The sequence below is a fragment of the Streptomyces sp. NPDC059906 genome (genome assembly GCF_042730645.1).
Taxonomy (GTDB): Bacteria; Actinomycetota; Actinomycetes; order Streptomycetales; family Streptomycetaceae; genus Streptomyces; species Streptomyces rubrogriseus.
On the sequence record NZ_JBHWKU010000006.1, the window covers coordinates 225204 to 281283 of the forward strand.

A 56080-nucleotide genomic window follows, 5' to 3' on the forward strand; every position below is an offset into this window, starting at 1 on the left:
CCGGTCGGCCGAGGACAACGGCGCCCGCCCGATCGCCGAGGCGAAGCCCCAGACGTACTCCGCGAGCAGCCGGGGTGTCGGGTGCAGCGGCCCCGCCCGGCGCGGGTCCAGGTTGACGCACCGGGAGCGCTTGGAGGGGTTCGCCCGCTCGGCGCGGGTGGGGTGGTCCCGGCGGAAGTACAGCAGCTCCGGCACCTGGTGGAAGGGGCCGTGCAGGGTGATCTCGGCGACGAAGGTGCGGTCCGCGTGGTGGTAGCTGTCGTGCGGCTTCACCCGGCGCAGCATCGCGGACCGCATCACCCCGTAGAAGTCGTCGCCCCCGGGCTCGAAGAGCAGGCTGCGAAAGCGCTCCGGAGCGCGCGGGGAGTCGGTGGCGAGCCCGTACTCGTAGGGGACCTTCACCTTGCCGTCGCCGTCGATGACGGCCTGGCCGGCGTGTGCGAGGACCACCTCCGGCCGCTCGTCCAGCGCCGCCACACAACTGCGCAGCAGGTCCCGGGCGTAGAGGTCGTCGTGCGAGGCCCACTTGAACAGCTCGCCGCGGCACTCGGTGAACACGTAGTTGTGGTTGGGCGCGGCGCCGATGTTGCGGGGCAGCCGGATGTAGCGGATGCGCGAGTCCTGCGCGGCATACCGGCGGCAGATGTCCTGGGTGCCGTCGGCCGACGCGTTGTCGGAGATCACCAGTTCGAAGTCCTCGTAGGTCTGCCCCAGGAGGGCGTCCAGCGACTCGGCCAGATACTCCTCGCCGTTGTAGACGGGAAGGCCGATGCTCAGCCGGGGGTGGGGGGTCATGTGGTCCTCACTTCGGGAATGGGATGGTGGTCGCGCTCGCGCAGGGCGGCCCGCAACTGCAGCCACCACACGACCGAACCGCAGACGGACGCGGCGGCGGCGCCCCAGGCCGAACCGACCGTGCCGCCCGCGACCGCACCGCCGAGCCCGCCCGCGACGTAGCAGGCGGAGGCGAACAACTGGCAGCGCAGACTGCGCCGGGCCGCCGCCAGGGCGCGCAGCCCGGCCGCCGCGCCGGTGCCGAGCCCGGCGCCCGCGACGCTGAGCGTGACCGGCACGATGAGCTGAGAGGCGCCGCTCCAGACGTCGCCGAGGACGAGTTCACCGAGCCGGTCCGGCACCAGCAGCAGCGCCGCGCCCCACAGCAGCGCGGCGACGGTCTGCCCGGCGCCGAGCAGGAAACAGAACTTCCCGAGCCGCCCAGGTGCCTGGCGCAGCACCCGCGCTGCCTCGGCCACCGTGACCAGCGACAGCCCCATCAGCACCGCGAGGAACGGCCCGAGCAGGAGTTCCGCGCCACGGACGACACCCACCGCACCGACGCCGACGATCGCGCCGAGGCCGTACGCCCGTATCTGGCCGGCGCCGCTGACGCCGACGTTCTCGACCAGGTACCGGTAGCCGAGGTCGCGGTGGTCGCGATGCCACTCGCGCGCCCCGGCCGGCCTCGGCCTGATGCCGGACTGGAACCAGCCGTACACCCCGGCCACCGCGGCGGATCCGCCCCAGGCGAGGAGGAAGGCGGGCACGCTGCCCACCCGGGCCGCCACCACCATGGCAGGCACGAGCGCGACGGCCCACACGACGTCGTTGACGAACGCCTTGCGGCCGACGCCGGCGGCGAAGAACGAGTACCGCCAGGCGTCCTGGAGCAGCAGCCCCGGCAGTACGACGCCGAGCGCGGCGAACGCTGCTCCCACCTGGCCGCCGATGGTCAGCCCGGCGACCAGGGACACCGTGCCGATCGCGGCGCCGACCAGCAGCGCGGCACCCGACGCCCGGGCCACCGCGCCGCGCCAGGACGACTGGGGCACGCCGCTGAAGCGCACCACCAGCGGGTCGGTGGCCAGCCCGCGGGAGACGTTGAGGACCACGCCGTAGGTCACCCAGGCCAGGCTGAACACACCGAACGCGGTCAGCCCCAGCGAGCGGGCCACGTAGATGCCCACCACGAAGTTGGACAGGCTGGAGGCCGCCTGGTCGGCCAGCCCCCAGGACAGCCTGCCGACGACGCCCCGCCGGGCGGGTTGCGCCGGTGTCGTCGTCTTCTCCCCTTCGACGGTCATCGGCGTCATGCCTTGACGAGTCCGGCGCCGTGCAGGGCGTCGGCCGCTGCGGCGACGGTGTCGAACCCCAGCCCGGACTGCTCGGCGACGTCGAGCAGGCTGCGCTCGCCGTCGGAGAGGCTGAGCACCCAGAGCATGGCCATCTGGGCCTGCTTGGCGTCGCTGCGGCCGCCGAGCGAGTCGTACAGCCCACGCCTTCCCAGCTGCGGCTCCCCGTACGGACTGAGGTTGACGTACCGCCGGTTGCGGTCGAGGACGGAGAACGCCTCGCGGCAGACGGCGAGCGTGTCCGCCATCGCCGCCGGGGAGACGAAGTCCAGGTTGTCCGCGGACGTGTGGTATTCGGGGTAGCCCGCGTACGGGGTCCGGGTGAGCGAGCCCACGCCGAGGTCGAAGCCGGGCGAGCAGTACTGCCGCTCGTCGTAGCCGTAGGGCGTGAACTCCACGACCCGGTGCGGTCGTTCGGAGGCGGTCAGCACATGCCGCAGCACCCGGTCGATCTCCGCGTCACCGCGCCTGCTCTGCTTGTACGTCAAATGCCCCGGGTCTCCCGCGCAGGCCAGCACCAGGCCGTGCTTGACCCGTTCCACCCGCTCCCGGTTGCGGGCCAGCCAGGTGATCGCCCCGATGGTGCCGGGCGCGAAGACGAACCGGTAGGTGTGGTACGGGTTCCGCTCCGCCAGCTCCCGGGCCAGGAACGTGGCCACCGCGATGCCGGCCAGGTTGTCGTTGGCCAGCGACGGGTGGCAGACGTGGCAGGAGACGATCACCTCGTCGGACACCTGGCCGGGGACCACGTGCTCGGCGTAGGTGAGGTGACCGTCCGCCAGGGTGGAGTCGATACGGACCTCGTAGTCGCCCTCCGGCAGCGCGTCGAGGGTCTCCTGGGCCAGGCAGAAACCCCACTCGGGCCGGTAGTAGCTGGTGCGGTACGGCACCAGGGAGGGCTGGTCCGGCAGGGTGTGCAGGTGCGGACGCAGCTCGGCCAGCGGCATCGTCGCCGACACCGGCACGCTGTAGCCGAGCACATGGAGGCTGGACGCGGCGAAGTCGACGACCCGGCGGCCGGTGGCGTCGGCGACGTACGCGTCCCGGATGTTCCACTCCTGCGGCACCGTCCAGTCCAGCACCCGCGTCCCGGTCGGCACCTCGTGCATGTGCAGGGGGATGTACTCGTCGACGATGTCCAGGGTCGCGCGCACACCGTCGCCCGTGATGCTCCGGCACAGCGGGTACAGCCGCTCCACCAGCGCGTACATCTCCCATCCGGCCTGGGTCATCGGCGCCACCGCAGGGTGTCGTCGACGGAGCCGGTCTCAGCGGCCGCGCGCAGCACGGCCAGGCGGGTGAAGCGTTGCTCGAAGTCCTCCCGGGTCAGCCCGTGCCTGCGGTAGGCGTCGGCGAGTTCGAGCGCGCCCTGCTTCACCGTCCACTCGCAGTCGAAGCCGGGGATCGCGGCGCGGAAGCGGGAGAAGTCCACCCGGTAGGAGCGCGGATCGGCGCCGGTCTCCCCGGTGATGACCACCTTCGAGCCGGACACCGCCGCGGCCACCTCGTCGGCGATCTCGGCGACCGTGACGTTGTTGACCTCGCTGCCGATGTTGAACGCCCGGTCGTGCACCGCCTCCCGCGGCGCCACCAGCGCGGCGGCGAAGGCCCGGGCGATGTCGGCGGCGTGCACCAGCGGGCGCCACGGGGTGCCGTCGGAGAGCACCAGCACCTCGCCGGACAGCAGGGCGTGGCCCACCAGGTTGTTCAGCACGATGTCCGCGCGCAGCCGGGGCGAGAAGCCGAAGGCGGTGGCGTTGCGCATGTACACCGGGCTGAAGTCGCCGTCGGACAGCGCGTGCAGCTCGTCCTCCACCCGCACCTTGGACTCCGCGTACGGCGTCACCGGACGCAGCGGGGCGTCCTCGGTCACCAGGTCGCCCCCGCCCGCGGCGCCGTAGACCGAGCACGTCGACGCGTACAGGAAGCGCTGCACCCCGGCGTCGCGGGCCAGCCGGGCCAGCCGCACCGACGCGTGGTGGTTGATGTCGTAGGTCAGCTCCGGCGCCAGCGAGCCCAGCGGGTCGTTGGAGAGCGCGGCCAGGTGGATCACCGCGTCCACCCCCGCCACGTGCCCGGCCGTGAGGTCGCGCAGGTCGACCCGCTGCCCCGGCGGGTCGTCGGGCGCCGGGCCCAGGACGCAGTCGGCGAACAGGCCGGCGTCGAGGCCGACGACCTCGTGTCCGGCGGCCGTGAGGACCGGGGCCATCACGGTGCCCAGGTAGCCCTGGTGTCCGGTGAGCAGTACGCGCAAGGTTCAACCCCCCAGGTTGAGAGTGAGTTTGGCGACGTCGAACGCCTCGGCATAGCGGGCGTGGCATTCGATGCCGCGGATCCGGGCGAGGCCGAGGAAGGCCTCCCGGTCGTACCAGGGGCGGTGCCGCTGCGAGGGGTAGTGCTCCTGCAGCAGCCGCACCTTCTCTTCGGCGACGCCCTCCGACAGCGGCTGGTACGCCGTCGGGCGGCCCAGGTCGCCGTCCCACTTGACGATCTCGTAGCGCAGCACCAGGTGGTCGCGGAAGGCGGTGGTCATCAGCTTCGCCAGACCGCGGTGGTCCTGGTGCGCGTCGTCGGTGCGCGGGGACAGCACGAACTCCGGCTCGGTCCGCTCGCGCAGTTCCTCGACCGCTGCCTTGGCCTCCTCCCAGTGCGCCGGCATCCGGCCGTCCGGCAGCTTGAGCACCGTCAGCCGCAGGTCGGCGCCCGGGCAGAAGGCGGCCAGGGCGGCCCGCTCCTCCCGCTCGCGCTCGCCGCCACCGCCGGAGAGCACCAGCGCGTCGACGCGCACCCCCGGCCGCGCCAGACACACCGTCAGCAGTGTGCCGCCGGCGCCGATGGCGATGTCGTCGCAGTGCGCGCCCACCGCGACGATCCGCTCCGGGCTCCCGGCCCCGAGCCGTATCACGCGGTCCTCACCCCGGCGGCCGACGTCGCGCCGTCCCGTTCCCACACGGCCCACGGGCGCTCCCCCCGGGCGTAGGCGGCGTCGAGCGCGGCGCGCTCCTTCACCGTGTCCGTAGGCTTCCAGAAGCCCCGGTGCTGGTGCGCCACCAGCCGCCCCCGCTTGGCCAGTTCGGTGCATCCGTCGGCCACCAGGTCCCCGTTCTCCGGGATGTGGTCGAAGACCTCCTGGCGGAGCACGAAGTAGCCGCCGTTCTCCCACAGCGGCAGGTCGCTCACCGCGGTGATGCCGCCGACCAGACCGTCCTCACCGAGGTCCACGCAGTGGAACGAGGACTGCGGCGGCACCACCATCATCGACGCGCCCGCGTCCCGCCGGGCGAAGGAGTCGATCATCTCGGGCAGCGGCGCGTCGGTGAGCACGTCCGCGTAGTTGGCGAGGAACATCTCGTCGCCGTCCAGGTGGTGCCGCACCCGGCGCAGGCGCTCCCCGATGGGCGACTCGATGCCGGTCTGCGCGAACGTGATCGTCCAGTCGGCGATGTCGGTGGAGAGCAGCTCGGTCCGTCCGCCCCGCAGCACGAAGTCGTTGGAGGTCGTCTCCTCGTAGTTGAGGAAGAAGTCCTTGATGTGGTGGGCCCCGTAGCCCAGGCACAGGATGAACTCCTTGTGCCCGAAGTGCGCGTAGTAGCGCATGACGTGCCAGATCAGCGGCCGCGGGCCGACCATCGCCATCGGTTTGGGCACGTCGTCGAAGGCGCCCTCGCGCATCCGCATCCCGTAGCCGCCGCAGAACAGTACGACCTTCATGCTGTGCCCTTCTCGGACGCGGGCTCGACCACGCTCAGTTCCGGTATGGGGAAGACCAGGCGGCCGCCCCACTCGTGCACGTAGGAGAGCTGCTCGACCAGCTCGTCGCGCAGGTTCCACGGCAGGACGAGGACGTAGTCCGGCCGGTCGGCGGCGATCCGCTCGGGCGCCAGGACCGGAATGCGGGTGCCCGGAGTGAATCTGCCGTGCTTGTAGGGATTGCGGTCGACCGTGTACGCGAGCAGGTCGGGCCGCACGCCGCAGTGGTTGAGCAGCGTGTTGCCCTTGCCCGGGGCGCCGTAGCCGACCACCGTGTCGCCGCGCTCGGCCGCCTCGATCAGGAACCGCAGCAGGTCCCGGCGCACCTTGGCCACCCGGGACGAGAACTCGGTGTACCCGGACAGCTCCCGCAGCCCGGCCGCCTTCTCCCGGTCCAGCACGTCAGTCACCCGCCGGCTCGGCTCACCCGCCACCTCGGCGGGCCGGGCCCACAGCCGGACGGAACCCCCGTGCGTGGGCAGCAGCTCGACGTCCACCAGCGTGAGGCCGCCGCTCGCCAGCGCCCGGATCGCGGACGCGACCGTGTAGTACTGGAAGTGCTCGTGGTAGATCGTGTCGTACTGGTTCTCCTCGATCAGGGTCAGCAGGTGCTGCACTTCGATCGAGACCCAGCCGTCGTCGGCGACCAGCGCGCGCAGCCCCTGGGTGAAGCCGACCACGTCCGGGATGTGCGCGTACACGTTGTTGGCCACCACCAGGTCCGCCCGGCCGTGCTCGGCGGACACGGCCGCGCCGGTGTCCGGGCTCAGGAACTCCGTGAGCGTGGGCACCCCCGCCTCCCGCGCCGCCGCACCGACGTTCACCGACGGCTCCACGCCCAGGCAGCGGATCCCGCGGTCCACCATGTGCCTGAGCAGATACCCGTCGTTGCTCGCCACCTCGACCACGAAGGAGTCCGGGCCGAGGCCCAGCCGCTCCACGGCGCCGGTGACGAAGGTCCGCGCATGCTCCACCCAGGAGCTCGAGTACGAGGAGAAGTACGCGTACTGCGTGAACGTCTCCTCCGGCGTGATCAGCGCGGGGAGCTGCGCCAGCCAGCAGTCGGTGCACACCCGCAGGTGCAGCGGGTACGCCGGCTCCGGCCGGTCCAGTTGGTCCGCGGCGAGGAAACTCTCGCACGGCGGAGTCGCTCCGAGATCGACGACGCTCTCCATCGCCGCCGAACCGCAGAGTCGGCATCGTGTCATCTACTGCCCCCATCCCCCCTGCCCGCGCGGACGTCCCCGCCGCGAGCCAGTGCCGACCGCCCCGCGATCGCGGTGCGGTACCCCTCCAGCAGGCGCTCCAGGCCGACGGCCGGGCTGAAGCCCTGCTCGTACCGGCGCCGGGCCGCCCGGCCCATCTCCTGGTTGCGCTCCGGCTCCGCCGCGATCCGGCGGATGCGGGACGCGAGCGAGGCGGCCTCGCCCGGCCGGTGCAGCAGCCCGGTCACCCCGTCGTCGACGAGTTCGGCGAAGGCGCCGTGCCCGGCGGCGACGGCCGGTACCCCCGCCGCCATCGCCTCCACGACCACCAGGCCGAACGCCTCCAGCCACGTCGAGGGAGCCACCACGGCCACCGAGCGGGCGAGGGCCCGCCTGCACTGCTCCGGGTCGTACAGGCCGACGTAGCGCACGTCGTCCCGGCCCGCCGCCCAGGCGGTCACCTCGCGTTCCAGCGGCCCCGTGCCGGCGACGACGAGCGGGACGCCCACTCCGCCGTCCGCGGCCAGCTCGTCCCACGCCTTCATGAGCAGCCGTACGCCCTTGGCCTCCGCGAGGCGGCCGAGGTACAGCAGGTGCTCGCCGGGGCCGGCCCGGCGCGCCTCCGGGTCGGGCACGAAATTGTGCTTCACCGCCAGCCGTTCGGCCGGCAGACCCGCCCCCACCAGGACCTCGCGCTGCGCCGCCGAGATGCAGAAGAACCGCTCCACACCGGACCACCAGCGCCGCCGGTTCACCGACAGGCCGACCGCGAGCGGCACCGTCGCCAGCCGCGAGTTCCGGTAGCAGCCGTGCCGCACGGCGGGCAGCGGCGCCGCCCCGACGCACTCGGTGCACGGCCGGCCGTCGCGCTGGAGCGTGCCGGGCGGGCAGACCTGCGTGTAGTTGTGCAGCGTGGCGACGGCCGGGACCCCGGCGTCGGCGCAGGCCGCCAGCACCGCCGGGGACAGGAGCGGGAAGACGTTGTGCACGTGCACCACGTCCGGGCGCTCGGTGCGCAGCCGGTCGGCCAGCTCCCTGCGGACCGCCGGGTTCCACGGCACCAGGAGCGGCACGGCGACCTTGCCGAGCAGGGACCGCGAGGCGATGTCGTCACTGCGCCGCTCGAACAGGCCCACCCGGTGGCCGGCCGCACGCAGCAGCTCCACCTCCTGGTCGACGACGTTGTTCTCGCCGCTCGGCTGGGCCGAGTTGTAGCGGTTGTGCACCACGAGGACGTGCATGCTCAGGTCACCTCCGGGGTGCGGGCCCAGCGCGGGACGCGTCGGCGCGGGGGTTCGGGCGTCGTGAGGGGCGCGGCCGCGGCGGGCGAGGCCAGCAGCGAGGCGGCCACGGCGAGGTGCAGCAGGTACGGCGAGGCGTCGCCCAGACCCGCCTCGGTGTACGACGCGAGGGCGCAGTAGCTGATCAGGAAGATCGCACAGGCCCGCGCCGGGGACGGCGGCCGCAGCAACGCGACGCCGCCCAGCACGACGAGGAACGCCGCCACCAGGGCGATGCCGATCAGACCCTGCTCGTGGTAGACGGCCAGCCAGCTGTTGTCGATCGGCAGCCCGTCGAACGACTTGTCGCCCAGGCCGATGCCGAACACCTTCTCGCCGGCCGTCCTGGGGGCCGCCAGCAGGGCGTCCCAGACCTTGGCCCGGCCGGTGAGATTGCTGAAGTTCTCCTCGCTCTGGCCGCGCAGGAACCACGCGTGCAGCGCGGAGGCGAACGCCACCGCGGCCACCGCGGCGCACAGCACCGCCCAGGAGAAGAACCGGCGGGCGGCGGCGCTGGTGAGGGCGAGCGAGCCGATCGCGAGGGTCAGGCCGACGAGCAGACCGAGCGTGGCCGTGCGGGTATGGGTCAGCAGGAGCAGCAGCAGGGACGGAACGATCACCATCGCCGCGCTGCGCCGGTCGGTCTGGCGGCTCAGCACGAGCAGCAGGGCGAGACCGATGATCACCGCGGCGTACTGGCCGATCTGGGGCGGGGTGAGCGGCCACAGGGCGCCGACCAGCCGCCCGCCGTACAGGTCGGGCATGGCCGCACCCGGTGAGACGAGCGCACCCGCGGCCACCGTGCAGAGCACCGCGAAGTACATCCGGATGTGGTGCCGGACGAACGTGGGGCCGCCGTCCCACCAGCGGCTGAGCAGCCACAGGGTGCCCACGAAGAGGCCCAGCCGGGCACAGCGGAACAGCGCGCCGAACCCGGACTCCAGGTCCGCGCTGGAGATCAGGCTCGGCACCAGCAGCAGGGTGAGCAGGAACAGGAAGGCGCTGGCGCGCACGCGCAGCCGGAGATTGAGCGCGAGCGCCAGTGAGAACGCGACGGCCAGCGCGCCCATGGTGACCATCTGGATGAGCGAGCGGGGCAGCGGGACGATGGTCTCCGCCCCCGTGGAGCCGAGCGTGTTGAGGATCAGCAGCCCCCAGACCGTCCCGACCAGCTTCGGTGTGCGCCCGGTCTCCATCTCAATCACCGTCCCCGGCACGCAGGGTGCTGCCCGCGTCCTGCCGGTAGGGCGCAGCCCGCCACTGCCCGAAGTCGAGCACCCGGCTCGGGTCGTGGGCGACGAACTTCCACGCTCCGACGTAGACGTTGTCGTGCCAGCGGTTGTGCTGGCGGAGCGTGACGGCCTCGGCCACCCGCTCGCCCTGGTACGGCGACCAGTCCGGATAGGTGCCGTAGTTGGCCAGCAGCGCCATGCGGTCGCACTTGTCCGTGCACTCGACGACGGACTTGTCCAGGGTGAAGCGGTTGTCGTGGATGTCCACCCGCTGGGTCTTCCACCGGCAGTCCGCGTACAGCGGCGCGCTCGCGATCGCCGGGCGCGCACAGCGGTCGACGTCCTCCACCAGCAACGTGCAGTCCCCCGAGGAGGTGTTGGCCGGGCTGTTGCAGAACCGGTCCGCGTTCTCCCACAGGGTGATGCCCGACCAGTTGTCCTCCAGCACGTTCCGGTAGATCTCGATCTTGTCCGTGCGCGCCTCGACCCGGGGTTCGCCGCCCGACTCGGAGATGTAGACGGTGGCGTACGGGAAGTCGTCGCCGCCGTCGGTGTTCTCGCGGCCCTCGACCCAGTTGTTGCGGCGGATGGTGTTGTCGCGGATGATCGCGTTGTAGCTGGTCTCGTAGATCAGCGCGGCACCGTCGTTGCCCTCCAGCACGTTGTCCTCGATGAGGAAGTCGTTGTTGTTGGTGTCCGCCCACAGGCCGGTACCGCGGTTGTGGTGCACCCAGTTGCCGCGTACGTCGGCGCCCTGGACGGCCCAGAACTTGACGCCCCCCGTGCACCCGCAGCCCGGCCGCTTGCGCTCCCAGTCGCCGGTGTTGTTGCCCGTGATCTCGTTGCCCTCGAGCACGAGGTCGTTGATGATGCCGTCGCCCTTGTACGCGTTGAGGCCGTACTGGCCGTTGTCGCGCAGACAACTGGCCCGGACCTCCTGACGGTCACCGGCCATCAGCCCGGCGCCGGAGTTCCGCTGGATCGTGGCGTGCTCGATCACCCAGCCGTCGGCCGAGTCGTGGTTGACCACACCCTCGTCGTGGGGCGCGTCGAAACCCTGCACGGTGAGATGGCTGATGGTGACGTCCGACGCCGTGCCGCCGAACGCGTACTGGTTGGTCTTCCCGCCGTCGAGCACCGCGCCCGGCGCCCCGAGGTAGCGGTTCCCCTCCTTGGGGACGACCTGGGAGTAGCGGTCGGACGCGAGCCGGTGCTTGCCCGGCCGGAGCCAGAAGGTCGTGTGGGCGGGGCTGTTCCGGGTCTTGTCGGCCAGGTCGCCGACGACCGCCGGATCGACGGTCACCGCACCCGCCGGCGCCTTCGCCGGACCGGCGGCGGGCTTCTCGCACACCCGGGCCACGTCCCGCGCCCCGGAGGCGGAGGACGGAGCGGTCGGCTCCGGCGCCTCGGTGTCGTCGTCCGGCGTGCCGACACAGCCGGCCGCCAGCAGCGCCAGCGCCAGCGACGCCGCGGCCGACACGGCCCCGCTCCGCCACCTGATCCCCATACGTCCTTCCTCCTTCCCCGCCTAGCCGTGAAAGCCGAGTACGGTCGTGAACTCCCGCACGCCGTCGGTGACACCGGTGCCGACCAGGGTGGTGGCCGGTTCCTTGCGCCCGAAGCCGGGGGAGTACCAGCCCAGCGGCGGGTCGGTCTCCCCGCGATGCGCCCGCCAGGACAGTCCGCCGGGCAGGTCGAGCACCGCGGAGCGTTCCTCGCCGTCCCGGGTCCAGGTGAGCGCGGCGCGGCTGCCCACCAGGTCCGCGGCGACCGCCGGGCCGAGGTGGAACGCCAGGCGCACGGGCCGGCGCGGGCCGCGCACCTCGTCCACCACCCGCAGCTCCCGGCTCGCGGCCGTCAGCTCCACCCGGCGGCGGTGCACGGAGTCCCCGTACCCGTCGTGCTCGGCGCACCAGTGGGACACCTTCTCGTCCGACGTGTCCACGGCCAGGACCCGGGTGCGGGCGTGCCGGGTCCACAGGAACGGGCCGCCGGAGACGGACTGGTCGGCGCCGTCCAGTTCCAGGGTGTTGTGGCCGAGCGTCGAGCGGAAGTACCCCCGCCACGCGGGCTGCCCGTGGTAGCAGTACGTCCCCGGATCGGCGAGTACGTCGACCCCGTCGTGCCGGACCTCCACCGACAGCGCGTCCGCGTGGGCGTGCGCGGCGATGGACAGGAAGCCGTGCGGACCGCCGTCGCAGCGGCACCAGATCCCGCCGGGACCGCGCAGCACCGTGAGCCCCGCGTCCGCGAAGTGGGCCGGCCTGCGCGCCGGGCGGGTCACGGCCCGGCCCGCTCCATCCCTGCCGTACGGCCGGACCAGCGCCGCCAGCAGCGGGGTGCGCACATCCGTGCCGGTCACCGTCGGCCACCAGGGCAGCGATCCGAACACGGCGTCCCCGGTGGCGAGCAGCGAGCCCCAGCGGTCGGTGCCCGCGCCGTCCACCACCAGGCCGTGGCCGTCGTCCGAGTCCCCCTGCCGCGGCGGCCGCAGCCGGTCGTCCACGACGGCGGCGAGCGCGTCGGTCATCCGCAGCAGCACCAGCCGGACCGTCGTGGGAACCGGCACACCGGCCGCGTCCGCCTCCGCCACCGCGGCCAGGCCGAGTTCCAGCACCAGCCCGTGGTACTCGGTGGCCAGCTCCCGGTTGAGGCCGGAGAGGAAGGTGTTGCCGCGCAGGTGCCGCTCCAGCGACCGCAGCGCGTCGTCCCGCCACCGTGCCGACTCGGGGAACCACCCGAAGGCACAGGACGCGGCCAGCTGCCCCGCGGCCTCCGCCACCACGTGGTTGTTCGCCGACGAACCCCGGCTGGGGAAGGCGGACAGCCAGCGCTGGTGGTGCCAGATCTGCTCCAGGGCCGCCGGGTTGTCCTCGAAGAGCGCGGCGGCGCCCGGCCAGCCGTCGAGCAGCCGGCGGATCCACACCCAGGACAGCAGCCGGATCCCCAGCTCGATGCCGCTGACCCAGTGCACCCCGCGCAGCGGCGCGTTGACCGCCCACCACGACCGCAGGTGCTCGGCCACGCGCTCGGCGTACCGCTCCTCGCCGGTGACCGCGTAGGCCGCGGCGAGCACGGTGAGGTACTGGTGCCGGGACGGCTCCCAGATCTGCTTGATGTCCCCGACCGCCTCCTCGTCGCGGTACGGCACGTCGAAGGCGTACCCCCACGGCGCCCGGCGCCCGGTCTTCGGGTCGAAGCACCAGTCCGGATCGACCAGGTCGTCGCGGAGCACGCCGAAGTACTCGACGTGCCCGGCCAGCAGGCGGTCCGCCTCGGCGACGAGGCGCTTGGCGGCGTCCGGCGGCACCGCGGCGATCGTCCCGGCGGGCAGGACCGCGCCGAACCGGGCCCCGGTCACGCCCGGAGCGGCCGGCCGCACCGACCGCCACCGTCGCCTGCGCACCGTGTCGCCCACCCGGCCGCCCACCTCGCGCGGCCCCATCCGGGACAGCCGCCGCAGGTACCAGCCCGCACTCCCCGGGGTCACGGTCATCGCGCCTGCGCCAGACCCACCGGAGCGCCGGCGGCCAGAGCGGTCCGCACGGCGAGGGTGGCCGCCGTGGTGGCGACCAGCGACTCGAGCGGCACCGGCATCGGCCCGCCGGTCCGCACCGCCCGGACGAACGCGGCCAGTTCGGCCGACTGGCCCTTGTCCCGGGCCTTGGGCAGCCGCGAACTGAGCCACCGCTTGCGGCCGTCGTAGACCGAACTGCGGACGAAGTCGTCGAGCTGCAGCACCTTGCCGTCCGCGACCAGGTCCAGCGTCTCCTTGGGGAAACCGGCCGCGCCGGTGGTGACGTAGCTCAGGGTGGCGGTGGACCCGTCCGGATAGCCCAGCACCACCTGGAGGTCCTCGTTGCCCGACGGGGCGAGCGCGTACACCGAGACCGGGTCGGCCCCGAGCAGCCAGCTCGCCGTGTCGACGAAGTGCCCGCCCTCACCGGCGAACCGCGAGCCCTCGGTGCCCTGCTGGAGGTACCAGCTGCCGTGGTCGAGCCGCCCCGCGTTGACGAGGTAGCGCAGGCTCGCCGGCCCGGTGCGGGCACCGAACCGCTTCCTGGCCTCCTGGAGCAGCGGCGCGAACCGGCGGTTGAAGCCCACCTGCACCCGGTCATTGCCGGACTCCTCCACCGCCGCGAGCACTCCGCTCAGCTCGTCCTCGGTCAGCGCCAGCGGCTTCTCCACGAACACGGCCTTGCCGGCCAGCAGCGCCTTGCGGGTCAGTTCGGCGTGCGAACTGTGCCGGGTGACCACGAACACCGCGTCCACGGACGCGTCGCCGAGCACGGCGTCCAGATCGGTGGTCGCCTCCCCGAACCCGAACTTCCGCTGCGCGTTGGCCGCGGACAGTGCCGTCGTGGTGACGACCGTCGACAGCTCGACACCCTCGCGCCGGGCCAGATGCGGCAGCAGCATCGACGTCGCGTAGTTGCCGGCGCCGACGAAGGCCAGGCGCACCGGTGTCCGCGCGGCCCGTGCCGGGGCGGACGCGGTGCCGCCGCGCCGCACCGCGGGCACCGTCACCGCCGGTGCCTCGGCCGGCGCCTCCCCGTCGGGCTGCCCGGGGTACCGGAACAGCACGGCCACGGCCTTGAGGGCGCCGTCCTGCAGACTCCGGTACGTCTCGACCGCCGCGTCGAAGTCGGCGGTACGGGTGATCAGCGGCGCCACGTCGACCCGGCCCCGGGCGACGAGGTCGAGGAAGCAGGCCAGATTGCGCCGCTCGGTCCAGCGCACGTAGCCGATCGGGTAGTCCCGCCCCTCCAGTTCGTACTCCGGGTCGTAGCGGCCGGGGCCGTAGGAGCGGGAGAACCGGACGTCCAGCTCCTTCTCGTAGTACGCGTTCCACGGCAGGTCCAGGCGGCACTTGCCGATGTCGACGACCCGGCCGCGGTCCCGGCACAGCCGCGCGGCCAGCTCGACGGGCTGGTTGCTGCCGCCGCCGGCCGCCAGGTACACCTGGTCCACGCCGTGGCCGTCGGTGAGTTCGGCGACGGCGCTCTCCACGGCCGGGGAGGCGGGATCGCCGCAGGCGGCGGCGCCCAGCCGCTCGGCCAGCTCGCAGCGTTCCGCGTCGGGGTCGGCCCCGACCACCCGGACGCCCGACGCGACGAGCAGCTGCACCACCAGCTGGCCGATCAGACCGAGCCCGATGACCAGGGCCGTCTCGCCGAGGCGCGACTCGCCCTGGCGGACGCCCTGCAGCGCGATCGAACCGACGGTGCCGAAGGCCGCGTCCCGCGGCGCGAGACCGTCCGGCACCGGGGCGTAGAGGTTCCGCGGCACCCAGTTCAGCTCGGCGTGCAGGGCGTGCTCGTTGCCGGCGCAGGCCACGAGGTCGCCGGCCTTCACGTCGTCGATGCCCTCGCCGACCTGCTCGACCACCCCGCACAGCGAGTAGCCGAGGGGTGTGTAGGAGTCCAGTTTGCCCATCACCTTGCGATAGGTGGCGGGCACCCCGTTGGTGGCCACGCTCTGCACGACCTTGGCCACCTGGTCCGGCCGGGACCTCGCCTTGCCGAGCATCGACATGCCGGCCTCGGACACCTTCATCAGCTCGGTGCCGGTGGAGATCAGGGAGTAGGCGGTCCGCACCAGCACACCGCCCGGCTTGCAGCCCGGCACCGGCACGTCGAGCAGCGCCAGCTCGCCGCTCTTGTAGTTCTGCACAACCTGTTTCACCGAAGGTCCTCTTGTCTCTTGGCCGGTCGTGGTGCGGGGGAGGTGCGGAGGTGCGGGGGAGGTGCCGAGGTGCTACGCCGTCGACGAGGAGTGGTGGCCGGACCCGGAGGTCGCGCCCCGGTACCAGTACTCGAGGGTCAGCACGTGCCACAGGTGTTTGGAGAAGTCCCGCTGCCCGGCGGCGTCCTCGGCGACGAGCCGCCGCAGCGCGTCCCGGCGCAGGAAGCCGGACCTGACGAGTTCGCCGTCGTTCACCACCTCGCGCACCAGCGGCGCCAGGTCCCGGCTCATCCAGGCCCGCAGCGGGGCGCTGAACAGGCCCTTGGGCCGGTACACGATCTCCCGGGGCAGGACCGAGGTGGCCGCCTCCTTCAGGACGGCCTTGCCCTGCCGCCCCACGATCTTGCGGTCACCGGGTACGGCGAACGCCGCCTTCACCACCTCGACGTCCACGTACGGCACCCGCACCTCGGTCGACGCGGCCATGCTGGAGCGGTCCGTGTAGGCGAGGTTCAGGCCAGGCAGGAACATCCGGGCGTCGGCCAGGCACATGCGGTTCACGAAGTCGTCGAGGTCGTTGTCCTCGTAGACGTCCGCGTGCTCGGTCAGCACGTCCTCGACCGTGCCCGCCAGATCCGGATCGATCAGGCCGAGCAGTTCCTGACGGTCGTACATCGTGTAGCTGCGCCTGAAGGCGGTCTCCTGCGGCAGATCGGCGAAGGACAGGAACCGCTTCGCGAACCGCACCGACCGGTACCCCCGGCGGCTGGAGGCGACCGGCAGCCGGCCCACGGCCGCGGACACCCCGCGCCGCAGCGGCCGCGGGACGCGCTGGTAGCGCAGCGCCAGCACGTTGGCCAGGTGCTTGCGGTAGCCGGCGAACAGCTCGTCGGCGCCCATCCCCGAGAGCATCACCTTGACCCCGGCCTCCCGGGCGGCCGAGCAGATCAGGAAGGTGTTGATCGCGGCGGGGTCACCGATCGGCTCGTCCAGGTGGTACGTCATCCGCGGCAGCAGGTCGAGCACGTTCGGGGCGATCTCGATCTCGTGCAGATCGACGCCGAACCGCTCGGCCACCTGCCGGGCGTAGCGCAGGTCGTCGGGCATCGCCTCGAACCTGGCGTCCTCGGCGCGGAACCCGATCGTGTAGGCGGAGATCCCGGGCCGGTCGCGGGCCGCCAGCGCGGTCAGGTAGCTGGAGTCCAGCCCGCCGGAGAGGAACGTCGCCACCGGCACGTCGGAGAGCAGGTGGCGCCGGGTCGACTCCTCGACGGCGGCGGCGAGGTCCGGCCGCTCGCCGCTGCGGGCCCGCTCGCGGCCCTCGGCGGCGACGTCCCGCAGGTTCCAGAACCGGCCGCGCTCCACCCGGCCGTCGGGCCGGCAGCGCAGCCAGCTGCCCGGCGGCAGCTTCTCCGCCTCGCGGAACGCGCAGCGCGAGTCCGGCACCCAGTAGTACAGCAGCGAGGCCACCAGCGCCGCGTGGTCCACCTCCAGCTTCCCGCCGGTCGCGGTGGCGAGCGCCTTGAGTTCGGAGGCGAACACCAGGCCCGTGCCGCGCCGGAGCAGGAACAGCGGCTTGATGCCGAGCTGGTCGCGGGCGAGCACCAGTTCACCGGTGCGCTCGTCGAAGACCGCGAACGCGAACATGCCGCGCAGCCGCGGCAGACAGTCCGTGCCCCAGCGCCGCCAGGCCTCCAGGAGCACCTCCGTGTCGGAGGTGCCGCGGAAGCGGACCCCGGCCGACTCCAGCTCGGTGCGCAGCTCGGGCGCGTTGTACAGCTCGCCGTTGTACGACAGGGCGAGCCCGTCCGAGACCATGGGCTGGGCGCCGGTTGTGGACAGGTCGATGATGGCCAGCCGGCGGTGCCCGAGGTGGACCTCGCCCACGCCGGCGGGATGGCTGTAGCGGCCCGCCCCGTCCGGACCGCGGTGGGCGAGGACGTCGGTGAGCCGGTCGGTCACGGCCTTGCCGTCCGGCCAGTGGTACGTGCCTGCGATGCCGCACATGTGCTACCGCGCCTCCTGATCGCTGTCCGGGACTGTCGCGGCCGGCATCGACGGCCGTTCCGCCCGGAGCCGGCCTTCCCCCACTGCCTGCACGGCGTGGGAGGTCCCCCCACCGTTGTGCCGCTTCGGCCGTTCGCCGGGGACGCGCCGCGCCAGGTGCGGACCGTCCCACAGGGTGCCGTCGGTCCGGTCACGCGGATCGGGGTCGATCAGGACCACGCCGAGCACCGCGATGCGCTGGTCGGCGAGCTGCCGCGCCACGGTGTGCAGCCACGCGGTGCTGCCGTGCCCGGCCCGCACGACGAGTACCGTCCGGCTGCCGAGGTACCGCAGGTCGGTCCACGCCGTGCCGGGCGCCACCGAGCCGACGCCGAGCCTGCGCCCCTGGTGCCCTTCGGCCGTGGCCCGTTCGCCGCTCAGCACGGTCGGGCCGCCGGGCCCCCGGTGGGCGCCCGCGAGCCGGGTGCCGGGCAGACCGTCGAGGACGACCACGGGCCCGTCCGCCTCCAGTGCCCCGGCGACGTCCAGGGCGATCAGACCGGTGCCGCGCGCACAGCCCAGTTCCAGCAGGGACACCGGCTCCGCGGAGCCGCGCACGAGGCGGGTCAGGGTGGTGGTGAGCCGTTCACGTGCCGCCCGGCTCCGCCGGCGCCGCCACGACCGGGCCGACCGGCGCGGCCCGCGGCGCAGCTCCGCGAGGACGGAGGCACCCAGGTTCGCCGCGATCTCCCGGCGCAGCACCGGGCGGTCCGCGACCACGGCGCCCACCGCGGAGAGCGCGAGCCCGAGGACGAGTCCCAGGGCGAGCCCGATGGCGGCGTCGGTACCCACGGCCCTGGGCAGCGAGTGCTCCACCGCGTGCGGGGCGTCCACGATCTGCGTGCCGGCGACGACCTCCGGCGTGCCGGTGAGCGCTTCCGCGGCCCGCTGGTCGAATTCGGCGATCCGCGAGTCGAGCTCGGCCCGGCGGGCGAAGAGCGACTCGATGCTCGCCGACGCCTTCGGTTCGTCCTCCGGTGAGCGGTCCCCGATCGCGCTGTTGACCTCGGCGAGCTCCTTGCGCATACGGTCCCGCTGGTCCAGCAGGGACTTGGACTCGGCCTCGGCGGCCTCCCGCATCCGCCGCACGTGGTCCGCGACGAACGCGTCGGCCAGTGCCTTGGCCCGGGCGACCGCTTCCGCGTCGCTGTCGGCCGTCACGTCGATCCGCAGCAGGTTGTTGGTCAGCCCGGTGCCCCGGTAGTCCCGCATGAAGTCCTCCGGGTTCTCCCGGGAACCGAGGGAGCGCAGCGCGGCGGCGGCGATCCGCGTGGTGTCCAGCAGTTCGACATCCGTGCGGATCAGTGTTCCGGTGTCGTTGGGCTGGTCGTCCTTGTGCGCGACCAGCACCTTGGTCACCGCGGCCGGCCGGGGCGGCAGCAGGACCGCCACCGCGGCGCCGAGCAGCAGGCCCAGCAGGGCCAGGCAGCCCCACAGGCGTCGTCGTCTGCGCACCGCCACGACCAGTGACTGCAGGTCCAGCAGGGGAGCGGAGCCCGACGGCTGCGAAGCCGTGCCCGTCGTCGTCATGCGACACCTCCCGTCGCGTGGTCGTGCACCGCAGCCCCTGCGGCGGCGTTCCCCCGGGACTCGTCGGCCGACGCCGCCGGTCGGGCCCGGACCGCGCCGGCGACGACGACGCCGACGACCTCGTGCCCGCCGTCCGCGCACGCCTCGGCGAGAGCGGCGAGTTCCTCGGCGGTCCGGGCGCCCGCGCCGAGCACGACCAGCACCCCGGACTCGGTGTCGCGGTCGGGCACCATCGGCCGGGCCACCGAGACCTCCACCACCCGCAGCCGCGGATCGTCCTCGGCGTCGGCGGCGAGCTGTCCGGCCGCCCGGCGGGCCACCTCGTCGTCGTCCGGCACGACGACCAGCAGCCGCCGGGCCGTGGGCACCCGTTCCCGCAGGCGGGCCCGGACCCGCCGGTAGCGCAGCCGCCGGCCGGCCTCGTCGCCAACGGACTGCGGGGTCGGCAGGTCCCACCGGACGTCGACGCCCAGCAGCCGCCGGACGCGGGCCCCCGCGCCGCGCGCCTTCGGCCGGTGGGCGCGCCGGTCAGCGGGTACGTCCACGGTCCCCAGCAGCGCCGTTCCCAGCGCCGCGGCGATCTCGGGTTCGGAGCGCAGTCGCCGGTTCACCCGTGCCGCGGTGAGGTGACCGATGACGGCGAGCACGAAGAACAGCAGCGCGCCGCCGCCGATCAGCTGCAGCCGCGTCGGCGGAGCCTCGCCGGCCGGCCGGGCCGCCGGGCCCATGACGACCATGCCGGCCCGGTTGTTGGCCGGGTCGGCCTCCTCCAGCTTCTGCATGGCGTCCTGCAGTGCGCTGCGCAGCTTCTCCAGCTCGGTGCGGGCCTGGACGCTCTCCACGGTCTGCCCGGGATCGGCCGCGTTGGCCAGGTCGGTGATGCGGCGGTTGGTCCGGGTCACCTGCTCCCGCAGTGCCTCCGGCCCCGCGGCCTCGTCGCTGCCGGTGGTGCCGCTCGCGATCCGCGCCGCGTACGTCACGAACTGCTGGGCCACCTCGTCGGAGAGCCGCTGCGCACGCTCCGGGGTTTCGGCCGTCCCGGAGATCTTGACGATGTTCCCGTCGGCGGTCTCGGCGCTCACCCGCTCGCGCAGCTCGCTCTTGCCCACCCCGTTCCAGCGCAGCTCGTCGGCCGCCCGGTCGACCACCGCCGAGCTGGTCGCGATCTCCACCTGGGTGACCAGTTCGCGCTGCTCCCACTGCCCCGGCAGCAGGACCGAGGCCGATGCCGTGTAGCGCGGCGGGAACAGCACCGAGACGCCGTAGCCGACGAGCGCGCCCACCACGACGAGGACGGCGAGCAGCCGCCGGCGCCGCCGGAGAATTCGCCCGACCGTGACCAGGCGTATCGTGTCATCGCTCAACTGCGCGGCCTTCTCCCTGCTTTGAACCCCGTGCGGACCGGGGCGCCCGCCGACACCGGAGTGTGGTCCCGGCAGGCGGCGGCGTACGCGGCGAGCAGCGCCGCCTGCGAGTTGCGCCAGGAGAGCCGTCCGGTGACCCGCTCCTGGCCGATCTTGCCCATCCGGGCGCGCTCGTCCGGATCGTCCAGTAACCGTGCGACGAGCCGGGCGAACGCCGCCTCGTCGTTGGCGGGTGCGTAGAGGGCGGCCTCCCCGGCGGAGACCCGCGCCTCACGGAGGTCGAAGGAGACGATCGGCCGGCCCATCGCCATGTACTCCAGGACCTTGTTCATCGTCGACACGTCGTTGAGCGGATTGCGGGGGTCGGGGGAGAGGCACACGTCGGCGGTGGAGAGGTGGCGCACCAGGTCGGCGTCAGGAATCCGCCCGGTGAACCGCACCTGCTCGCCGAGCCCCAGCGACCGGGACAGCTCCACCATCGCGTCGAAGGCGTCGCCGGAGCCGACGAACACCGCGTGCCAGTCCGTCCGACCGACCTCGTCGCGCAGTATCGCGAGGGCACGCAGGGCGTAGTCGACGCCGTCCTGGGGTCCCATGACGCCCAGGTAGCACAGCAGATGGGGCTTTCCCCGCTTCAACTCCGGTTCGGGCGGCACCGGCTGGAAGCGGTCGGTCGCGGGTGCGCTGCGCACCACGAAGACGTCGTCGGGGCGGCGGCCGCCCCGGCGTATCGCGACGTCCTTGTAGCTCTCGTTCGTGGCGAGCACGACGTCCGCCGCCCGGTAGGTCCACCGTTCCAGCGCGCACACGGCGCGGTAGAGCAGGTCCTTGCCGCGGCCGAACCGGGACAGGTACAGCTCGGGTATCAGGTCGTGCTGGTCGAAGACGAACCGGGCACCGCGCCTCTTCAGCCACAGCGCCGGCAGGAACAGCAGGTCGGGCGGGTTGCAGGCGTGGACCACGTCGACCGGTCCGACCCGGTGGGCCAGCCGGGCCGTGTGCCAGAGCGCCGCCCCGTACTCCCGCAGGTAGCCGGCCGGTCCTCCGGTGGCGGCGCGCAACGGGTAGCGGTGGATGTGCACCCCGTCGACGACCGCTTCCGGCTCCGTGTCCCGCTTGCTGCCCCGGGGGCAGATGACGTGCACGTCCCAGCCCGCGTCGCGCAGGGTCGTCGCCTCCTGCCACACCCGACGGTCGAAGGGCACCGACAGGTTCTCCACCAGGATCAGGGCGCGCCGCCCCGGCCGGTCGCCGGCTGTGCCGCCGAACGGCGTTTCACCAGACGTCGTGTCACCAAGCAAGGCCCATGTACCCCGGTTCGGTCCGGCGCGTGTCGGCGTCGGGAAGGTGGATGAGGTCGATCAGCAGCGGCCCGCCGCCGTGGGGCAGCGCCGACAGCACGGCCGGGTCCCTGGTACCGACCAGGCACACCTCGGCGTGGTCGAGGACCTCGTCGACGGAGTCCGCGAGCAGTTGGGCGAGGTGCGGCAGCCGGGTCTCGACGTACTCGCGGTTCGCGCCGAGCAGCCGGGACAGGCTCACGTTGGCGTCGTGGATCCTGAGGTCGTAGCCCTTGCCGAAGAGGCGCTCCGCCAGCTCTACGAGCGGACTCTCGCGGAGGTCGTCGGTGCCGGGTTTGAAGGACAGTCCGAACATCCCCACCCGGCGCTTCCCGGTGCGCTCCACCAGCTCGACCGCGCGTTCCAGGTGCGCGGAGTTGGAGGGCAGCACGTGGGAGAGGATGGGCACCGACACGTCGGCCCGCTGGGCGGCGTGGACCAGGCTGCGCAGGTCCTTGGGCAGGCAGGAGCCGCCGAAGGCGAAACCGGGCCGCAGATAGGCGGGGCTGATGTTCAGCTTGCGGTCGGCCAGGAACACGTCCATCACCTGGTGCGAGTCCACCCCGAGCGCCTGGCACACGGCGCCCAGTTCGTTCGCGAAGCCGATCTTGAGGCCGTGGAAGGCGTTGTCGGCGTACTTGATCGCCTCGGCCGTCGCGACCGGTACCCGGAACACCTCGCCGGGCAAGCTGTCGTACAGGGCCAGCACCGCGTCGCCGCTCGCCGGGTCGAGTTCGCCGATGACGGTCTTGGGCGGGTCGAAGAAGTCCCGCACGCTCGTGCCCTCGCGCAGGAACTCCGGGTTGACCGCGACCCCGAAGTCCACCCCGGCGGTGCCGCCGACGTACTTCTCCAGGATCGGCACCAGCAGGTTCGCGCAGGTGCCGGGGAGCATGGTGCTGCGGAACACCACGGTGTGCCGCCCGCCGCTCCCGCTGCGCCCGTCGCGGTCCGCCAGCGCGGCGCCGATCTCCTCGGTGACCCGTTCCAGGTACGTGGTGCACAGGCTGCCGTTGGCTTCCGACGGGGTGCCCACACAGATCAGGGATATCTCGCTCTCCATGATCGCCTCGTGGACGTCGCCGGTGGCGCGCAGTGCTCCGCTGCCCACGACCTCGGCGATCAGCTCGCCGATCCGCTCCTCGACCACCGGGGCCTTGCCGTCGTTGACCAGGTCGACCTTCACCTGGTTCACATCCACCCCGACGACCTGGTGCCCCATGCCGGCCAGGCACGCGGCCGACACGCAGCCCACGTAGCCGAGGCCGAAAACGCTGACCCTCATGACCCGTTCCTCCCCCCAGGCAGGCCGCGACGGCCTGCGGTCCGCGCGACGGGCCGGCGGCCCCCGCGCATCAGTACGCCCCCTGGCCGTGGACCACCGCACGCAGCGTCTTCCACAGGATCACCGTGTCCAGGGCGAGCGACCAGTCCTCCACGTACCGCAGGTCCAGCCGGACGGCCTCCTCCCACGGCAGGTCGCTGCGCCCGCTGATCTGCCACAGACCGGTGAGGCCGGGCTTGACCAGCAGCCGTCTTCGGATGTCCGGGCCGTAGGCGGCGGACTCCTCGGGCAGCGGCGGCCGCGGTCCCACGAGCGACATCGATCCGGTGAGCACGTTGAGGAGCTGCGGCAGTTCGTCGACCGAGTACCGGCGCAGCACCGCCCCGACCCGGGTGACCCGCGGGTCCCGGCGGAGCTTGAACAGCAGGCCCGCGCCCTCGTTGCGGTCGGCCAGCGCGGCACGTGCCCCGTCGGCCCCCACGACCATGGTGCGGAACTTGAGAATGGTGAACTCGCGGCCGTCCTTGCCGACCCGGCGCTGGCGGTAGAACGCCCCGCCCCTGCTGTCCACCAGGACGAGCAGCGCGACGAACAGCATCAGGGGCGCGAACAGCGTCAGCAAGAGCGCCGCGCCCAACCGGTCGACGACCGCCTTGACCGCGCGGCGGCCCCCGGTGAAGGTCGGCATGCTGACCCGCAGCAGCGGGATACCGAGCACCGCGTCGACGTGCAGCCGCGGACCGGCCACCTCCATCAGGACGGGAGCGACGACCATCTCGGCGTCGCTGCCCTCCAGGTTCCAGGCCAGTCGTTGCAGGCGGTGCGGTGACCAGTGCGGGTCCGGGGTGACCGCGACCACCCGGTAGCCGTCGCGGCGGACGTGGTGGGCGACGTGCTCCAGTGGGCCGACGACCGGCACTCCGTCCAGTTGGTCGCCCTCGAGCCCGTCGTCCGTCGTGCACACCGCGTCCACCCGCCAGCCGAGGTGCGGGAAGCGCCGGGTCCGGGCGATCAGATCGCGCACCGTGGCCGGACTTCCGGCGGCGAGCACGGGTCTGAGGCAGCGCCCCTGCTTGCGCTGTCGGTGCAGCCGGACGCGCAGCGCATAGCGCGCGACCATGGTGAAGATCGCGATCGCGGGGACGGCGACGAAGATCCAGAGTTTGATGTTGCGCGAGGTGAGGGCTATTCCGCCGAGCGCCAGCACGACGGTCGCCATGAACAGTGAGCGGCCGAGCCGACGGAATTCCTCGGCGCCCTGGCCGAGTACGGCCGGGGACCACGACCGGCTCACCGCGAGGGCGCCCAGGACCAGCAGCCAGGTGCCGAACGCGAGAATTCCCCATTTCTCGTGCCAGTTGGCCGCGTCCCGGACCCCGAAGAAATTGCCTATGCCCGCCACCACGAAAGCGGTGGTCGCGGTATCGCTGGTGATCACGGTACGGCGGTACCGCTGCTCCCAGTCGCTCGCGAGCCGGCTGGTCGCCCCGTCCGCCAACTGCCCGCGCGCAGACGGAAACGCGCTGACCAATCCCCCTTGCCGCACAGAACCCCCCAGGTTCCCAGTGGTTCGACGTGTTCGCCTAGCACTGTTCCTCCCCCTCGGGAGACCCCCGCCTCCCGCGCCGCGCTGTTCCTCCCCACGGACGGCCCCCCGGCCTGTCCGCGCACAACGTTCCGGCTATGTCACATCAATACGCGCAATGCACAGTGACAAGCAGCAGACCCCCCCTGCCCCCGACCTAAAGATCATTACCGGTCGCCTCGTGCCTGAACAGCTGAAGCACGGTCAATCTAGACCATCGGGGCCACTGTGTAGAGGGGATGTGTGTAATTCGTGCTCACGCTTTGGGAGTTGATCAAGCAACCTGTGAATGCCCACCGATGGCTTCACGCCACCACGTAATGCGGGGTGCCGAGAGCGACGGCCATTCTTCCGCTTCCGGCGCGGGCCCGCACCGATGGTTCACGCCATGTGAGGGCCGAGTGCCCGGTGCCCGCGATCGCGGTTCAGTTCGCGATCAGGTGGTCCCGGCCGAACATGGCCGCGGCGGCCCGCGCGGTCGGCGTTCCGCAGTCCAGGTCCGCGCCGGCCTGACGCAGTACCGCTACGACGTCGTCGGCGCCTTTGAACAGGGCGCCGGCGATGGGGGACTGGTCGCGGTCGTTGCGGAGGTCCGGGTCGGCGCCGTGCCGGATCAGGGCCTGCACGGTGTCGGCGTGACCGTGGTAGGCGGCGAGCATGAGGAGGGAGTTGCCCGCGGGGTCCCGTACGTCGACCGGCAGTCCGTGCTGTACGAACTCCACCAGTTGCCCGGTGCCGCCCTCGCGGGCCAGATCCATGGCGATGGCGACCACGCGCTCCGTCTGCTCGGGAGTCAGTCCACCGCTGTTGTGCGTGTCCATGAAAGTAGGTCTCCGTGGCGGTACGCCCGCACCGGCGCGGGCACCTGAGGGGTGCCCGCGCCGGTGCGGTGCGGGTGTACCGCGTGTGTTGCTGAGCGGCGGGATCAGAGGTTGCCGGCGGCCAGGGCCTCGATCGCCTTGCGGACGCCCGCGCCGTAGGCCGGGTCGGCCTGGGTGCAGTTGCCGATGTGGCGCTCGATGGTCTGCTGCGAGGCGCCGTCGATGGCGCGTGCCGTGTTCTCGAACAGAACCTGCTGCTGCTCCGGGCTCATCTGCCGGAACAGGTTGCCGGGCTGCTCGAAGTAGTTGTCGTCGTCCTCGCGGTAGTTGAACCGGTCGGCGACGGCGCCCACGGCCTGGGCCGGGTCGCGGTAGGCCGGCTGCTCCTGCCAGCGCCCGTAGGAGTTGGGCTCGATGCCCGGGGTGGCTCCCTGGTTGCCGTCGACGCGCATGGCGCCGTCGCGGTGGTAGGAGTTCACCGGGTTCCTCGGGGCGTTGACCGGGATCTGGTGGTGGTTGACGCCGAGGCGGTAGCGCTGGGCGTCGCCGTAGGAGAAGAGGCGGCCCTGCAGCATCCGGTCGGGGGAGAAGCTGATGCCCGGGACCACGTTGGCCGGGCTGAAGGCGGCCTGCTCCACGTCCGCGAAGTAGTTGTCGGGGTTGCGGTTGAGCTCCCACTCGCCGACCTCGATCAGCGGGTAGTCCTTCTTCGACCAGACCTTGGTGAGGTCGAAGGGGTGGAAGCGGTAGTTCTCGGCATCGGCCTCCGGCATGACCTGGATGAACAGCTTCCACTTCGGGAAGTCGCCGTCCTCGATCGCGTCGAAGAGGTCGCGCTGGTGGGACTCGCGGTCCTTGCCGACCAGGGCCTCGGCCTCGGCGTCGGTGAGGTTCTTGACGCCCTGCTGGGTGCGGTGGTGGAACTTGACCCAGAACCGCTCGCCCTCGGCGTTGATCAGGCTGTACGTGTGCGAGCCGAACCCGTGCATGTGCCGGTAGGAGGCGGGGATGCCGCGCTCCGACATCACGATCGTGACCTGGTGCAGGGCCTCGGGGAGGTTGGTCCAGAAGTCCCAGTTGTTCTCGGCGTCGCGCAGGTTGGTGCGCGGGTCGCGCTTCACCGCGTGGTTGAGGTCCGGGAACTTCAGCGGGTCGCGGAAGAAGAAGACCGGGGTGTTGTTCCCGACCAGGTCCCAGTTGCCCTCGTCCGTGTAGAACTTCACGGCGAAGCCGCGGATGTCGCGCTCCGCGTCGGCGGCACCGCGCTCCCCGGCGACGGTGGAGAACCGGGTGAACAGCGGGGTCTTCTTGCCGATCTCGGAGAAGATCTTCGCGCTGGTGTACCGGGTGATGTCGTGGGTGACCGTGAAGGTGCCGAAGGCGCCCGAGCCCTTGGCGTGCATCCGGCGCTCCGGGATGACCTCCCGGTCGAAGTGCGCGAGCTTCTCCAGGAACCACACGTCCTGCAGGAGCATCGGGCCGCGCGGGCCGGAGGTCAGGGAGTTCTGGTTGTCGGGAACCGGTGCACCGGCGACCGTGGTCAGCGGCTTCTGGTTGTTCTCAGGCAAGGCATGCTCCTCGGTGTGGTTCTTCGCAGTCACCACCCTACCTTGGACAGGATCTAAGGCAAGGCGACATCTAGAGCAATATTCGCTCTTGTTTTGACGCCGAGGCCTGCTAGGGTGCCGCGCCCTGCCGGGGGCGGGAGCCGGTCCGTTCTCATCCCTTCGGGGCGTTCAGGGCGCCGACCCCCGCGCACGCCGACACAGTGGTTCCTGAGCCACCCGGCTCCGGAAGGAATAGACCGGAAGGAAGAGAGGCGTGCGCATGAGGATCGCGGTCATCGGCGGGACGGGGCTGATCGGCTCGCAGGTAGTCAAGGACCTGAACGCGGCCGGGCACCGGGCGGTGCCCCACTCCCGGTCCACACCGGCCTTCTTCCGGGCGTCGATGGACAACCTGCCGGCCGCCGCGTCCTGGACCGCCTCCGACGACTCCGTCCGGCTGCCCGCCACGCCGATCCAGCCGATCGCAGCGAAGGACGTGGCGGCCGAGGTCGCGGACGTGGCCCACAAGGGCGACACGCGAACGGTCGTCACCGATCCGGGCGCCGGCATGTTCGGGGCGGTCGAGGGAGACGTCCTGACCGACCTGGACGCCCGCCCGGCCCCCACCCGGTACGCCGACTGGCTCTCCTGAATGCCCGAGCGTGCCGGCCACGGCCCCTTCGGCGGCGCCGCGCCGAGGGGAATCCTGCGGCGCCGGCCGGAGCGGTGGCTGTTCAAGGGAATCTACGGCCTGGTACTGGCCAGCGCGCTGGTCGCGGCGCTGGACGTGCCGGGCGAAGACGCCAACCCCGGCCAGGACGCGCTGTGGGTACTGCTCACGGCGCTGACGTCGGGCGCCGCCCACGGGTACGCGCACGTCATCGCCCAGCGTGCGTCCGGCGACGGGACGGCCGGGCCGAGCAGACTGCGCGCGGTGCTCGCCGAGTGGCCGCTGGCCGCCGCCGTGCTGCCGACCGTGATGATGCTGCTCGCCGCCGAGGCCGGGTGGTGGGCGGAGGAAACGGCCGCCGACACGGCCCTGGTGCTCAACACCCTCCTGCTCTTCGCCCTGGGCACCTCGGCGGCCCGCACCGCCGGGCTCGGCCGGCTGCCCTCCTGCCGGGCCGGGGCCCTGGACATGCTGATCGGCCTGGTGATCATCGCCGCCGACGCCCTGATCGAGTAGCCGGCGGGCCCCGCTCGCACGCCACCGCTCCGATGCGCGGCGCCGGCCCACGCGGGCCGCGGCGGAGGTCCTCCTCGCGCACGCCCTACCCGCCGGGGCCCGGCGCCCCTCGCCGTCACTCGGCCGGGTCCCGGGCCTCGGCGTCGCCGCCCGCGCGCTGGTGGCCGCGGCGGGCGTCGCGGTCGAAGATGCCCAGGATCTCGCAGGGGCCGCCGGCGGTGCCGATCGCGTGCGGCATCATCGTGGGGAACTCGGCTGCCTGGTGGGTCTCGACGCGGAAGCGCCGGTGGCCGAGCATGAGGACCGCCGTGCCGGACAGGACCACGAGCCATTCGCGCCCCGGGTGGGCACGCATGCGCGCCGGATTCTCGGGCGGCGGCTCGGTCATGCGCTGACGCACCACGGTCATGCCGGGATCGCCCTTCACCGGCCAGCGCATCAGGCCGTGCGCGCTGTCGATCATCGGGCTGGTGATGACGTCGTCGTCGGCCGTCTCCACGAGCTGGTCCAACGTGGTGTCCAGGGCTCGGGCGAGAGTGACCAGCTGATCCAGAGCCAGCCGGCGTCGGCCGTTCTCGATGCGGCTCAGCGAGGACTGGCTGAGATTGGCGCGCCCGGCCAGTTCCTCCAGGGACCAGCCCTGAGCGACCCGCAGGGCGCGGATGCGTTTGCGTACGAGGCTGTCCAGGTCTCCATCTTCTTGCGTCATGGGCAACATCATATGCCTTGAACGCAAAGCGGGCTTAGCTTCGGACGCAGTCGAACCGCCACTGCCCCGACACCCTCCACGCCCCGTCGGGCGGCGGCATGCCCTGCGAAAGGAACCCATGAGCACCAGCCCACCCGTACGGGCCCCCGAAACCGGCGGCGGGAACACCCCCGACGCGCGTCAGCTGCGCACGATCCTGATCGCCGTCTCCGTCGCACTGATGGCCGTCGTCGCCTCGGTGTCCGGTCTGAACGTCGCGCAGACCCACATGGCCGTCGAGTTCGGCGCCTCCCAGAACACGGTCCTGTGGATCATCAACATCTACACGCTCGCCCTGGCCGCGCTGCTGCTCCCGCTCGGCGCCGTCGGCGACCGCCTGGGCCGCAAGCCCGTGCTCGTCGCCGGTCTGGGTGTCTTCGGTGCGGCGAGCGTCCTGGCCGGACTGGCCCCCTCGGCCGAGGTCATGCTCGCCGCCCGGGTGGTCGGCGGTGCCGGAGCCGCGATGATCATGCCCGTCACCCTTGCCGTCATCACCTCCACCTTCCCCGAGGAGCAGCGCGGCAAGGCGATCGGGGTGTGGACCGGTGTCGCCGGAGGCGGCGGCATCCTGGGCATGTTCCTCTCCGCCCTCCTCGTCGACGTCGCCGACTGGCGTCTGCTGTTCGTCCTCCCGGTGGTCCTGGTCCTGGTGGCCCTGGCCATGGCGCTGAAGTCGGTCCCCAACTCGCGCGAGACCCCGGCCCACCGGTTCGACACGGCCGGAGCCCTGATCTCCACCGTCGCCGTGACCGGCCTCGTCCTCGTCCTCCAGGAAGGCCCCGAACGCGGCTGGACCGCCCCGGTGACGCTGACCGGCCTCGTCGTCGGCATCATCGCCGCAGTCGGCTTCGTCGCCTGGGAACTGCGCCGCCGCGACGCCGCGCTGCTGGACGTGCGCCTGTTCCGGGAGCGCGGCCTGGCGGGCGGCTCGATCACGCTCCTGGTGGTCTTCGGCGTCCAGGCGGGCATCGCCGTGGTCCTCTTCCCGTACTTCCAGGCCGTCCTCGGCTGGTCCGGCCTGCTCTCCACGGTGGCGCTGATGCCCATGGCCGTCATGATGATGGCGACCTCCGGCCTGGCCCCCGGGCTCGCCGCACGGGTCGGCTCCCGTACGACCATGGCCGCGGGCATCGCCCTGGCCGGTGTCGGCCTCGCGCTCATGGCCCTGTTCGTCTCGGTGGACGACGGATACCTGACCATCCTGCCCGGCATGCTGGCCATGGGCATCGGCATGGGCCTGTCGATGACCCCGTCCACCGAGGCCATCACCGGCTCACTGCCGCGCGGCAAGCAGGGCGTCGCGTCCGCACTCAACGACGTCACCCGCGAGTTCGGCACCGCACTCGGTGTCGCCCTGCTCGGGGCCTTGCTGGCAGCCGGCTACCGCGGTGCCGTCGACGGACGGCTGGACGGCATCCCCCAGGGCCCCGCGGACGAGGCCCGCGAGGGTGTGGCCAACGCGGTCGAGGCCGCGGCCGGCGCCGGACCGCACGGCCCGGACCTGCTGCACGCCGCCCAGCAGTCCTTCGTCGACGGCTGGCAGCAGGCCATGTGGGCGGGCGTCGCCGTCATGGGCGTCCTGTTCGCCCACATCGCGTTGCGGGGGCCCGCAAGGGCGGCCCCCGCGGTCGCGGACGAACCGGAGGCCACCGAGGCGCTCAACGCCCCGTGACCACGGGCGGGTCAGCGGTCCTGGGAGAGCGCCAGGAGTTCGGCGAAGGTGCCGCCGGCGTGGACGAGGTCGTCGTAGCGGCCCTGCTCGGTGATCCGGCCGTGCTCCATGACGACGATGTGATCCGCGATCCTCGTGTTCTCCAGGCGGTGGGTGACCACGATGGTGATGCGCTCGGCGGCGATCCCCTTGATCTGCTCGAAGATCTGGTGCTCACCGCGCGGGTCCATCTGGGACGTCGGCTCGTCCAGGATCAGCAGCCCCGGGCGGCGGTACAGGGCCCTGGAACACGCCACGCGCTGCCATTGGCCGCCCGACAGCTCGGTGCCGCCGAAGACGTCACGGGACAGCAGGGTGTCCAGGCCCGCCGGGAGGCCGTCCACCGCTTCGCGCAGACCAGCCGCTTCCAGGGCCTCCCACACCGGGGCGTCGTCGTGGGTGCGGGGCTGGCCGAGGGTGACGTTCTCGCGGACCGGCATCGGCCACTGGGCGAAGATCTGCGGCACCAGACCGATGTGCGCCCACACGGTCGCGGGGTCCAGGTCGGCTAGGTCGGTGCCGTTCCAGATGACCCGGCCCTTGTCCGGGAGGTAGATGCCGGTCAGCAGCCGGGTCAGGGTGGACTTTCCCGAGCCGTTCGCCCCGACGATCGCGAGGATCTGGCCGCGCTCCAGGGTGAGGGAGACTCCGTCGACGGCCGGCCGGTCCTTGCCCGGGTACTGGTAGACGACCTCCTCCAGCCGGATCCGCTCGGTCGGCGCACGGTGCCTGCCGGGCCCGCGCTTCGGGACGCGGGCCGCGGCGTCGTCGAGGAAGGCCTGCATGTCGCTCAGGTAGAGGCTGGTGTGGAAGACCGCGGCGCCGTTGACCACCACCTGGGAGAGCGCGGCCAGCGTGGTCTGTACGGCGATGACGGCCGTGGCCGCGACCGCGAGTCCGATCCGGCCCGAGACCGCAAGCCAGGCGAGCACCCCCCAGGTCACGACGAGGAAGACGCCGCCGGCCGACGCGGACAGCACCGCGATCCGCAGCGTACGCGGCGCGGCGGCCAGGGTGCGCCGGTCGCACCGGTCGGACAGGGTCCGGTACCAGTGGACGAGGTAGTCGGTCATGGAGTTGGCGCGGACCTCGTCGCCGTACTTCGACGTCGTCGCCCACCAGCGCATCATGCCGCGCACGTTGCGGTCGGCGATGTTGGCGTAGTGGACCTCGTAGTCGACCCGGGCGGTGAGGACCGCGCCCGCACCGGCCGGCAGCACGGCGAGCAGGAGCAGCGGCAGCATCAGCGGATTGAGCGCCGACAGCACGCCGCCGGCCGTGACCATCCGGATCAGCGCGGACAGGAACCGCTGGGCGTCGGCGACCATCACCTGGGTGCGGATCACCCCCATCTCGGCGGCCTCGTGCCGGTCCGAGAAGCCCTCCTGCGCGTAGGCGGACGCCTCCACCCGGACGACGGCCTCGACCAGAGCACTGTCCGTCTCGGTCGTCAGCCGGGGCGTGATCCGCCGCTCGGCGTAGGTGGCCACCGCCGTCGCACCCCGGCCCAGCGCGGCGGCGAGCGCCACCACCAACAGGGCCGGCACCGCTCCGTGCAGCCGGTCACCCGCGGAGCCGTCGCCGAGCACCGGCTTCATGGCGCGGGCGGTGGCGGTCAGCAGCACGGCGGCCGAGACACCGGTGACCACCTGGCAGCCCAACAGCATCTGCACGGCCCGCCGGTCGGTCCGCCACGCCAGCCCTGCGATCCGGCCCAGCACGGCCGGGATCTGCGCGCACATCCGCCCGAAGGACACCTCGGCGAGTGGATTGACGGAATACCGCCCGCTGTAAGCGATCTCCGCAGGCGGCGGTGGAGGCGGCGTCGGTGGCTGCGTGGGGGTCTGTGGTCCGTTCTCGGCGGTCGAGGTCAATGGGTCCCCCTTGACGGTCGTTCGAGCGTGGTCGTGAAGCTCAACGACCGGACCGAGGTATCGAACACATGTGTTTCGGTCGGGGCCGGAACCCCGGGATACCGCGCGTGTCGATGCGTGGAGGATGCACGGACCCGGTCGCGCCAACAGGGTTACGGCGCACGGAGGTTGGCCGAATCGCCGACACCGGGGCCACGAGGCGATCCGCGCGCCGCGGTCCCGGTGGTCAGTCCAGGTGGCCCACCCGGAACGCGGTGGTGTACTCCCGCTCCTCACCGGGGGCCAGGAACGTCATGGATCCGTCCGCCCGGGCCGCGGCCTCGCCCTGCACATGGTGCGTGGACGGTTCGAAGCCGACCGCGTAGGCGCCCTCGCGCAGGTGCAGCCACTGGAAGAAGGACGGGAACTGGGCCGTGTCGAACTCCAACTCGAAGTAGACGCCCAGGCGTTCGTTGACCAGGCGCGGCCGGGCCAGGCCCGCCGCGTCCGGCTCCAGTTCGTGTTCGTAGACCTGCTCCACGAAGTCCGGCAGCGGGGCGGGCATCGCGGTGTGGGACACGCCCTGCTCGGCGACGCTGTCGCTGCGCCACAGGGTGCGGTGCGGCGGCAGCTCGTAGCGGGCGCCCTCGTCCAGGAAGGGCCAGCCGACGTTGACGTGATACAGGTACATGTGCGGCGTCGGGTCGAAGCCGGCGTTGCGCACCCGGTCGGTCAGGCGGATCTCGCTGCCGCCGAGATCGGCCTCGATGCGGCGGGTGAGCCGCAGGTGCTCCCCGAAGACCGCGGCCTGGCGCACCTCGCCCTCCGCCCAGAGCACGCAGCGGCCGTCGTCCTGCCACCGCTCGCCGTAGCCGGTCAGCCGGGCTGGCAGGTTGGCGACCCGCCCGTGGAGGGCGTGCACCGCCGTGCCCCGCGGCGGATAGCGGTACTGGGAGGCGTCCACCTCGGCGCCGAAAAGGGTGTGGTCCAGGCCCGCGGTGAGCAGCAGCCCCGAGAAGCTGCGCATCATGGACAGGCCGTCGTCGTCGCGGTACTCGTGCAGTCCCGGGTGCCTGAAGCCCGTCGCCGAGCGCCAGCCGAAGCCCCGGCCCTCGAACTCGGCCCCGCCGAGGTCCATCGCCCGGTCCACCAGCACGTCGAACGACAGCCCGGCGCCGGTCCGGAACTCCAGCGTGCGGATGCCGCGTTCGGAGCCGTCGTCCAGGACGACGGAGCGCACCCCGCCCGCCGCGCCCAGGTCGCCCGCGTGCCGGGCGAGGGACTGCCGGTCGTGGGAACGTCCGTACAGCTTCACGCCATCACCCACCCTCCGTTGACCTCGACGCACTGGCCGGTGACGAACGAGGCGTCGGGGCCGGTGAGGAAGGACACCACCGAGGCCAGTTCCCCGGGCCGTCCGCGGCGCTTCAGCGCCTGGTGGTCGAGCGCGTGCCGCCGATAGGTCTCGGGGTCCTCGTGGATCTCCTCCGCCGCGGTCGGAAAGGCCCCGGGGGATACGCAGTTGACGCGGATCTCGGCGGGACCCAGCTCCCGGGCGAGGGCGCGGGTCAGGGCGACGGCGGCGCCCTTGGTGCAGACGTAGGCGGCCAGTGAGTTCCAGCCGCCGTGGAGGGTGATCGACGCGACGTTGACGATCGCCCCGCCGCCCGTGTCCGTCATGTGCCGCGCGGCAGCCTGGGCGGCGCCCAGTAGGCACGCTGGTTGACCGCCACCACCTCCTCGTAGTCGGCGAGCGGCACGTCGAGGAAGGCCCGGCTCGGGTACACGGCCGCGTTGTTGACCAGCACGCGCAGCGGCCCCAGTGCGGTCACGGTCCGCTCGACGGCCGCCGCCACGGCCGGGGCGTCGCGCAGGTCGGTGCCGAGGGCGAGCACGCGGGCGCCGGCCTTCTCGACCAGCGCGGCGGTGTGCTCCAGGGACTCGGCGTCGTGGTCGAGTACGGCGACGTCGTGTCCGTCGGCGGCCAGCCGGACGGCGGTGGCCCGGCCGAGGGCTCCGCCGGCACCGGTCACGAGTGCGGCTCGGGGTTGCTTCATGACGTTCCTCTCAGCGCTTGTGGAAGACGGGGGTGCGCTTCTCGGCGAACGCGCGCCTGCCCTCCGCCGCGTCCTCGGTGGCGAAGCAGACGGTCTGCAGGTCGCGCTCGTAGGCGAGCGCCTGGTCCTCGGGCAGGTTTCCGGCGGCCCGCAGGTTGATCTTCGCCGTCTCGGCCGCCACCGGGGCGCGGGAGGCGATCACGGCGGCGAGGGCGCGGGGCCGGTCGAGCAGTCCGGCGCGGGGCACGACCTCGCTCACCAGATGCCAGGCCAACGCCCGCTCGGCGTCGATGCGTTCGCCGGTGAGCAGCATCAGTGCCGCGTTGCCCGGGCCGGCCGCGCGGCTGAGGAAGGCGGTCATGCCGCCGCCCCCGATCCAGCCGAGCGTGATCTCCGGTGCGCCGAAGGACGCGGTGTCCGCGGCGAGCCGGATGTCGCAGGACAGGGCGGTCTCCAGCCCTCCGCCCAGGGCGTATCCGCCGACCGCGGCGACGGTCGGGGTGCGGGCGGCGCGGATGGCGTCGCAGTGGTCGACGCGGTTGCGGAAGTCCCACGGGGTGGCGTACCGGTCGAGTGCGCCGATGTCCGAGCCGACGCTGAAGGAGCGTTCGCCCGCCCCGGTGACGACGAGCGCCCGGACCTCGTCGGTCGTGTCGCACCACTCGATCGCCCGCACCAGGGCCCGGGACATGTCGGGGGTGACGGCGTTGAGCTTGGCGGGCCGGTTCAGGGTGAGGGTGGCGACCCGGTCGGTGACGTCCAGCAGGACGTGGTCGGTGCCGAGGCCGGGCGGCGGGAGGGGGCCGGTGTCGCTCATGTCTGGCGTTCCTTCGGTGTCCGGCTCGTCCGGTACAGGGCGCGCATCCGGTCGAGTGCTTCACGGTGGTCGCTCTCGCCCGCGAGCGCGGCGCGTACGGCGGCCGACGCGGCGGTCTGGAAGCCGATGTATCCGGCGTGCCGGGGACGTACCCAGGCCTGCTCGCAGGTGGCGGTGGTGTGACGGTAGAAGTCGGCGGCGACGGTCCCGGGGGAGGTCCAGGCGGTGCGCGCGCTGGGCTGTCCGCTGTGCCGGGGCAGGAAGTCGCCCTGCGCCTCGGGGGACATCAGCCGGCGCACGTGGGCGAGGAGTTCCGGGGACGGCACGCAGCGGGCGCTGAGCGCGATGCCCGTGCCGCCGAGCGTGGAGCCCGGACGCCCGCCCGCGGTCACGGCGGGTGCGTCGGTGAAGGTCAGCCGGTCGGCGTAGGTGACGTAGCCGTACACCAGCGGGCAGTGTGCCAGCCGGTCCGTGCCGGCCATGAGTTCCAGCAGCGCGATCGGGTTGAGTGCGCGGGTCCCGGGCGGGGCGAGGGCGTCGAGGCCGGCCATCAGGTCGAGGACCGCGAGTCCCGTGTCGTCGCCGATCAGCTGGTCCGGGTCAGCGGCCGGTTCCTCGCCCAGGGCGACCGCTACGGAGGCGAAGGTGAGGAAGGCGTGCGGTCCGGCGAGGGACAGGGCCACGGGGGCCCGGCGGGCCAGGCGGCGTACCTCGTCCCAGGTGCGGGGCGGCTCGCCGGCGATGTCGGTCCGGGTGGCCGCGACCTGGGTGGCGGCGTCCAGCGGCAGCGCCCACTGACGGCCGTCCATGGCGTACGACCGCATGGTGGGGCCGATGGAGTCGGCGCTCCAGCGGGCCAGTTCCGCCGGGGTGAACAGGTCGTCGAGCGGCCGCAGGCACCCGGTGGCCAGCGCCTCGCCGAGGTGCGGGTGGTCGAGGACGACGAGGTCGTAGAGGGCGCACAGCTCGTCAATGGGGTGAGACTCGAAGCCCTCCAGCGGCTGTACGTCCCAGTGGACGAGGCCGCCCGCGCACGCGGCGAGTGCGTCGTACCCTCGGGGGTGGTCCCAGGTGAGACCGCGGGCTCGACGAGGTACTGGCCAACACACCCGTCGACACCCGGGACCCGCGACGGCCGTGGCTGCTCGCGCCGGTCGACCTGCAGGCCGTCAAGGCCGCCGGGGTCACCTTCGTCGTCTCGATGCTGGAGCGGGTGATCGAGGAACGCGTCCGCGGGGACGCCGCGGGCGCCGCCGAGGCCCGGGAGCAGATCCGCCGGCTCGTCGGCGACGACCCGGCCGCCCTGCGGCCCGGCTCGCACGAGGCCGCCGCGCTCAAGGAGCTTCTGGTCGCGCAGGGGACGTGGAGCCAGTACCTGGAAGTCGGCATCGGCCCCGACGCCGAGATCTTCACCAAGGCGCCCGTGCTGGCCGCCGTGGGCAGCGGTGCCGACGCCGGAGTCCACGCCGCCTCGCGCTGGAACAACCCGGAGCCCGAGGTGGTGCTGGCCGTCTCCTCCACCGGGGCCGTGGTCGGCGCGACACTCGGCAACGACGTCAACCTCCGCGACGTCGAAGGCCGTTCCGCGCTGCTGCTGCCCCAGGCCAAGGACAACAACGCCTCGGCCGCCCTCGGCCCGTTCCTGCGCCTGTTCGAGCCGGGCTTCCGCATGGACGACGTACGGCGGGCCACGGTGACCCTGACCGTCGAGGGCGCCGACGGCTACCGGCTGGACGCCGAGTCCTCGATGGCCGCCATCAGCCGCGACCCCCTGGACCTCGTGGCGCAGTTGCTGGGCCCGCACCACCAGTACCCCGACGGCGCGGTGCTCTACCTCGGCACCATGTTCGCGCCGGTCGAGGACCGCGACGCGCCCGGGCAGGGGTTCACGCATCACGACGGCGACCTCGTCGCCGTCGCCACGCCGAAGCTCGGCACGCTCGCCAACCGGATCCGGCCCAGCGACGTGTGCGTGCCGTGGACGTTCGGCATCGCGGACCTGATGCGGGCGCTGGTGGCGCGAGGAGCACTGTGACGCCCGATATCGTTTCCGGCGTGACTCAGCCGCCGCCCCGCCGTCCCCGTAAACGCTCCGCGACCCGTTCGGTGACCCTGTCGGACGTCGCGGCCGCCTCCGGGGTCTCGGCGCAGACGGTCTCCCGGGTCGTCCGCGACCCCCTGTCGGTGTCCGACGAGACGCGCGCGAAGGTCCAGGCGGCCCTCACGGCCACCGGCTACGTGCCCAACCTGGCCGCCAGCAACCTGGCCTCGAACCGCAGCCGCACAGTCGCCGCCCTGGTGCCGCAGATCAACGCCTCGGTCTTCGCCGACACGGTGCACGCCTTCTCCACGGCTCTGGCGGCCCACGGCTACCAGATCTTCGTCGGGACCACCGACTACCGGCCCGAGCACGAGGAGGAGGTGCTGCGCAGCTTCCTGGGCCGGCGGCCGGACGGACTGCTCATGGTCGGGACCCGCCACACCCCGGGCACGCTGACGCTGCTCAAGGCGGCCGGGGTGCCGGTCGTGGAGACCTGGGGCTGGTCCGGGGACCCGGTGGACCTGCTGGTCGGCTTCTCCAACGCGGCGGCGGCAGCGGCGATGGTGGGCCACCTCGTGGAGCGCGGCCGGCGGCGGATCACCTTCGCCGGGCGGCACACCTCGGGCGACCCCCGGGCCGCGGAGCGCCTCGACGGCTACACCGGCGCCGTCCGGGACCTGCTGGGCGGCGAGGCGCGCACCGTGGACGCCGGTCCCGAACCGGTCACCATGGACACCGGTGTCGCCCTGCTGGACCTGGCGCTGGCGAGGTACCCGGACTCCGACGCCGTGATGTTCTCCAGCGACGTCTTCGCCGCCGGTGCCCTCCAGGCCTGCGTACGACGCGGCATCGACGTGCCGGGCAGGCTCGCCGTGGCCGGCTTCGGCGACTTCGAACTGGCCCGGCACCTGGTTCCGGCGCTGACCACGGTGGCCGTACCCAGCGCGCGGATCGGGGAGTTGGGCGCCGAGCTGCTGCTGGCGCGGATGCGCGGCGCCGCGGTCGACGTCCCGCACCGGGACGTGGGGTACCGGGTCGTCGCGCGCGAGAGCACCTGACCCGGGCGGGGTGCCGGGCCGTCGCGGGCGGGAGCACCCGGCGGCCGGGACGCCCCCGGGCCTCACGCGCGCGCCGCCCACACGAGTCCGCGGCCGACGATCGCCGCCGTCTGCGGCACCCGGAGGTCCGCGACGCGGTGCCCGAGGGTGCAGACGAAGACCCGCCCCGCGCCCCACCGGCGGGTCCACACCACGGGGAACTCGACGGGTTCGTCCCACGGGTCGGCCGGGCCCGGGGTGAGCACGGACGTGGCCAGGACGGTGTTGAGGGAGTCCGTGAGCACCCAGTAGTGCTCGGTCTCCACGTCGTAGTCCGCGACCCCCTCGACGATCTCGCCGTCCCGGTCGGGGGAGGCGGAGATCCGCACGGTGAACTCCTGGAAGCCGTCCGGGTGCCACAGGAAGCGGCCTCCGACCATACGCAGGTAGCGGGGGTTGGCGACGTTCGTGGCGACCACGCCCCCGTGCCAGCCGGCGAAGCCGGTGCCCGCCTCCACCGCGTCGACCAGGTTCGCCTCCTGGGCCGCCGTCAGCCCGCCCGCCGACCAGGAGTGCACGACGAGGTCGGTGGCGGCGAGCAGCCCCGGGTCCTCGTACACCGCCAGGTCCTCGGCGACGTCGACCTCGAACCCCGCGCGCTCCAGTGCGGGCATGACCGACTCGGTGCAGCCGACCGGGTCGTGGCCCTCCCACCCGCCGCGGACCACCAGGGCCTTTCGCATGCTCATGTGCCGCTCCCTCCACCCGCCCTCGACCCGCTCGACGTGCCCCGATGCTGTCTCACCGCGCCTGCGGCGCGAGTCTGAGGCCGGCGTCGGCCGGACGGACATGCGGTCCGGACGGCAGGGACCACCCGCCCGACGCGGCCCGTGCGACGATCCGCTCCTCGTCGACCTCGATGCCCAGGCCCGGGGCGTCGCCGAGGACGATCCCGCCGTCGGCGATCTCCTGGTCCACCCGCAGCCCGACCGGGAAGGCCAGATCCTGCACCTCGGTCACCAGGTGGTTGGGCACGGCGGCCGCCGCGTGCGCGACCGGGTTGGCGTTGTACCCGACGGGACTCACCGGCAGGCCGTGCCCGAAGGCGAGCGTCGAGACACGCAGGAAGTGGGTGATGCCCCACACGGCGCCGGTCTGCACGACCCCCACCGCGTCCGCGGCCAGCAGCGGGCGGAAGTGCTCGAGACCCGTCAGGTTCTCCCCGGTCGCGACGGCGGCACGGATGCCGGTCGCGACCGCGCGGTGTCCCGCGACGTCCCAGCGCCGGACCGGTTCCTCGATCCAGGTGAGTTCGACCCGCTCCTCGACCTGCCGGGCCAGGCGCACCGCCTGGCGCCGTCCCCAGGACTCGTTGACGTCGTACATGAGCGCGGGGCGCTCGCTGTTGGCCCGGAACACGTCGCGGACCGCCGCCAGGCGCCGTACGTCCCGGTCCACGTCGAGGCCGCCCTTGACCTTGGCGCCCGTGAAGCCGCGCCGCGCCCACCGCTCGTGGAAGGCGACGAGTTCGTCGTCGCTCAGCGCGTAGTCCAGGCCGGAGGCGTAGCCAGGAACGAACTGGTCGGCGGCGCCCAGCGTTCGCCACAGCGGCTCCTGGGCGATCTTCGCCTTGAGGTCCCACAGCGCCATGTCGAGGGCGCCGATCGTGCCGAACACGTGCCCGCCGTGCCCGGACTTGAAGACGTGGGCGAGCATCCTGTCGTAGAGCGAGGTGACCGCCCGGGGGTCCTGGCCCTCCAGTGCCGGGAAGACCCGCGCCACGTCGGCGTGGCCGCCGAGGCCCACGCCGGTCAGGCCCTCGTCCGTCTCCAGCAGCAGCACCGGCACCTCGGTGACGCCGGTGGTGACGACGCCGTTCACGTCGCCCACCGGTCGTCCCCACTCGTGGACCGTGGCAAGGGACCGGTATCCGGTGATGCGCATCGCGTCTCCCACGGCCGAGTCGTAACTTGTAATACGAGTGATGACCTTAGCATGTTCGGCTAACCTGGGGTCATTGGACAGCGGGGGCCGGGCGAACCTGCACGAACATTGGGAGTCTCTGACCAGATGATCAAGCCATCCGCGGACACCACCGCCGTGTCCCGCCCTCAACGACGCCGGCCGCCGCTCGCCGCGGCCGTCGTCCAGAGCCTCGCGACGGCCATCGTGCTCGGGGAGTACCCGCCGGGCACCGCGCTGCCGTCGGCGGGTGAGCTCTGCGAGGAGTACGAGGTGAGCCGGACCGTGATCCGGGAGGCGACGACGACGCTCGCCGAGAAGGGGCTGGTGGCGACCCGTCAGGGCTGGGGGACCGTCGTCCTGGGCCAGGACCAGTGGAGCCTGCTCGACCCGCTGGTCCTCGACGCGCTGTTCCAGCGCAAGGACCGCCTGGTCTATCTGGACAACCTGATCGAGATCAGGACCACCCTGGAGTGCGCGATGGCCGCCCGCGCCGCCGGGCGCATCGACGAGGAACAGTCGGCGGCGCTGTCGGCCAAGCTCGACGAACTCGCGGGCCTGATCGACGATCCCGAGGCCTACTCGCACGCGGACATCGAGTTCCACGAGATCATCCACCACGCCTCCCGGGACGCGTTCGGACGGGCCATCGTCTCCAGCATCCAGGGCAAGGCCGTGCGCTCCCCGCAGTACAGCGGGGACCCGACGCGCGAGGACATCGAGCTGACCCACGAGGCGCACGCCCGGGTCGCCGCCGCGGTGCTCGACGGGGACGGCGACGCGGCCGCGGAGGCGATGCGCGAGCACATCACGTCCTCGTGGGCCCGCCGCCGCCCGGCCGACGCGCCGGACGCGTAGGACGGTCAGAACGAGGCGGCCGAGGGACCCGTCGCCGGACCGGTCCCTCGGCCGCCTCGCCCTGTTCAGCCGGTCACGGCCGGCCGATCCCCTCCGCGGTGACGTTCCGGTTCCACTCCGCGACCCACGCGGCCCCGTACGCCTCGGCCACCGCACCGGAGCCGGAGAACTTCAGCGTGTCGAGGTCCAGACCCGTCTCCGTCACCGAAGCGGCCGCCACCGAACGGGTGTTGACCTTGTCGCTCCAGCGCGACAGGTTGTACTCCGCCGCGGGCTGCGTGAACGTCGCGGTCGTCTCCACGAACCCGGAGCCGCCGCCGACGACCACCGCACGGTCGATCTCCACACCGGACGAGTAGTGCTCGTGCCAAGCCGCCGCAGACAGCGCAGAACCTAACGAAGCACTACTAGGAGCTGTCCGGGCGATCATGTGACCGCTCCGCGCCTGGGTCGTTGTTGCGGGCATGGGGCGGGGCGAGGAAGCCGTACGCACACCTGCGCGACCGGCATGTCGCCGACCACCGGCGCCTGTTCGGCTGGGTGGCCCTCGACCTGGGTCCCTCGGAACGCGCCGAGCTGCCACCGACGAACGCATCCCGCTGTTCGCCGACGGCAAGGACCCCCAACTGGCCGCGCTCTACTTTCAGTACGGTCGCTACCTGCTCGCCTCCTGCTCCCGGTCGCCCGGACAGCCGGCCAACCTCCAGGGACTGAACGACAGCCTGAACCCGGCCTGGAGTCCAAGTACACCGTCAACATCAACTTCGAAATGAACTACTGGCCCGCCGGGCAACCTCGCCTGGCTGTGCGTGATGCTGTGGGACCACTACCGGTTCACCGGCGACACGGGCGCGCTGAGCCGCAACTACCCGGTGATGAAGGAGGCGGTGGAGTTCTTCCTCGACACCCTCCAGGTGGACGCGGAGACCGGCTGGCTCGTCACCAACCCCTCCCAGTCGCCCGAGGTCACCCACCACCAGGACGAGGGCGAGAGCGTCAGCGTCTGCGCCGGCCTCACCATCGACATGCAGCTGCTGCGGGACCTCTTCGACGCCTACCGCCAGGCCGCAGAAGTGCTGGACCGCGACAGTCGCCTCGTCGGACGGGTCACCGAGGTCCGCGACCGGCTCGCGCCCACCCGCGTCGGCCACCTGGGCCAGATCCAGGAGTGGCTGGTGGACTGGGAGGAGGCGGCCCTGGTCAGGAGCCGCCACGTGTCCCACCTTTACGGCGTGTTCCCGAGCGCCCAGATCACCCCGCGGGGCACCCCGGGACTCGCCGCGGCCGCCAAGAAGAGCCTGGAGCTGCGCGGCACCGGGGGACAGGGCTGGTCCCTCGCCTGGAAGATCAACATGTGGGCCCGGCTGCTGGAACCGGCGCGGGCCTACCCACCTGGCGGACCTGCTCACCCCGGCGTGCACCGCGCCGAACCTCTTCGACCTCCACCCGCCCTTCCAGATCGACGGCAACTTCGGCGGCGTCTCCGGCATCACCGAGATGCTCCTGCAGAGCCACGTGGGCGAGATCGAACTGCTGCCCGCCCTGCCCGGGGCATGGCCCACCGGATCCTTCCGGGGCCTGCGGGCGCGGGGCGGGTTCGAGGTCGACCTGGAGTGGACCGGGGACGGCATCACACGCGCGGAGGTGCGCTCGCTGCTCGGCAACCCCGCCCGGATCCGCACCCCGCACCCGATGCGCGTCGAGGGCGCCGACGCCGACCGTCCCGAGCGGGGTGTGGTGTCCTTCGGCACCCGCCGCGGCGGCCGGTACCGCCTGGCACCGGTCACCCGGTAACGGCGCCCACGCCCCGTCGTCACCCCACCCCGCCACCGCGGCCGCCGCACCGGAACGGGACGGACGCGGTGCCGTGGCCGGAGGCGGACCGTGTTGGATGGGCGCATGAGCCAGACAGCTGCTGCCCTGCGCCTGCGGCGGGCGATCGCCCGGACCCGGGACGCGACGCGAGAACGGCCGCCCGTGGGGCGCCGCCCGGAGGAGGCCGACGACGTGCTGGGCACCTTCGCCACGGACGGGGCGCTCGGCTTCGACCCCTTCCCCTTCCTCCGGGCACTCCACGACGCCGGCTCCCACGCGGTGGTCATCGGCCAGGTCGCCGGCATCATGCACGGCTCCACCGAGCTGACCGGCGACCTGGACCTGTTGTGGGACGGCACCCCCGCCGAGGCTCGCGCCCTGCGTGCCGCCCTCGCGGCGTGCGGCTGCGCCCAACCGCCTGACCTGGACCGCGAACAGGCGGCATACGAGGTCACCGGGGCCGCCGGGGACCTGTGCACCCCGGTGCTGTCCTGGGGGGACATGGATGTGTCGCCCTGCCTGGCCCGGGCCGGGACCACCCACGACCCGTCGGGGTTCACCGTCCGCTACGCCGCACTCGACGATCTGATCCGCATGCGCCGTGCCCTCGGGCGGCCGAAGGACCACCGCCGCGCGGACGAACTCACCCGCCTGCTCCCCTGATCCGGAGCTGCTCACGTCCCGGCGAGGGCGGCCCGCAGCCGGTCGGTCACCGTGTCCAGGCAGCTGTCGAAACCGATACGTCCCCCCGCGTCGATCCAGCGTCGGAAGGCGATGCCGAAGGCCACCGTGGCGAGCTGTGCGACGAGTTCGGCGGCGTCGGTCTCCACCTGCCGCTGGACGAGGGCGTCGCGGACCGCCCGGGTGATCGCGGCCGCCTTGGTCCGTTCGCGCTCCTGCAACTCGCGGCTGGCGTCGATGACCGTCCGCCGCTCCGCCGAGTCGTGCACCTGCGCCACCAGCTCGGTGCCTACACGGGACATCGCCTCGAGGACGGCGGTGAGCGGAGCCGCGTCGGGCTCCGCCGCCAGGACGGCCCGCGCCAGCGCCGGGGGCAGGAGTTCCGAGCCGCCGAAGAGGACCTCCCGCTTGTCCGGGAAGTAACGGAAGTACGAGCGCCGGGTGAGTCCGGCCCGCTCGGCGATGTCGGTCACGGTCACGTCGTCGTAGCCGCGCTCCAGGTACAGCTCCAGAGCCGCCCGCTTCAGGCGCTGCTCCGCGCCCGGGTCCCACCTTGCCATGGGCCGACTCTAACAGGTGATGTCTCGCTGTGTCGTCAGTGCTAGCCTGAAGTCATGGCACGGTGTGTCATCACTGGGACGTGCGTCCCGGTGCCGCGCAGACAGGGACAGGGCCATGACCGAGACCAGCGGGACCAGCGGAACGACCGGCGAGAACAGGACGGACGACGAGGTGTGGATCGTCGGGGCCACCGGCCGTGTGGGACGGGGAGTGGCCGGCCGACTGGCCGCGCGGGGCCTGACGGTCGTGCCGGTCGGGCGCAGCCGCGAGCGGATGGCCGCGGCAGGTGCCGAAGCCGGCCTCCCCGCCGGCGCGAAGGTCGTCGTCGCCGACTCGGCGGAGCGGATCGCGAAGGAGGTGGTGCGGCAGCGCCCCCGGGTCGTGGTGAACACGATGGGCGCCTACGCCACCACGGCGCCGGTGATCGCCCGTGCCTGCATGTCGGTCGGCGGCCACTACGTCGACCAGGCCAACGACGTCGTCGCCGTCGAGGGACTCCTCGCCCTGCACGAGGAAGCGACGCGGGCGGGCAGCACCCTGGTCACCGGCGCCGGATTCGGGGTGCTGGCGACGGAGGCGGTCGTGGTGAAGCTGTGCGAGGGGCGGCCCGTGCCGCACCGGGTGCGAGTCGACTCCGTGGCCTCGGTGGCCGTGGAGTCCGGCGCCCTCGGCGCCGCCCTGGCCTCGGGCATCGTGGACGCGCTCACCGCCGGCGGGCGGCGCTACGCCGACGGAGAGCTGGTGCGCTCGCGCCTCGGCGCCGACCCGCGGCGACTCACCTTCCCCGACGGGACGTCGGCCAGGTCGGCGGGTGTCGCCTCCGGTGAACTCGTCGCGGCGCGGGCGGCGGCCGGGGCACCGTTCGTCACCGCGACGTCCTCCCTCGCGCCGACCGCTCCGCTCCTGCGCGCCGTGCTCCCGCTGCTCGGCCGCCTGCTGTCGGTCCCGGCGCTGCGGCGCCTCGCCGTCGACCGGCTCGGCCGGGTCACCGTGAAGGCCGCGCCCCGTCCACGCGAGCACTCCTGGGGCCACGCCGTCGTGGAGTGGGCCGACGGCACCCGGCGCGAGGGCTGGCTCCGGGCCGGCGAGGGCATGGACTTCACGACCGACGTCACCGCCACCGTCACCGGACTGCTGGCCCGCGGCGCCGGCCGGCCGGGGGCCTGGACACCGGCGGCCGCCCTCGGAGCCGACCTGGCGACCAGCGCCGGCGGCACCTTCGTACTGGACTGACGTCCACCGGCCCCCGCCGCCGTCCCGGGTGGGACCGGGCAGCGGGCGGTTGCCGTGCCCTCGCGTCCGTACTGCCGGACGCCACGCGGCGCGGGTGGCGGCCTCAGCCCACGGAGAGCCGGACCAGCCCCTCGTGTGCGTGCGGCGCACCCTGCACGGACACCGCGACGTACCGGGCCGAGCCCGCCCGGGTGAGCCGGCGTACGCGTCCACGTCCGTCCAGGGTGCCGACCTGCTGGTAGCGCACCCCGTCGGTGCTGAACTCCACCCGGGTCGCCGGCGCCGCGCCGGTCCTCCACCGCGCCTCCACCCACCGCACCCCGGTGCGCGTCCCCAGGTCGACCACCATGCGGCCGTCGCGACCGGGGCGCCAGGCCGTGTCCGGGTCGCCGTCCACGGCGGCACCGGGGCCGGACATCCCCGGCGGCAGAGGATGGGTCGGGAAGGTGTTCCGGCCCAGGGCGTGGTCGTGGTGCGGGAAGGCCGCTGCCCCGCGCAGCGTCACCCGCGTCTCGCGTCCGCCCCGCACCGTCGCCTCGGTGCCGCTGCCCTGGGCCTCGATCCGCAGCCGGCAGTGGGCACCGGACAGGATCAGGGTCGCCCCGTCGGCCACCCGGACCCGCAGCCCGCAGGGCAGGGAGCGGCCGGACAGCGCGGTGAGGGTGAAGCGCGGCGCGAGCAGCGAGGCCGACGCCGCGTCCAGCCGCGCACCGTAGTCGATGCCCTCCCGGGTCACCGTCTGCTCACCCTCGTAGACCACCCGGCTTCCGCCCTGCTGCGGCACCGCGACCCGGGTCTCCACCTCCTGCGCCGACAGGTTGAACAGGCTCAGGTACCCGTCCACCCGCGCCGCGCGGACCCGGCCGTCCCCGGCGGTGGGCGCGGCGCGACGGGCCAGCGCGCTCAGCTCCCCGGCGGACACACCGCAGTGCCCCTCGATCACCAGCGGCTCCCGGGCCCCTTCGGCCGGGACGATCGTGTCGCCGTACACCGCCAGCGTGTGCTTGCCGTCGCCGCGGACGACGAGCCCGGCACGGCCGTCGACGTCGAGCCAGCCGCCGCCGCTGCGCAGCGCGGGAGCCGGGCCGGTCACCAGGTCGGTCCACTGCTCGCCGTCCGGCGAACCCTGCATCCGGTAGGAGCGGCCGGCGGCCGCCTCCCAGCGCAGCGTGACCCGGTCCAGTGCGCGCTCGGCGCCGAGATCGACGGCCCACCAGCTGTCCGCCCGCTTGCGGTCCTCGCGCGAGACCGCCCAGCGGCTTGCGCCGTTGCCGTCCACGGCCAGCTCCGGCCCCATGCCGGCCGACTGCGAGGAGGCCGTCGCCGTGCCGCCCCGCGCGAGGTCGGGCCCGTCGGCCCCGTCCCGCGCCTCGACCGCGTACAGCGAGTACCCGTACGCCGGGTCGGGCTGGACGCCCAGCATGCGCAGGTGCCGCACCGTCGTGCCGGGGAAGGTCAGTTCGTCGACGCGCCCCGCGGCCGAGGGCGTGGCGTCCTGCGCGCGGACCGTGGCCGAGCCCTCCGCGAACCGGTAGGTGCGGCTGCCGTCCAGGCCCGCCACCCCGGGCATGGTCAGGTTGTGCACCTCCAGCCGCGAAGCAGCCGCGCCCGGCCCCTCGCAGGCGTAGACGACGGCGCCCGTGGGCAGTGTCGCGTACCCGGCGAAGCCCTCGCCGAGACGCAGCACCGTGGCGCTGCCGTCGAAGCCGTCCCGCAGCGCCGTGTGCACGCGCACCGTCCTGCCGGTGACCGCCGCGGCGGTCGAGGGCAGGAACATCGGGGTGGCGCCGCCGAGCCGGAACAGCCAGTCGTCGTGCGCCGGCTGCCAGGCGAACTTCACGAACCCGGGCTTCGACACCGCACCCGCCCAGGCCGCGGGCGACTGGTGGGACACCAGACCGGGGCCGGTCCCGAAGTCGGTGACCCCCGACGCGTACGCGAACAACTCCTCGCGCGACAGGGGACGTACCTGCGGCCCGGCCTGCGGCCACACGTGCAGCAGATAGCTGATGGCCAGTTCCGCGCGCGCCTCCGGCTCGTACTTGGGCTCGCCCGAGAACTTCGCCAGCCGGTACTCGGGCGGGTACGCCTGGTACGCCTCCAGGCGTGCGGCCAGCTCCGTCTCCGCGCGGGCCGCCGCCCGGTCTCCCGCCACCCGCGACAGGAAGGCCAGCGGTATGACGTCCCTGCCGTACAGGTGCTCGCGGTCGTCCACCATCGGCATCAGCGGCTCGCCCGCGTCCGACATGACGCCCAGCAGGGTCCGCCACAGCGGCTGTGCGTTGGGCTGTCTCGTCAGGACCTCGGGCAGCGGCTGCCCCGCGGCGAGGAAGTGTGCCGCGTTGCGCCCGGAGGTGCGCCACATCTCCTCCTGGTAGTGCGGGCCGAAGGAGCCGTGGTTCTCGACGATGAAGGTGTCGTACGCGTTGTGCGCGGTGTTGTGCGAGACCGGCACCCCGTCCACCCGCGCGGGGTTGGCCAGGTCGGCGGGCGGCAGGCCGCCCTCGTTGCGCGACCAGGTGCCGTAGTCGGCCGCCCACTTGGAGCGGCGCCGGTCGCCCGGGGCCCAGGCCAGCGCCGGAGCGAGGGTCTGCGCGTAGAGCCCCATCTCCTCCAGCTTGGTGTCGCCGACGTACCCGCCCGCGAGCCCGTTCGGGGTCCAGGAGCCGGAGTACGGGTCGTCGCCCGTGCCCAGGGAGTGCGTGTACGCCGCCTGTTCGCGGGTGATGGTGTCGACCGCGGAGCGGGTGGCGGCGTCGAGCTCGTCCCACAGCAGGTGCGCGGCGAGGACGAAGTACGACTGGAACGTGGTGTCGAAGAACAGGGTGCGGCCCCACTGGGTGCCGCCGGTCAGCCGGTTGGAGGCCGCGTAGTGGCGCAGGGTCGCCAGGGTGCGGTGCCTGAGCGTCTCCCGGCCGACGCCGGCCGCGTCCTCGTCGAAGGTCCCGTGGGTCAGCAGCACGGCATGCCCGAGGACGACGGCGAACCCGAAGTTCCGGTCGCTGTAAGCACCCTTGGCCTCGTCCCACTGCGTCTCGGACCAGCGGGTGTGCCGCAGCAGCACGCGGAGGTACGTGGCGGCGACGTCGTCCGGCGGGTCGACGCTCCGGGCGGCTCCGGAAGCGGCCGCGGCGGCCGAAGGGGACCCCAGTGCCGGCTGGAGGGTGGCCGCGGCGCCGGTCGCGCCGAGGAGTTGCAGGAGGAGCCTGCGGCCTACAGGGAGGGAAACGGGGCCCATGATGGTCCTCTTCGCCAGGCGACAACGTTGTCAACGGGGGTCATCCTCGAACGACTCGCACACGCGTGTCAATGGCCGTTCAGTGCAGGATGCGCCAGCGGTGGTCGGCCGTACCGTCGTCCGCGTCCTGTACGACGAAGGCGCCGACGGCGGTGGAGCCGTCCCGGACGGCGAGCGGTTTCGCGCCGGTGCTGCCGCGCACCGGCGGCACCACGCGCTGGTTCGAGATCGACCCCGTGTACTACTCGCACACCCTCAACGCCTACGACCAGGGTGACACGGTCGTGCTGGAGTACATCGGCTTCCCCGCGCTGTTCTACGCCGCCGGGCGCGGCACGGGCGGCCCCTCCGCCACCGGGGCCCCGACGCTCGACCGGTGGACGATCGACCTGCGGGCCGACCGGGTCCGCGGCACTCGGCTGGACGACCGGCCGCAGGAGTTCCCGCGCATCAACGAGTCCCTGGTCTCACGACGGCACCGCTACGCCTACACCGCGAGCGCGGCCGAGATGTGGCGCGCGTACGAGGCCGTCGACGGGGCGTGCCCGGCCGGGTGCCGCTGGGCTTCCACGGCAGCTGGATCGCGGACGCCTGAGGCCGGGCTAGGTCCGGCCGGCGAACTCGGCCGCCGTCAGGTCCGCCAGTCGTTGCGCGGTGTCGAAGTGCGGGGTGAGGCGGGTCTTGGTCAGGGCGAAAGCGGTGGAGGTGGCGGTGTCGGCGTAGACGTAGCTGCCGCCTCCACCGACCCAGCCGAAGGTGGTGGGGGAGTCGTCGGGCCGCGTGCCGATGCGGCCCAGCGGATAGCCCAGGCCCAGCCGGGCGTGATGGCCGAAGACCTGGTCGGTGCCTTCGAAGGCCACCGCCGTCACCTGCGCGAGCTGGTGCGGACCGATGAGCCGGCCGTCGAGGACCGCGGCGTTCATGGCGGCGACTCCCCGCGCGGTGAAGGTGCCCACCGACGGGATGTCCGCCTGGAGGATGTCGCGGCTGTTGCCCAGGGCCGCGGCCGGTCGCATCTCCCAGGGCGCGAGGACGGCCTCGTCGTCGGGCGGGCCGACGGGGTGCGGTGCCGCGTCCTCGAGGCGGGCCGGCCGGGCCAGGTCCGTTGGGGGCACACCGAAGTACAGGTCGCCGTCCAGACCCAGCGGCCCGGTGATCCACTCGCGCAGGAGCTGTCGCATCGGCTTGCCCGTCGCCCGGCGCGCGACCTCGCCGACCAGGAAGCCGTAGGTGAACGAGTGGTATCCCGTCCTGGTCCCGGGGTGCCACCGCGGTGCGGCGTCGGCGAGCGCCGTGCACACCCGCGACCAGTCGGCCAGGTCGCCGGGGCCGACGTCACGGGGCATGGCCGGCACGCCGGCAGAGTGGGTGAGCACGTGCCGCAGAGTCGCGGTCTCCTTGCCGTGGGCGCCGAACCGCGGCCACAGCTCGGCCACCGGCGTGTCGTACCCGACCCGACCGCTCTTGACGAGCAGGTGGGCGAGGAGCGACGTCATGACCTTGCCGGCGGAGAAACCGAAGAACGGGGTGTCGGGAGTCACCCTGCGCCCGGTCCGGCTGTCGGCGACACCGGCGACGGCGTCGACGACGAGAGCACCGTGGTGGTACACGGCGACCTGCAAGCCCGTTTCGGCCCCCGTACCGACGAGCTCGTCGAGCACGCCCTGGACCCTCTGCTGCAGCGAGGGCCCCGGCACGGCATCCCGTTCACTTCCCAACGTGTCACATCCTGCGTCCGCGCCCGTACGGGTGACGGTCTCTAGAAGTGCTGCTCCGTGTAGTGCCCGCGGAGCAGGTCGGTTCCCCAGTCGTGGCGGACGTGCCGCCAGACGGAGTGGGCGTGGTTGCCGTCGTCCTGCGTGTTGTCGTACTCGATCAGGAAGTCCGGGGCGCGGACGCAGTAGTAGTGCCGGTCCCCAGGGGCGAGGCCGCCGGCCCAGGCGAAGGACAGGGAACCCAGCCCCCGGTGCACGGCGTCGGACCAGCACTCGCGCGCGTACGCCTCGGGCGCACGGTCGAGATAGCGGCGCACCAGACGCTCCAGAAGGCGCTGTTGCCCCGGCGTCAGGCGGTCGTACGGCAGGCCCTCCGGAAGGAGACCCGGATCGGCGAACGGGTCGGCCCGGGTCAGGATGTCGTTTGGCGGTGCGGCGGCGAAGAGCGCCGACGCCCGCGCGGTGCCGCGCAGGCTCGTGATCAGCTCTCTGGCCAGGTCCTCCTCCGGGCCCAGGGGCCGGAGGCCGGCCCGCGGGCCGTTTCCGGTGCGAGCCGGTTCCGCGCCGACGAAGTGCGGCGTCACCCGGATCCCGGCGCCCGTGACCAGCACGTGGACGGCCAGGTGGTGGCCGTTCAGCCGCCAGCCCCACGGTTCGTCGCCGTCCGGGTCGCCGAGCAGCCGCACCCAGTAGCGGTCCGGCCCCGAGTGCCCCATTCGGGCGCGGCGGTGCCGTTCCACCTCGATCGCCCCGCGCACCAGCTCCGCTCCCGCCGCGCTGTGCGCCGTGGCCAGGAGCGCGTTGACCACCTCGCGCTGCCGGCCGTCGAGCCCTTCGGTGGAAAGTCCGGGGCGCGGGCCCGGCAGATACGTCCACTCGCGCAGCTCGGGCGCGTCCAACCGGCCGGGCACGGCGCGCAGCTCACGTACCTGCTCCGGCTCCAGGACGGCGAGCAGGGCACGCGCCGCCTCCCGCATCCCGGAGGCGACGCTCTTCGAGGTAATCCCGCCCACGCTTCTCCTTCCGTCGACGGCCACCGTGCCGGCGACGGAGTCCATTGTGCGCGGCGGGCGGAGCGCTGTCAGTGCGGTGCCGGTGCCGGGTCCAGGGCGTTGGCCACACTGCAGCCGCCCTCTCCGGGCATCCGCTGGATGCGGGGCGGCACCCAGACCTCGGTCGCGCCGGGCACGACGCGGGCGAGCAGACAGTCCTGCGGGCCGAAGTGGTCGCCCTTCACCGACAGCAGGACGCCGACCCGGCCGCCGTCCGCCTCCACTTCGGTCCGGATCCGCGGATCGAGGTCGAGCGCGGCGAGCGTACGGCGAACCTCGCTCTCGTCCACCCGGCCGCCCGTCGGGACCCGGGGAAGCTTCGTCCGAAGCTCCTCGGTGGGCAGCTTGGGCAGCTCGGGCGGCGGGGCGAAGGTCGGCGCGGGGCCTTCCGGGCAGTCCACGTCGTGAGGCTCCTCCCGCCACCGTGAGCGGGTCCATCGAGGACCTCCCGCGCGAGCCCGACGCCGTCGGCTGGATCGACGACCGCTACCTGGCCACCGCCAACGAGGGCGACCGGCGCGGCGGTACCCGCGGCTGGTCCGTGTTCGACGGCCGCACCGGCAGGCCGGTCTGGGACGCCGGCAACAGCTTCGAACGGCTCGCCGTGCGCCACGGCCTGCACAACGAGGGCCGGTCGGGGAAGAAGGGCGCCGAGCCGGAAGGCATCGCGATCGCCCAGTACGACGGCGTGCCCTACGCCTTCGTCGGCTCGGAGCGCGACAACTTCGTCGCGGTCTACGACGTCAGCCGCCCCACCCGGCCGGTCTTTCGCCAGTTGCTGCCCGCCACCAACGGCCCCGAGGGCCTGCTGCCGATCCCGTCGCGCGGACTGCTCGCGGTCTCCAGCGAGGAGGACGACGCCGAGGCGGGCATGCGCGCGTCCGTGAGCCTGTTCCGGCTCGGTCGGGGCACCGGGCACGCCCCCTCGTTCCCGGGCGTCGTCTCGGCCGACGACGACCGCGGCGCCCCGATCGGCTGGGGAGCGCTCGGCGCGCTGTCCGCGGCACCGGGCCGGCCGCACCGGCTCTACACGGTCACCGACGCGGCGTACTCCACCACCCGCATCCTCACCGTCGACACGGCCCGCCGCCCCGCCGTCATCACCCGGGAACCGACCGCCAAGGACACCGGGGGGCGCCCCGCGGGTTATGACGCCGAGGGCAGCCACGCCCGGCCGCAGGGCGGCTTCTGGCTCGCCGTCGAGGGCGGGACGGGCGCGGGCAACAAGCTCGTCCGGCTCGACGCGCGGGGCGTGACCCGGCAGGTCGTCCCGTTGCCGGCCGACGTCGCCGCGGGCCTCGGCAATCAGGGCTTCGAGGGTGTCACCGCCACCACCGACCGGCGTGGGCACGAGGTCGTGTGGGCCGCGCTCCAGCGGGAGGCCGCCGGCGACCCGGCGGGTGTCGTGCGGCTGGGACGCTACGACGTGACGGCCGGCACCTGGAGCTGGTACGGCTACCGGCTCGAACCCACCGGCACCGCCGGTGACTGGATGGGGCTGTCCGAGATCACCGCGGTCGGCGACCGGCTCGCGGTGACGAGCGCGACAAGCTCAACGGCCCCGCCGCCAGGGTCAAACGGATCTACACCGTGGACCCGCCGAAGTCGGCGGCGCCCTCGGGAGCCCTGCGGGTCCTGCCGAAGAGGCTCGCGCACGACGTGCTGCCGGACCTGCGGGCCACCAACGGCTGGACGCAGGAGAAGCTCGAAGGGCCGACCGTGGGAGGTGACGGCCGCGTCTACGCCGTCACCGACAACGACGCTCTGGACGACGCCACCGGGGAGACCGTCTTCCTGGACCTCGGCACGGCCCGGCAGGTCTTCGGCCGCCGAGGCTGACGTACGAAGCGTCAGCCCCGGCCGAGGACGCAGAACTCGGTGCCCGCGGGGTCGGTCAGGACGACCCAGGAGACATCCCCCTGACCAACATCGGTCCGTGTCGCGCCGAGAGCTTCGAGCCGAGCGACCTCCCTGGCCTGGTCCTCGACCGGGTCGGACATCACGTCGAGGTGGATGCGGTTCCACCCGGCCTCGTCGTCGGGGGTGCGGCGGAACTCCAGGTACGGCCCCACGTCCTTGGCCGAGCGCAGCAGAGCACGGTCGTCGGTCAGCTCGTGGACGGTCCAGTCGATCGCCGCGCCCCAGAAGCGGGCCAGGTCCCGTGGGTCGGTGCAGGAGACGACCACGCGGGCTATCGGCCCGGTGTCCCGGTAGCGCTCGCTGGGCTCCAGGACGCCGAACCTGTTGCCCTCCGGGTCGGCCAGCACCGTCCGCGGTGCGTCGCTCCGGCCCACGTCGGCGTGCGTGGCGCCCAGTTTCCCGAGGCGGGTGACCAGCTCCGTCCGATGGGCCTCGGAGGTGGTGGCGAGCTCGAGGTGCACCCGGTACTTCACCGTCTCCGGGTCCGGGACGCGGACGAGATCGATGCAGACGGCGGACGGGTCCGGCCAGTCGAAGCCCACCGGTTCCAGGTTGGTGACGCCCGGCCCTTCGCTCGACATGCTCCAGCCGAGCGCCTGCGCCCAGAAGCGGCCGAGCGCCGAGTCGTCCCGGGCCTTGAAGTTCACCTGCACAAGTTCCAACGTCATCCCGGAACCCTAGCCTTGCCGAAGACCCGGGCTGCCAGGCTCAGCAGATGCGGCCGGTGTACCAGGCGCCGTCGATGTCGGAGCTGGAGCCGATCCAGGTCACGCCGGGCACCACACACCGCTCGCTGTTGGGCCCCCAGTCGTCGATCTCGATGACGATGTGCGAGCCGTCCGAGGTGCAGTGTCTCCAACGGTTCACGGTGCGCCGCGCACGGGTGCCCCCCCGGCGCCGCGGGACGGGGCGATCGGCGAGCGAGGCGAGACGTATCGTCTTGCCAATGTGTGCGTTGTGGCGTACCGTCCTTCGCATGGGTTCCCTGTGAGATCACCGGCGCCGACGGCGTAGAGCACCGCTCCGCCGTCACCGCGCCTCGCCGCGCCGTCCATCCACCCCGATCCGGCCCGGGCTGATCCCGTGCGGCCAGGAGGGACCCGACCTTGCACACCTCACAACTCACCCTGTCCCATGTCACCAAGCGCCACCCCGGCCGCACCGTTCTGGACCAGGTCTCCCTCACGCTGAAGCCGGGCGAGAAGGCCGGACTGATCGGTGACAACGGCGCCGGCAAGTCCACCCTTCTCAGGATCGTCGCCGGCCAGGAGCGCCCGGACAGCGGCGAAGCGACCGTGACCGCCGCCGGCGGCATCGGCTTTCTCCCGCAGTCCCTCCCCCTGCCCCCGACCGCCACCGTCCAGGACGCCGTCGACCTGTCCCTCGCGGACCTGCGTGCCCTTGAGGCCGAGCTGCGCCGGGCCGAGCAGGCGCTCGGTGCCGGCGAGGATCCGAAGGCGCTCGCCGCGTACACCGTGCTTGTCGAACGCTATGAGGCCCGAGGCGGTCACGACGCCGACCGGCGGGTGGACATCGCGCTGCACCACCTCGGCCTGCCGGCGCTCCGCCGCGAGCGCCGGCTCGGCACCCTCTCCGGAGGCGAACGCTCCCGCCTGGCCCTGGCCGGCGTCCTCGCGGGCCGCCCGGAGATCCTCCTGCTGGACGAGCCGACCAACGACCTGGACGATCAGGCCGTGGAGTGGCTGGAGACACAACTGCGGGCACACAGCGGCACGGTGCTCGCGGTCACCCACGACCGCGTCTTCCTGGAGCGTCTGACCAGCACGATTCTGGAGGCCGAGGGGGGCAGGGTCACCCGCTACGGCGACGGCTACACCGGCTACCGTACGGCGAAGGCCGCGGAGCGCCGCCGCCGGCTCCAGGAGTACGAGGAGTGGCGGTCGGAGTTGGCTCGCAACGAGCGGCTGGCCGCCGGCCACGCCGACCGCCTCGGCGCCATTCCGCGCAAGGCGGCACTGGCCAACTTCGGCCACGGCGGCTTCCGGGCCCGCGGCCGGGCCCACGGCGCCATGTCCCGGATCCGCAACGCCCGCGAGCGGGTCGAGCGCCTGACCGGGAACCCGGTGGCACCACCGCCGGACGCGCTGGCCTTCACCGCGCGCATGGGAACGGCGGCGGAGGAAGGGAGGGGCGCCGGGGCCGCCTCCGCGACGCTCCCCGCCGCACAGCTGTCGGACGTGCGCGTGGGCGACCGCCTGCACCTGGGCTCCCTCAGCCTCGGCCGCCGCGGCCGGCTTCTCGTCACCGGGCCCAACGGCGCGGGCAAGACGACCCTGTTGAAGGTGCTCGCCGGTGAACTGCGGCCGGACGAGGGCTCGGTGCGCGTGCCGGGCCGGGTAGGGCATCTGCGCCAGGAGGAGACGCCGTGGCCGCCGGACCTGAGGGTCGCCGAGGCGTTCGGGCTGGGCCGAGTGGGTGCCGCCGACGAGCACGCCGACACCCTGCTCGCCCTCGGCCTCTTCCGCCCGGCGGAACTGCGCTTGCGCATGGGCGAGTTGTCGTACGGCCAGCGCCGCCGCGTGGAGCTGGCCCGCCTGGTCGCGGAGCCCGCCGACCTGCTCCTGCTCGACGAGCCGACGAATCACCTCTCACCGGCGCTGGTCGAGGAACTGGAAGAGGCGCTGACCGGGTTCTCGGGTGCGATCGTGCTGGTCACACACGATCGCGCGCTGCGCGGGCGGTTCCGGGGCAGGCGTCTGACACTGCCCCAGGCACCGGGAGCCCGGGCGGGGCAGCCCGCGGGCGTGGCACACCGGCCGCGCTCCGGTTCAGGGA

Annotated in this window: 51 protein-coding genes and 6 pseudogenes (3 of these 57 cut by a window edge); 17 read left to right on the forward strand and 40 right to left on the reverse strand. The window is 73.0% G+C overall.

Features of this window, described 5'->3' with window-relative positions; all coding sequences use genetic code 11:
* From ACFV9J_RS12560 to ACFV9J_RS12655, 20 genes are all read right to left on the reverse strand, one after another.
* A protein-coding gene (locus tag ACFV9J_RS12560; RefSeq protein ID WP_385353290.1) for a glycosyltransferase family 2 protein crosses the window boundary here: on the reverse strand, positions 1-795 show its 5' portion. Its footprint begins 153 nt before the window's first position; 795 of the gene's 948 nt are visible here — the first part of the coding sequence; it begins with the start codon at positions 793-795; the stop codon falls past the left edge of the window.
* The gene (locus ACFV9J_RS12565) at positions 792-2081 is read right to left on the reverse strand and encodes a hypothetical protein (protein WP_385353292.1); all 1290 of its coding nucleotides are present in this window, start codon (positions 2079-2081) and stop codon (positions 792-794) included. Before ACFV9J_RS12565 ends, ACFV9J_RS12560 begins: the two co-directional genes overlap by 4 nt.
* Before the next feature lie 5 nt (positions 2082-2086).
* On the reverse strand, positions 2087-3370 hold the full coding sequence (locus tag ACFV9J_RS12570) for a DUF4910 domain-containing protein (RefSeq protein ID WP_385353294.1): 1284 nt from the start codon (positions 3368-3370) through the stop codon (positions 2087-2089).
* The gene (locus ACFV9J_RS12575; RefSeq protein WP_385353296.1) at positions 3358-4383 is read right to left on the reverse strand and encodes an NAD-dependent epimerase/dehydratase family protein; all 1026 of its coding nucleotides are present in this window, start codon (positions 4381-4383) and stop codon (positions 3358-3360) included. The genes ACFV9J_RS12570 and ACFV9J_RS12575 overlap by 13 nt, the downstream gene beginning before the upstream one ends.
* Positions 4384-4386: 3 nt before the next feature.
* On the reverse strand, positions 4387-5034 hold the full coding sequence (locus tag ACFV9J_RS12580) for a PIG-L deacetylase family protein (RefSeq protein WP_385353298.1): 648 nt from the start codon (positions 5032-5034) through the stop codon (positions 4387-4389).
* The gene (locus tag ACFV9J_RS12585; protein ID WP_385353300.1) at positions 5031-5840 is read right to left on the reverse strand and encodes a glucose-1-phosphate cytidylyltransferase; all 810 of its coding nucleotides are present in this window, start codon (positions 5838-5840) and stop codon (positions 5031-5033) included. Before ACFV9J_RS12585 ends, ACFV9J_RS12580 begins: the two co-directional genes overlap by 4 nt.
* A complete protein-coding gene (locus ACFV9J_RS12590; protein ID WP_385353302.1) occupies positions 5837-7087 on the reverse strand; it encodes a class I SAM-dependent methyltransferase in 1251 nt (416 codons plus the stop codon). The genes ACFV9J_RS12585 and ACFV9J_RS12590 overlap by 4 nt, the downstream gene beginning before the upstream one ends.
* Positions 7084-8325: a glycosyltransferase gene (locus tag ACFV9J_RS12595; RefSeq protein ID WP_385353304.1), complete on the reverse strand. Its 1242-nt coding sequence runs from the start codon at positions 8323-8325 to the stop codon at positions 7084-7086. The genes ACFV9J_RS12590 and ACFV9J_RS12595 overlap by 4 nt, the downstream gene beginning before the upstream one ends.
* Before the next feature lie 2 nt (positions 8326-8327).
* Entirely contained in the window at positions 8328-9560 is a 1233-nt protein-coding gene (locus ACFV9J_RS12600; RefSeq protein WP_385353306.1) for an O-antigen ligase domain-containing protein, read from the reverse strand.
* Position 9561: 1 nt separating this feature from the next.
* Positions 9562-11103 carry a right-handed parallel beta-helix repeat-containing protein gene (locus tag ACFV9J_RS12605; RefSeq protein WP_385353308.1) on the reverse strand — a complete coding sequence of 514 codons (1542 nt, stop codon included), beginning with the start codon at positions 11101-11103 and terminating at the stop codon, positions 9562-9564.
* 21 nt (positions 11104-11124) lie between these two features.
* Positions 11125-13092 carry an alginate lyase family protein gene (locus tag ACFV9J_RS12610; RefSeq protein ID WP_385353310.1) on the reverse strand — a complete coding sequence of 656 codons (1968 nt, stop codon included), beginning with the start codon at positions 13090-13092 and terminating at the stop codon, positions 11125-11127.
* Positions 13089-15281: a bi-domain-containing oxidoreductase gene (locus tag ACFV9J_RS12615; RefSeq protein ID WP_385353312.1), complete on the reverse strand. Its 2193-nt coding sequence runs from the start codon at positions 15279-15281 to the stop codon at positions 13089-13091. Before ACFV9J_RS12615 ends, ACFV9J_RS12610 begins: the two co-directional genes overlap by 4 nt.
* Before the next feature lie 72 nt (positions 15282-15353).
* Positions 15354-17288, reverse strand: coding sequence for an asparagine synthase (glutamine-hydrolyzing) (asnB, locus tag ACFV9J_RS12620; protein ID WP_385353314.1), 1935 nt, complete (start codon positions 17286-17288; stop codon positions 15354-15356).
* A 3-nt stretch (positions 17289-17291) separates the two neighbouring features.
* Positions 17292-18857: a Wzz/FepE/Etk N-terminal domain-containing protein gene (locus tag ACFV9J_RS12625; protein ID WP_385353316.1), complete on the reverse strand. Its 1566-nt coding sequence runs from the start codon at positions 18855-18857 to the stop codon at positions 17292-17294.
* Positions 18854-20221: a Wzz/FepE/Etk N-terminal domain-containing protein gene (locus tag ACFV9J_RS12630; RefSeq protein WP_385353318.1), complete on the reverse strand. Its 1368-nt coding sequence runs from the start codon at positions 20219-20221 to the stop codon at positions 18854-18856. Before ACFV9J_RS12630 ends, ACFV9J_RS12625 begins: the two co-directional genes overlap by 4 nt.
* Entirely contained in the window at positions 20218-21522 is a 1305-nt protein-coding gene (locus tag ACFV9J_RS12635) for a glycosyltransferase family 4 protein (protein WP_385353320.1), read from the reverse strand. Before ACFV9J_RS12635 ends, ACFV9J_RS12630 begins: the two co-directional genes overlap by 4 nt.
* Positions 21512-22846, reverse strand: a complete 1335-nt coding sequence (locus ACFV9J_RS12640) for a nucleotide sugar dehydrogenase (protein ID WP_385353322.1) — start codon at positions 22844-22846, stop codon at positions 21512-21514. Before ACFV9J_RS12640 ends, ACFV9J_RS12635 begins: the two co-directional genes overlap by 11 nt.
* A 70-nt stretch (positions 22847-22916) precedes the next feature.
* A complete protein-coding gene (locus tag ACFV9J_RS12645) occupies positions 22917-24392 on the reverse strand; it encodes a sugar transferase (RefSeq protein WP_385353324.1) in 1476 nt (491 codons plus the stop codon).
* Between the two features lie 464 nt (positions 24393-24856).
* Positions 24857-25252: an ankyrin repeat domain-containing protein gene (locus ACFV9J_RS12650; protein ID WP_385353326.1), complete on the reverse strand. Its 396-nt coding sequence runs from the start codon at positions 25250-25252 to the stop codon at positions 24857-24859.
* Positions 25253-25356: 104 nt separating this feature from the next.
* Positions 25357-26820 (reverse strand): catalase, encoded by a 1464-nt coding sequence (locus ACFV9J_RS12655; protein WP_385353328.1) that lies wholly within the window; start codon positions 26818-26820, stop codon positions 25357-25359.
* A 259-nt stretch (positions 26821-27079) separates the two neighbouring features.
* On the opposite strand from ACFV9J_RS12655, the gene ACFV9J_RS12660 reads away from it, so the two are divergent.
* Both ACFV9J_RS12660 and ACFV9J_RS12665 read left to right on the forward strand, forming a co-directional pair.
* Entirely contained in the window at positions 27080-27451 is a 372-nt protein-coding gene (locus ACFV9J_RS12660; RefSeq protein WP_385353575.1) for an NAD-dependent epimerase/dehydratase family protein, read from the forward strand.
* Positions 27452-27985 carry a hypothetical protein gene (locus ACFV9J_RS12665; RefSeq protein WP_385353330.1) on the forward strand — a complete coding sequence of 178 codons (534 nt, stop codon included), beginning with the start codon at positions 27452-27454 and terminating at the stop codon, positions 27983-27985.
* Positions 27986-28100: 115 nt separating this feature from the next.
* Here the strand turns inward: ACFV9J_RS12665 and ACFV9J_RS12670 are convergent, their stop codons facing one another.
* Positions 28101-28703, reverse strand: a complete 603-nt coding sequence (locus ACFV9J_RS12670) for a helix-turn-helix domain-containing protein (protein WP_385353577.1) — start codon at positions 28701-28703, stop codon at positions 28101-28103.
* Positions 28704-28812: 109 nt separating this feature from the next.
* Here ACFV9J_RS12670 and ACFV9J_RS12675 point away from each other — a divergent pair, with 109 nt between their 5' ends.
* Positions 28813-30405, forward strand: coding sequence for an MFS transporter (locus ACFV9J_RS12675; protein WP_385353332.1), 1593 nt, complete (start codon positions 28813-28815; stop codon positions 30403-30405).
* An 11-nt stretch (positions 30406-30416) separates the two neighbouring features.
* Here ACFV9J_RS12675 and ACFV9J_RS12680 read toward each other — a convergent pair whose 3' ends face one another.
* The 6 genes from ACFV9J_RS12680 to ACFV9J_RS12705 all read right to left on the reverse strand — a co-directional run bounded on the left by ACFV9J_RS12680 (position 30417) and on the right by ACFV9J_RS12705 (position 36280).
* Positions 30417-32318 carry an ABC transporter ATP-binding protein gene (locus ACFV9J_RS12680; protein ID WP_385353334.1) on the reverse strand — a complete coding sequence of 634 codons (1902 nt, stop codon included), beginning with the start codon at positions 32316-32318 and terminating at the stop codon, positions 30417-30419.
* 226 nt (positions 32319-32544) lie between these two features.
* The gene (locus tag ACFV9J_RS12685; RefSeq protein WP_385353336.1) at positions 32545-33612 is read right to left on the reverse strand and encodes an aldose 1-epimerase family protein; all 1068 of its coding nucleotides are present in this window, start codon (positions 33610-33612) and stop codon (positions 32545-32547) included.
* Complete coding sequence (locus ACFV9J_RS12690) at positions 33609-33977, reverse strand: SDR family NAD(P)-dependent oxidoreductase (protein ID WP_385353338.1); 369 nt, start codon at positions 33975-33977, stop codon at positions 33609-33611. The genes ACFV9J_RS12685 and ACFV9J_RS12690 overlap by 4 nt, the downstream gene beginning before the upstream one ends.
* Positions 33974-34354, reverse strand: a complete 381-nt coding sequence (locus ACFV9J_RS12695) for an SDR family NAD(P)-dependent oxidoreductase (RefSeq protein WP_385353340.1) — start codon at positions 34352-34354, stop codon at positions 33974-33976. The genes ACFV9J_RS12690 and ACFV9J_RS12695 overlap by 4 nt, the downstream gene beginning before the upstream one ends.
* 10 nt (positions 34355-34364) lie before the next feature.
* On the reverse strand, positions 34365-35171 hold the full coding sequence (locus ACFV9J_RS12700) for an enoyl-CoA hydratase/isomerase family protein (RefSeq protein WP_385353342.1): 807 nt from the start codon (positions 35169-35171) through the stop codon (positions 34365-34367).
* Complete coding sequence (locus tag ACFV9J_RS12705) at positions 35168-36280, reverse strand: carbohydrate ABC transporter substrate-binding protein (RefSeq protein ID WP_385353344.1); 1113 nt, start codon at positions 36278-36280, stop codon at positions 35168-35170. Before ACFV9J_RS12705 ends, ACFV9J_RS12700 begins: the two co-directional genes overlap by 4 nt.
* Here ACFV9J_RS12705 and ACFV9J_RS12710 point away from each other — a divergent pair.
* Positions 36256-37206 (forward strand): annotated as a pseudogene (locus ACFV9J_RS12710) (fumarylacetoacetate hydrolase family protein); the annotation flags it as partial. The gene ACFV9J_RS12705 and the pseudogene ACFV9J_RS12710 sit on opposite strands and share 25 nt — an antisense overlap.
* A gap of 20 nt (positions 37207-37226) precedes the next feature.
* On the forward strand, positions 37227-38270 hold the full coding sequence (locus tag ACFV9J_RS12715) for a LacI family DNA-binding transcriptional regulator (RefSeq protein ID WP_385353346.1): 1044 nt from the start codon (positions 37227-37229) through the stop codon (positions 38268-38270).
* Between the two features lie 62 nt (positions 38271-38332).
* Here ACFV9J_RS12715 and ACFV9J_RS12720 read toward each other — a convergent pair whose 3' ends face one another.
* On the reverse strand, positions 38333-38998 hold the full coding sequence (locus ACFV9J_RS12720; RefSeq protein WP_385353349.1) for a ThuA domain-containing protein: 666 nt from the start codon (positions 38996-38998) through the stop codon (positions 38333-38335).
* Positions 38999-39050: 52 nt separating this feature from the next.
* Complete coding sequence (locus ACFV9J_RS12725; RefSeq protein ID WP_385353351.1) at positions 39051-40193, reverse strand: mandelate racemase/muconate lactonizing enzyme family protein; 1143 nt, start codon at positions 40191-40193, stop codon at positions 39051-39053.
* 126 nt (positions 40194-40319) lie between these two features.
* Here ACFV9J_RS12725 and ACFV9J_RS12730 point away from each other — a divergent pair, with 126 nt between their 5' ends.
* Positions 40320-41069, forward strand: a complete 750-nt coding sequence (locus ACFV9J_RS12730; RefSeq protein WP_385353353.1) for a FadR/GntR family transcriptional regulator — start codon at positions 40320-40322, stop codon at positions 41067-41069.
* A 73-nt stretch (positions 41070-41142) separates the two neighbouring features.
* Here ACFV9J_RS12730 and ACFV9J_RS12735 read toward each other — a convergent pair whose 3' ends face one another.
* Positions 41143-41415, reverse strand: a complete 273-nt coding sequence (locus tag ACFV9J_RS12735; protein WP_385353355.1) for a hypothetical protein — start codon at positions 41413-41415, stop codon at positions 41143-41145.
* 118 nt (positions 41416-41533) lie between these two features.
* On the opposite strand from ACFV9J_RS12735, the gene ACFV9J_RS12740 reads away from it, so the two are divergent.
* The 5 genes and pseudogenes from ACFV9J_RS12740 to ACFV9J_RS12760 all read left to right on the forward strand — a co-directional run bounded on the left by ACFV9J_RS12740 (position 41534) and on the right by ACFV9J_RS12760 (position 43547).
* Positions 41534-41842: a hypothetical protein gene (locus ACFV9J_RS12740; RefSeq protein WP_385353357.1), complete on the forward strand. Its 309-nt coding sequence runs from the start codon at positions 41534-41536 to the stop codon at positions 41840-41842.
* Between the two features lie 39 nt (positions 41843-41881).
* Positions 41882-42397 (forward strand): annotated as a pseudogene (locus tag ACFV9J_RS12745) (glycoside hydrolase family 95 protein); the annotation flags it as partial.
* 73 nt (positions 42398-42470) lie between these two features.
* Positions 42471-42560: pseudogene (locus tag ACFV9J_RS12750) on the forward strand (hypothetical protein); the annotation flags it as partial.
* Between the two features lie 6 nt (positions 42561-42566).
* The gene (locus ACFV9J_RS12755) at positions 42567-42863 is read left to right on the forward strand and encodes a glycoside hydrolase family 95-like protein (RefSeq protein ID WP_385353359.1); all 297 of its coding nucleotides are present in this window, start codon (positions 42567-42569) and stop codon (positions 42861-42863) included.
* A 105-nt stretch (positions 42864-42968) separates the two neighbouring features.
* Positions 42969-43547 carry a hypothetical protein gene (locus ACFV9J_RS12760; protein WP_385353361.1) on the forward strand — a complete coding sequence of 193 codons (579 nt, stop codon included), beginning with the start codon at positions 42969-42971 and terminating at the stop codon, positions 43545-43547.
* Between the two features lie 11 nt (positions 43548-43558).
* Here the strand turns inward: ACFV9J_RS12760 and ACFV9J_RS12765 are convergent, their stop codons facing one another.
* Entirely contained in the window at positions 43559-44125 is a 567-nt protein-coding gene (locus ACFV9J_RS12765) for a TetR/AcrR family transcriptional regulator (RefSeq protein WP_385353363.1), read from the reverse strand.
* 115 nt (positions 44126-44240) lie between these two features.
* On the opposite strand from ACFV9J_RS12765, the gene ACFV9J_RS12770 reads away from it, so the two are divergent.
* Positions 44241-45359, forward strand: coding sequence for a saccharopine dehydrogenase NADP-binding domain-containing protein (locus ACFV9J_RS12770; RefSeq protein WP_385353365.1), 1119 nt, complete (start codon positions 44241-44243; stop codon positions 45357-45359).
* Between the two features lie 103 nt (positions 45360-45462).
* Here ACFV9J_RS12770 and ACFV9J_RS12775 read toward each other — a convergent pair whose 3' ends face one another.
* Both ACFV9J_RS12775 and ACFV9J_RS12780 read right to left on the reverse strand, forming a co-directional pair.
* On the reverse strand, positions 45463-48597 hold the full coding sequence (locus ACFV9J_RS12775) for a discoidin domain-containing protein (RefSeq protein ID WP_385353367.1): 3135 nt from the start codon (positions 48595-48597) through the stop codon (positions 45463-45465).
* A 79-nt stretch (positions 48598-48676) separates the two neighbouring features.
* The gene (locus ACFV9J_RS12780; RefSeq protein ID WP_385353369.1) at positions 48677-48799 is read right to left on the reverse strand and encodes an RICIN domain-containing protein; all 123 of its coding nucleotides are present in this window, start codon (positions 48797-48799) and stop codon (positions 48677-48679) included.
* 34 nt (positions 48800-48833) lie between these two features.
* On the opposite strand from ACFV9J_RS12780, the pseudogene ACFV9J_RS12785 reads away from it, so the two are divergent.
* Positions 48834-49058 (forward strand): annotated as a pseudogene (locus ACFV9J_RS12785) (carotenoid oxygenase family protein); the annotation flags it as partial.
* 141 nt (positions 49059-49199) lie between these two features.
* Here ACFV9J_RS12785 and ACFV9J_RS12790 read toward each other — a convergent pair.
* The 3 genes from ACFV9J_RS12790 to ACFV9J_RS12800 form a co-directional block, all read right to left on the reverse strand.
* Positions 49200-50258: a serine hydrolase domain-containing protein gene (locus ACFV9J_RS12790; RefSeq protein WP_385353371.1), complete on the reverse strand. Its 1059-nt coding sequence runs from the start codon at positions 50256-50258 to the stop codon at positions 49200-49202.
* 98 nt (positions 50259-50356) lie between these two features.
* Positions 50357-51325: a DUF3500 domain-containing protein gene (locus ACFV9J_RS12795; protein WP_385353373.1), complete on the reverse strand. Its 969-nt coding sequence runs from the start codon at positions 51323-51325 to the stop codon at positions 50357-50359.
* Between the two features lie 68 nt (positions 51326-51393).
* Positions 51394-51765, reverse strand: coding sequence for a hypothetical protein (locus tag ACFV9J_RS12800; protein WP_385353375.1), 372 nt, complete (start codon positions 51763-51765; stop codon positions 51394-51396).
* A gap of 140 nt (positions 51766-51905) precedes the next feature.
* Here ACFV9J_RS12800 and ACFV9J_RS12805 point away from each other — a divergent pair.
* A pseudogene (locus ACFV9J_RS12805) lies at positions 51906-52076 on the forward strand (hypothetical protein); the annotation flags it as partial.
* Between the two features lie 23 nt (positions 52077-52099).
* On the opposite strand, the gene ACFV9J_RS12810 reads toward ACFV9J_RS12805, so the two are convergent.
* Complete coding sequence (locus tag ACFV9J_RS12810) at positions 52100-52237, reverse strand: hypothetical protein (RefSeq protein ID WP_385353377.1); 138 nt, start codon at positions 52235-52237, stop codon at positions 52100-52102.
* On the opposite strand from ACFV9J_RS12810, the pseudogene ACFV9J_RS12815 reads away from it, so the two are divergent.
* Positions 52236-52832, forward strand: a pseudogene (locus ACFV9J_RS12815) (esterase-like activity of phytase family protein); the annotation flags it as partial. The gene ACFV9J_RS12810 and the pseudogene ACFV9J_RS12815 overlap by 2 nt on opposite strands.
* Positions 52833-52954: 122 nt before the next feature.
* On the forward strand, positions 52955-53203 hold the full coding sequence (locus tag ACFV9J_RS12820; protein WP_385353379.1) for a hypothetical protein: 249 nt from the start codon (positions 52955-52957) through the stop codon (positions 53201-53203).
* 11 nt (positions 53204-53214) lie between these two features.
* Here the strand turns inward: ACFV9J_RS12820 and ACFV9J_RS12825 are convergent, their stop codons facing one another.
* A complete protein-coding gene (locus ACFV9J_RS12825) occupies positions 53215-53952 on the reverse strand; it encodes a VOC family protein (protein WP_385353381.1) in 738 nt (245 codons plus the stop codon).
* Between the two features lie 40 nt (positions 53953-53992).
* A complete protein-coding gene (locus ACFV9J_RS12830; protein WP_385353383.1) occupies positions 53993-54151 on the reverse strand; it encodes a DUF6355 family natural product biosynthesis protein in 159 nt (52 codons plus the stop codon).
* A gap of 239 nt (positions 54152-54390) precedes the next feature.
* Here ACFV9J_RS12830 and ACFV9J_RS12835 point away from each other — a divergent pair, with 239 nt between their 5' ends.
* A protein-coding gene (locus ACFV9J_RS12835) for a TlrC/CarA/OleB/SrmB family ABC-F type ribosomal protection protein (protein ID WP_385353385.1) crosses the window boundary here: on the forward strand, positions 54391-56080 show its 5' portion. It continues 5 nt past the right edge of the window; 1690 of the gene's 1695 nt are visible here — the first part of the coding sequence; its start codon is at positions 54391-54393; its stop codon lies off the right edge, out of view.
* Positions 56074-56080, reverse strand: the 3' portion of a protein-coding gene (locus ACFV9J_RS12840; RefSeq protein ID WP_385353387.1) for a carboxylesterase/lipase family protein. 1511 nt of this gene lie beyond the right edge of the window; only the last 7 of its 1518 coding nucleotides appear in the window; its start codon lies off the right edge, out of view; its stop codon occupies positions 56074-56076. The genes ACFV9J_RS12835 and ACFV9J_RS12840 overlap by 12 nt on opposite strands.

Excerpts from the sequence above, each read along its gene's own strand:
- ACFV9J_RS12565 (WP_385353292.1), bottom strand. The coding sequence starts at position 2,081 with ATGACCGTCGAAGGGGAGAAGACGACGACACCGGCGCAACCCGCCCGG.
- ACFV9J_RS12585 (WP_385353300.1), bottom strand. The coding sequence starts at position 5,840 with ATGAAGGTCGTACTGTTCTGCGGCGGCTACGGGATGCGGATGCGCGAG.
- ACFV9J_RS12590 (WP_385353302.1), bottom strand. The coding sequence starts at position 7,087 with ATGACACGATGCCGACTCTGCGGTTCGGCGGCGATGGAGAGCGTCGTC.
- ACFV9J_RS12595 (WP_385353304.1), bottom strand. The coding sequence starts at position 8,325 with ATGCACGTCCTCGTGGTGCACAACCGCTACAACTCGGCCCAGCCGAGC.
- ACFV9J_RS12600 (WP_385353306.1), bottom strand. The coding sequence starts at position 9,560 with ATGGAGACCGGGCGCACACCGAAGCTGGTCGGGACGGTCTGGGGGCTG.
- ACFV9J_RS12605 (WP_385353308.1), bottom strand. The coding sequence starts at position 11,103 with ATGGGGATCAGGTGGCGGAGCGGGGCCGTGTCGGCCGCGGCGTCGCTG.
- ACFV9J_RS12610 (WP_385353310.1), bottom strand. The coding sequence starts at position 13,092 with ATGACCGTGACCCCGGGGAGTGCGGGCTGGTACCTGCGGCGGCTGTCC.
- asnB (WP_385353314.1), bottom strand. The coding sequence starts at position 17,288 with ATGTGCGGCATCGCAGGCACGTACCACTGGCCGGACGGCAAGGCCGTG.
- ACFV9J_RS12625 (WP_385353316.1), bottom strand. The coding sequence starts at position 18,857 with ATGACGACGACGGGCACGGCTTCGCAGCCGTCGGGCTCCGCTCCCCTG.
- ACFV9J_RS12640 (WP_385353322.1), bottom strand. The coding sequence starts at position 22,846 with ATGAGGGTCAGCGTTTTCGGCCTCGGCTACGTGGGCTGCGTGTCGGCC.
- ACFV9J_RS12650 (WP_385353326.1), bottom strand. The coding sequence starts at position 25,252 with ATGGACACGCACAACAGCGGTGGACTGACTCCCGAGCAGACGGAGCGC.
- ACFV9J_RS12660 (WP_385353575.1), top strand. The coding sequence starts at position 27,080 with ATGAGGATCGCGGTCATCGGCGGGACGGGGCTGATCGGCTCGCAGGTA.
- ACFV9J_RS12665 (WP_385353330.1), top strand. The coding sequence starts at position 27,452 with ATGCCCGAGCGTGCCGGCCACGGCCCCTTCGGCGGCGCCGCGCCGAGG.
- ACFV9J_RS12670 (WP_385353577.1), bottom strand. The coding sequence starts at position 28,703 with ATGTTGCCCATGACGCAAGAAGATGGAGACCTGGACAGCCTCGTACGC.
- ACFV9J_RS12675 (WP_385353332.1), top strand. The coding sequence starts at position 28,813 with ATGAGCACCAGCCCACCCGTACGGGCCCCCGAAACCGGCGGCGGGAAC.
- ACFV9J_RS12690 (WP_385353338.1), bottom strand. The coding sequence starts at position 33,977 with ATGACGGACACGGGCGGCGGGGCGATCGTCAACGTCGCGTCGATCACC.
- ACFV9J_RS12695 (WP_385353340.1), bottom strand. The coding sequence starts at position 34,354 with ATGAAGCAACCCCGAGCCGCACTCGTGACCGGTGCCGGCGGAGCCCTC.
- ACFV9J_RS12700 (WP_385353342.1), bottom strand. The coding sequence starts at position 35,171 with ATGAGCGACACCGGCCCCCTCCCGCCGCCCGGCCTCGGCACCGACCAC.
- ACFV9J_RS12720 (WP_385353349.1), bottom strand. The coding sequence starts at position 38,998 with ATGAGCATGCGAAAGGCCCTGGTGGTCCGCGGCGGGTGGGAGGGCCAC.
- ACFV9J_RS12725 (WP_385353351.1), bottom strand. The coding sequence starts at position 40,193 with ATGCGCATCACCGGATACCGGTCCCTTGCCACGGTCCACGAGTGGGGA.
- ACFV9J_RS12730 (WP_385353353.1), top strand. The coding sequence starts at position 40,320 with ATGATCAAGCCATCCGCGGACACCACCGCCGTGTCCCGCCCTCAACGA.
- ACFV9J_RS12740 (WP_385353357.1), top strand. The coding sequence starts at position 41,534 with ATGGGGCGGGGCGAGGAAGCCGTACGCACACCTGCGCGACCGGCATGT.
- ACFV9J_RS12755 (WP_385353359.1), top strand. The coding sequence starts at position 42,567 with ATGCTCCTGCAGAGCCACGTGGGCGAGATCGAACTGCTGCCCGCCCTG.
- ACFV9J_RS12760 (WP_385353361.1), top strand. The coding sequence starts at position 42,969 with ATGAGCCAGACAGCTGCTGCCCTGCGCCTGCGGCGGGCGATCGCCCGG.
- ACFV9J_RS12765 (WP_385353363.1), bottom strand. The coding sequence starts at position 44,125 with ATGGCAAGGTGGGACCCGGGCGCGGAGCAGCGCCTGAAGCGGGCGGCT.
- ACFV9J_RS12770 (WP_385353365.1), top strand. The coding sequence starts at position 44,241 with ATGACCGAGACCAGCGGGACCAGCGGAACGACCGGCGAGAACAGGACG.
- ACFV9J_RS12775 (WP_385353367.1), bottom strand. The coding sequence starts at position 48,597 with ATGGGCCCCGTTTCCCTCCCTGTAGGCCGCAGGCTCCTCCTGCAACTC.
- ACFV9J_RS12810 (WP_385353377.1), bottom strand. The coding sequence starts at position 52,237 with ATGCCCGCCTCGGCGTCGTCCTCCTCGCTGGAGACCGCGAGCAGTCCG.
- ACFV9J_RS12825 (WP_385353381.1), bottom strand. The coding sequence starts at position 53,952 with ATGACGTTGGAACTTGTGCAGGTGAACTTCAAGGCCCGGGACGACTCG.